Below are 47343 nucleotides of genomic sequence, written 5' to 3'. Positions count from 1 at the left end.
TGCCCTCCGGAGCGGGCGAACGGCAGATAACCGAGCTCGTCGAGCACGATCAGGTCGAGCCGCGACAGCTGCGCCGCCAGGGTCCCGCCCTTGCCGATCCGGGTCTCCTCTTCGAGGCGTGTCACCACCCGCCTGGAATTTGGGAGGCGGTGCGGTCGGAGAAGATCCTTGTCGTCCGTCACTGCAGGATCTGAACGCGACCTTATGCCCTGGCTTGCATCCTCATAAGCTTTCTCGGGGTGGACGCATTGGCCATGATCGCCGTTCTTGCAGCTGAACGTCTCGCTATAGGGCGACATCGCCGAGCCGAGTGAGGAACAGCCCGCGAGGAGCAACGGGGGAATGCACAAAGCTCCCAAACCTCCGTGTCGGAGGAAGCGAGCGTGCGGAAAACCTCTGGTCATCATTTCTCCCTCCCGCGACAGCGCAAGCGCAATGGCTGCGCAGGGCGCAGGAAAGTGGGGTAATGCCCCTCTCCAAATCGGAGTGGCGATCGCGAGATGGCGCGATTGCAGGTGCGCGGACAAGGCCGGGGGCAGAGCCTTTCCCCTCGGAGGCACTGCCCTGCCCAAGCGCAAGCTTCTGACCAGCGGTCTCAACATGGGCTGTTTGCGCTCGAAAGCCGCAAACTGGTGACTGCCGCCCGATAGCCCTCAACTATCGAAATAGTAATAAAAAATCTCTCATTTCGCGCCCGCAACAGAACGACGAATTCTCATATCGCTTTCCGGCGCTGGTCCGATCGATGCAAGACAAGTTCGGGAAGATTGCCCCAGAATTATGGACTCGTGGGGTTGAGAGGCCCAAGCTTGAGTTAGATCGGATCAATCGACTCGGATCGGCTCAAGAACCACGGCTATACGGTCAGCGAGTTCGTTGATTACCGTGAGATAGTGTTTGAAATGCGGGGTAAGACGATGCGCGGCGACCGCAGCCTCGTCGACATAGAGCTCATCGAGCACGAACCGCAACGGCGTCGTCTGGTCCTGCCACAGATCATAGCGGAGATTCCCTTGTTCTGCCCGGCTGGGGCCGATCATGTTCTCGAGGAGCGATCTTAGTTCTTCGAGCCGATCGGGCCGAGCAGTCAGAAGTGCCACAATCTTGATCGGTTTCGACATGACGGTCCTTTGGATCCGGGCGCAACGCGCAACGCGCAAAAATCTTTATCCCCGGAGTTTTTGCGTCAGATGGGGAACAGCGTCAAACAGATCGGCGACTAGACCGAGGTCGGCGACCTGAAATATCGGCGCCTCTTCGTCCTTGTTGATCGCAATGATCGTTCCCGAATCTTTCATCCCAGCAAGATGCTGGATCGCACCTGATATTCCGACCGCGATATAGACGTCCGGCGCGACTATTTTGCCGGTTTGTCCGATCTGATAGTCATTTGGGACATAGCCCGCGTCGACTGCTGCGCGGCTGGCGCCGACCGCCGCACCAAGTGTATCAGCCAGCGGAAAGATCGTCGTCTTGAAGGTCTCGGCATCCTTCAGGGCACGGCCGCCGGCGACAATGACCTTCGCCGACGCAAGTTCCGGACGCTCGCTCAACGCGATCTCGGCGCCAACGAAGCTGGAGAGGCCCGCATCGCCGCCGCCGGCAACGGCTTCGACCGAGCCCGATCCACCTTCAGGCCTGGCCTTCGCAAATGCGGTGCCGCGCACGGTGATCACCATTTTGGCGTCGGAGCTCTGGACGATCGCGATGGCGTTGCCCGCATAGGTTGGACGCGTAAATGTCTTCGGGCCTTCGACCGAGAGAATGTCGGAGATCTGCATGACGTCGAGCAGCGCGGCGACGCGCGGTGCGATATTCTTGCCGTTGGAAGTGTCGGGCACCACAAAGGCGTCGTGCTGGCGCATAAGGTCAACGATCAGCGGCGCGACATTTTCAGGGAGCGCATTGGCATAGGCGGTGTCATCGGCGACATGGACCTTTGCAACGCCCGCGATCCGCGACGCGGACTGGACGACGGCCGCGCAGCCCGATCCGGCGACAATCAGATGGATTTCGCCGATCTGCGACGCCGCGGTCACGGCGGCGAGGGTCGCATCCTTGATCGCGGCATTGTCATGTTCGACCCAGACGAGGATTTTGGGCATCAGGCTACTCCGAGTTCTTTGAGCTTGGCGACGAGGGTCTCGACGTCGGGCACCTTGATACCCGCCTGGCGAAGGGGAGGCTCGGACACCTTGAGGACGGTGAGGCGCGGCGCGATATCGACCCCGTAGTCGGATGGAGATCTGACTGTGACCGGCTTGGACTTCGCCTTCATGATATTGGGCAGCGAAGCATAGCGCGGTTCGTTAAGGCGCAAATCGGCGGTGACGATGGCCGGCAGCGCGAGACGAACGGTCTCGAAGCCGCCATCGACCTCACGGGTGACACGCAGATGCCCCTCCTCATATTCGATCGCGCTGGCGAAGGTGCCCTGTGGACGCCCCATCAGGGCGGCGAGCATCTGGCCCGTCTGGTTGCAGTCGTCGTCGATCGCCTGCTTGCCGAGGATAACGAGGCCGGGCTCTTCCTCGTCGGCAACGCCTTTAAGGATCTTGGCAACAGCCAGCGGCTCGACCATATCGTCGGTCTGCACCAGGATGGCCCGGTCCGCGCCCATGGCGAGGGCCGTGCGTAGCGTTTCCTGCGCCTTGGCCGGCCCGACGGAGACCACCACGATTTCGTTCGCCGCGCCCTTCTCCTTCATGCGGATCGCTTCTTCGACGGCAATTTCGTCAAAGGGGTTCATGCTCATCTTTACATTCGCAAGGTCGACACCTGTGCCATCGGCCTTGACCCGCGGCTTCACATTATAGTCGATCACCCGCTTCACGGGCACGAGGATTTTCATCGGGCTCTCCATTGCGTTGCGGCTTGTCGCGGGTCCCGACATATCGTGGACCGGCGCCAGCCCATCCTTCTCACTTTGCCTGCCTGCCAAACTGCATGCCGGCCTTTCGACCGTCCCGGGTGGCCTGGGCTATCTGTCCCGGGCCAAGGCAGTCGCCGATACGTTCCACGGACACTATTTCTCCAGCGTCACGCTTTTTGACGAGTTCATGATAGAGATTATCGTCCGAAATCTGGCCCGTCACCAATACCACCGCATCGGCGGCTCGGATATGTTCGGCACCCGTCAGCAGGCGACTGGTTTTGACATGGCCCTCTGAAATGCTGACAATCGATGTCCCGACGACGATTTCGATGCCGATTTCATTCATCGAATTGATGACGTGAACAAGCTCCAGGGTGTTCAGGGTCCAGGGCGCGGGATCGCTTGCGGTCGTAACATAGGTGACCTTGCAGCCGGCCGCGGCAAGGCGTTCCGCAACGACCGTGGCCATGTAGAAATAGTCCTCATCGTACACGATTACTTCGCCGCTGGGCAGCGTCCCATTCAATATATCTTCCGGGCTGAATACATGCGGAAGGTCGCATCCCGGTATCGGCTCGTCGTGATTGCGGCCAACGCCGTCGCGCCGCCACGCCGCTCCCGACGCCACAATGACATGGTCAGCCTCGAAACCCGCGACGTCCTCCGCCGTCAACTTGCTCTCAAGATACATATTGACATTCGCCATCGTCTGAAGCTGTCCGACGCGATAGTCGACCACGCGCCCCCAGGTGCTCAGGCGCGGCATCTTACGCTCGCGCACAAGGCGGCCGCCCCATTCGGAACCCGCATCGGCGATTGACACCTGATAACCGCGCCGGGCCAGCGTGTGAGCAGCTTCGAGCCCAGCCGGTCCCCCACCCACGACCAGTATATTCTTTTCAGGGTCGTCCGCAGGGGGCACATTTTCGGGATGCCAGCCCATCAGATGCTCTTCGCCCGCAGAAGGGTTTTGCGTACAGCGGATCCGTACCGACGTCATGACCTCGGCGGTGCAAGCGTTGCACCCAATGCATTCGCGGATGTCGTCGTGGCGGCCCTCGTCGATCTTGTTCGGAAGGAATGGATCGGCGATGGATGGCCGGGCAGCACCTATCAGATCGAGGATGCCGCGCTTGATCTGGCTCACCATCGCATCGGGGGACGTGAAACGCCCCACGCCGACCACCGGCTTGTTGGTCACCTTTTTCACGAAGTCGATAAAAGGCTCCTGCTGGCCTTCTTCGAAGTACCGGCTGCTGCCGCTGTCCCACGGCCAGTCGCTCACATTGACGTCCCACAGATCGGGAACATCGGCCAAGGCTTCTACGACCCGGCGGCCGTCTTCCTGCGCGGTGATGTTCGACGCTCTTCGTCGATCCTCTACGGCGAAACGGACGGCGACCGCGCAGCTGTCTCCAACCGCGTCCTTCACGTCGCACAGCGTTTCCCGAAGCAGGCGTAGTCGGTTCTCGAAGACGCCGCCATATTCATCGGTCCGCTTATTCGTTCGCGTGTCGAGAAAGTCCTGCAGCAAGGACAGATTATGTGCGCAATAGACGTAGACGATGTCGAAGCCTGCTGCTTTTGCGCGAACTGCGGCATCGCGATACCAGCGCCTGAAATCGGCGATATCCTGCTTGTCGATCGTCCTGGCGGAAATCGGGTTGTTAAAATAATGCGGGAACTTCGCGGTCGGAGACAGCGGGTGCTCGCGATAATAGGCTGCCGGGCCCGAGGCTCCGGCGTGCGCCAGTTCGACCCCGGCCAATGCACCATGCTCCTTCACCGCCGCGACGATACGCGCGATGGGCGCGATATGTCGGTCGTGATAAAGACACGGATCGGGAAGGGGGGCATGATCCGATGTTTCGTGAATCATCGTCTCTTCGATGCAAATCACGCCCCATCCGCCTTCCGCACGCGTTTTTCGGTAGGCGACCATCTCGTCCATCGACGACATGCCCATGCTGATTGCGTGCGGGACTACGTAGAACCGGTTCTTGGTCCTGACCGGTCCGATTTGTACCGGCTCAAAGAGGATATCGTAGCGTGGATCTCGCATAAGTCGCTCCATCGGCGCGTTGGTCGGTCCCGGATTGTCCGGTTGAATGTTTCCCGTGTTCCAACAAGGCAGGTCGCCCTGCACGGGATCGGCATATTCAAATGGCCCGCTTCGGGATGCTTCCCGTCGCGCATTTGGGCCGGTCAGGCGATCTGCCGAACGGCGAGGTCGCCTGCTTTGCAAAAAGCGTCCTTGCGCACGATTTTTCCGTCGCGGACATGCAGTATGTCGAGGCCATCGATCGCGGATTCCGTGGCGTCCGGCGCCGTTATGAGCAGGGTCCAGGTAACGAGCGCGATGGATTGCTCTTCATCGGTCAACGTCGACGTGACCTGATAGTGCGATTGGCTGTCGGATACCGCAAAACCGGGAGCGAGTGCATTGCCGATTGCGGCGCGCCCCTTATGTTCGATGCCGTGGGGGTCGATATAGACGGCGGTGTCGGAAATGAACGCCAACATCGCCTCATAATCCCCGGCGTTGAATGTCCCCATGAAGGCGCTGACGATTTCTGATAGGCTTTTCATGTTCAAAAAATTCCTGCCGGTACCGGTTTCATAGACGAGTGCCAGGATTCCTTTCGGAATCAACAAGTTGAGATAACGCCCCCCAATCGCGCAACGGGTGGCACAGGGGAGCTTCGTTGCGCGAAGGGGAGGCGTTATTTCGCTGGAATGCTCGCGAGATATGCGATCATTGCCTTGCGATCGGTTTCCTTTGCGAGCCCGCCAAAGGCCATCGATGTGCCCGGATAGGCCGCCATCGGATCCTTCAGGAATGCGTCGAGCTTTTCGGGTGTCCAGGTGCCGCCCGCATTTGCAAGCGCCTGCGAATAGGGGAAGCCCGCGGCGCCGCCGATCTTGCGACCGACCACCGCCATGAGCTGCGGTCCCGCCGGCGACGGCGTCGCAGGATCGACCGAATGGCACACGGCGCAGTTGCTGAACAATTTTTTGCCCGCCTCGACCTGGCCCGCATCGGCGGCAAGCGCAGCATAGCTGCCAGTCGCGGCGGCGGGGGCAGGTGTCTCCACGCTGGCTTCCGTACTGCTGCTGTCGCTTTCTTCCGATGGCTTCGAGCAGGCCGCTGTTCCGGCCAGTAAGAGGCCTGTCAACAACGCCAGCCGATATTTGCCGATATGAGCGTTATCCATTTTTTGTATCCTCTCTTGCAAGCTTTTCGGTCACTTCCCGACAGGCACGGATTCCGCTTTCCACTGCGCCGTCGATATAGGCGTGCCAGCCGTCGGCCGTGGCGGCACCGGCGAAGAACAGCCGGTTTTCGGGCTTCGCCATATCCTTGTATTTCTTGAACCAACCAACCTTGTAGGATGGCCAGCCCTGTTTCGAGAAGGGATCCTTGACCCAGTTATATGGCGCGATGTCGGTGACTTCGACACCGGGATGGATCTTGCGCAACTCGGCGGTAATGGCGTCCTGGTCGTTCATGTCGATCAGGGATTGCCGTCCGATGGTGGCCTTCAATATCGTGCCGACCTCGTCGTTGAACTCTTCGGTCTGAATGGCATTCAAGGGATTGGGATCGTCGCAGAAGGTGAAGGTATTGCCGAGATTCTTCTTCACCCGCATGTACATTGTCGCGCCGTCACACATTTCGCCATTGTCGATGAAAGCGCGTTTGGCGGCAGACAGTCCCGGCTTGAAATTGATATCGGGATAGACCTTGGTAGGCAGGGTGAAGATCGCGGCTCTTGCCTCCACCGTGTGACCGTCGGCGGTCCGGAGGATGACGCCTCTGTCATTCTGCTCGACTTCTTTCACGACTGTGCCGAGCCGGACATCGGCCTTGCTGTCGTCGAGGATTGCTTTGGCCAGCGCGGCGGTGCCGCCATTGGCGATATGCCAGTGCTTTTCCGAGTCCGTGAAAGTGAAGGGATCCCACGAAGCTAGCGCGAAAAGCTTGACGAAGCTTGCATAGCTGAAAGCCGAGGTCGGTGCGCCGGCGTAAAGCACCAGTTCTGAGTTCAGTGCGGCTCTCTGCAGCGGGTCAAGACCCAGCGTCCCGATGTGCGCGGCCGCCGAGGTGTCGTCGATCTTCAATACGTCGGGATTGGCAAAAGGCTTGTACGGCTGCGGGAACAAGCTGCGCGAGTTGGCGCAGAACTTGTTGAACGCGTCGCTGTAAAGGCTGTCGAATGCCGCCGGCGCGACGTCGTGAACAGTTCCGTCCGATGTCATGATATAGGATGCGTCGAGATTGTAGAGCGGAACTTCGTCGAAGCCGAATCCGTAGCGCTGCATTTCTGCGAAGACGTGTGGCTGGACCCAGTGAACGGACGAACCACCCAACTCCACCTTGCGACCGAGGAACTCGCTTGTGAATGTGCGTCCGCCAATGCGCGGCCGCGCTTCCAGAACCACGACGCGCCACCCCTTTGCGGCAAGATCGCGCGCCGCGGTTATGCCGGCATAACCCGCGCCAATGACGGCGACGTCATAGGGACCGCCTTTGCCGCCGCCCTCGCGTGTCTCGCGTTCCGGATTTTCTTTGGCGCAGCTCGCCAGCGCAACCGCACCGGCAGCAGCAGCACCCAGCCTCATCAGCGAACGCCTGTCAACAGCCTGGCTCGCCGTAAGTCGCTGCTTTTCCGAATCGGTGGTCACGACATTTCCTCTTCCGTTATCCGATGGCCAGGCTCTTCAAGCCGCCGCGTTGATTACCTGAAGGCGAGTAAATTCATGCACGCCTTCGATGCCGCCCTCGGTTCCGACACCGGACTGCTTCGCTCCCGAAAACGGGATGTCGGGCTGAATGGCGACATGTTGATTGATCCAAATGGTTCCGACGTCGAGATCGCGCGCGAGCACGCGCGCTCTGCCGACGTCCCGCGACCAGATGGAGGCGCCCAGACCGTAAGGGCCGGCATTGGCCCGCGCGATCGCGTCCCTTTCATCCGAAAAGCGAAGAACGGGGACGACGGGGCCAAATTGCTCGTCGGCGACCAGCCGGGCCTCGTCGTCGAGATCTGCGATCACCGTTGGTTCAATAAAGAAGCCGGGTCGGTTGGCAATATGACCGCCTGTCAAAACCCGGCCTTGGGATGCGGCCTCTTCGATAATCTCGCGAACCTTGCAGAACTGCATATTGTTCTGGATTGGGCCGAGCGTGACCCCCTCCTCGTCGCCGGCACCAAGCTTCAATGCTCGGGCTGCGGCGACGAGTCGCTCACAAAAGGCGTCGTAAATCTCGTTGGCGACATAAAGCCGCTTCGGGGCCGCACAGATCTGGCCCGCGTTGAGGAAGGCGGTGGCGGCGAGGCCCTGCGCCGCGCCATCCACGTCGGCGTCCTTGAGGACGATCGCCGGGTCATTGCCGCCCAGTTCCAGCGTCACGCGCTTCAACGTCTCGGCAGCGCCATGCATCACGCGCTTGCCGGTTCCGGTCGAGCCGGTGAAGGAAATCTTGGCAATGTCGGGATGGCCGGTGAGTATCGAGCCAAGATCGTTGTCGTCGGCAATGACATTGAATACGCCCGCGGGGAAAATCTCGGACGCCAACCGACCCAGCTCCAGGCTCGTCAGCGGCGTGGTCGGCGCAGGCTTCAAGACGACCGTGTTCCCGGTGAGCAGGGCGGGGCTGAATTTGTTGCTCGCCAGGATCAGGGGATAATTCCACGGCGTAATCGCCGCAACGACGCCGAGCGGACGGCGCTCAATCTCGTAGCTGCCGTTGGCGTGGCTTCGCGTTTCGGCACCCAGTTCGGCGCTGGCGTAATAGCGTATTCCCTGCAAGGTGGCGCCAACTTCGAACCGCGCCTCCGCCAGCGGCTTGCCCTGTTCCTTTACAAGCAGGTTGGCAAAGTCTTCAACCTCTTCCTCGAGCCGCTGCGCGAACAGCAAAAGGCAATTCCGGCGCTCGTCCCAAGGCGTTGCTGCCCACGCAGGAAAAGCGCGGCGCGCGGCCGCCACCGCAGCATTGAGCTGGTCTTCGCTCGCCGCAGGGGCGGTCGTGAAGGGTCGTCCAGTTGCGGGATTGACGATTTCAATCGTTTTCGCGCCCTCGACCAGCTGCCCATCTATGAGCATTTTATAAGCGTGCATGGTTCGTTCCATTCAGAGTTCAGTTACACGGAATCGCATATGCGAACCCCGGAGTTTCGGTGCTGCCTTCAGGCCGACCCGATCGACATAATTCATCCGCTCATACGCCTGCCGGCAGATAGGCGATGGCTGTGACCTCGACTTGGATCGCGCGCTCGATGAAGCCCGCGACCTGCACACCCACCACCGACGGACCGTTGCACCCTCGATAGAAGGCGCGCCTGTGCGGAACGAGCCGCTCGCTGTACTCCTCGGCCGAGCAGCCATAATAAATCGTTTCGCTCACCACGTCGGCGGCGGTGCCGCCATGCGCGGCAAGGACATGCTTCAACTGTTCGTAGATGACCTTGAACTGCAAGGCGGCGTCATCCGCATGAATAGCATGGCCGTCGTCGTCCGCCGCAAAGAGCCCGCCGATGAACAGGAAGTCTCCAGCGCGCATGCCAACGGACATACAATATTCCTGTTCCATGCCGGGGATCAGACGGAATGACTGGGGTTTCATGACAGGCGTCATGGAAACACGCCCTCCCGCGCTCTCAGATGGAAACGCAGCCGATCTCGCCATTGTCGGAGCCCCGATGCGCGCGCCCGGGGGCTTTGTCCGCATGGGATCACGGACCTTTCGCTTAGCCGCTTAAGGGGTCGATCGTGCCGTATTTCCTTGCTCCTCCGGTCGTGCGCGAGACCTGTTGCAGCCTCGCCTTCGTGGGGATCGACTCGGCTGCGCACGCCTCGAATTTGTAGCAATTTCGTCACCATTCGCAACTAATTTATGCAAGTGATGATTTTTCTCACAAGGATCTTCGAGGCATGTTTCACGAGGAGGGGATTGCGCATTTTATGAGCTAAATTGCTGGTAAACTGTTGTAAATGCGCCGAATCGGATCAGCCGTGGGTGCGTCGCTGTGGCTTTGTTTCAATCGCCTCTTTAGAGCTTCATAAACTGCATTAATTCTCATCAAGGATAATTTGTGAATCTCTCGGTTGAAAGATTCCCAAAGGGTAATGTCGGTCCGACCCCTGTCCGTTGGTTGCCGGGCGGCGTGCTCCCCACCGGCAAGGATGCGCCTTGGCGATACGAGCAAAAGTCCCTGGAGGACCGCCAGGCTGCGCTTCCAATTGACAGGAGGCCGCATCCCGGCAGATTCCTGAATGGCAGTCCCGAAGACACGTCAAGGCCTCCCCGGCCGTGACTTTTGCGCGACAAACCTGCTGATGAATAGGCCTGCAGGTCAGCGATGGCGGGTGTCGTGCGCTCGGGCCGCGATCCCAGTGTAAATGCGGTGGCATCGCCCGGCACCGGCGGCTGCGCTTTTTTCCGAGTTCGGGGCAGGCGGTTCTCGACTTTCGCTGCCGTGCTGCGCGCCTGCCATCGGGCACGCGAGACGGGATATCCCCTGTTCCTGGCAGCAGAAGCGCCAAGGGCATTTGGAGCACCGACAATCGGGGCGATCGCTGACTTTTCATTTGACATAATCATAAATTCCGCGATTGTATAATAAACTGAGTTCAGTTGATCATGTTGGCCGAGCGACTCAATTGATGTGCAGGTGGATGACAATCGTTGATTCATCGTAACCCGGACCCCGGCGACGGAGATTTGGACGGGGGTGGGGCGCCGAGCGCCGAGCATGGCCTCGCCCTATAATGTTCACGCGCGTCGAATTATTGTTCGGCGCATGTTCGCAGGGCTTGAGGCCCATTTGTTGAAGGCCATGGACGCGATTGACGCTTTTGAGGGCGTCGGGATGGCCGCCTGAGCAAAGTAGAAAGTGAAATAATGACTGAATCGGCAAAAATAGATTTCTTGTATCTGTCGGAGCAAGACATGATCAAAGCCGGTGTGACCGACATGGCGATGTGCGTCGATACCATGGAGGAGATGTTCGGCCTGCTGTGGCATGGGGACTACCGCATGGCGGGAGCGAACAACGACTCCCATGGGGCGATGGTTTTATTCCCGGAGAATTCGCCGTTTCCTGAGATGCCAAAGGGGACCGCCGACCGCCGCTTCATGGCGATGCCCGCCTACCTCGGTGGACGGTTTCGCACTGCAGGCGTAAAATGGTACGGATCGAACCTTGAAAACCGGGAAAAGGGTTTGCCGCGTTCGATCCTGACCTTCGTGCTCAACGATGCCGATACGGCTGCACCGCTCGCCTTCATGTCCGCCAATCTTCTTTCCGCTTACCGGACCGGTGCCATCCCGGGCGTGGGCGCGCGCCATCTTGCGCGAAAAGACTCGAAGGTCTTCGGCCTGATGGGTCCGGGCGTCATGGGCAAGACAAGCCTCATGGCGTTGCGTGCTGTCTGTCCCGAGATCGACACGATCAAGATCAAGGCGCGAGGCAAAGCGAGTCTTGAAAGCTTTCTCGATTGGCTAAAGGCCGACATGCCGCAGATCGTAAATATTGAGGTAGTTGACTCGATCGAGGACGTTGTTCGCGGTTCCGATGTTATCAGTTATTGCGGTTCGGGCGCAGCCGGCGACCCTGCCACCTATCCGATCGTCAAGCGTGAATGGGTGAAGCCGGGCGCGTTTCTCGCGATGCCGTCGACCTGTGAAATCGACGAAGCGATGGAAGCCAAGGACATTCGAAAGGTCGTCGATAACACTGGTCTTTACGAAGCCTGGTTTGATGAACTGCCCAAACCCGCGCACAACATCATACCGATTATCGGTGTGAAATTCATGGATTTGATTGCCTGTGGCCGGATGGAAAAAGACGATCTCGAGGATCTCGGCCGCATCGTCGCCGGAGAAGCACCGGGGCGCCAGAATGACGACGAAATCATCATCTTGTCCGTCGGCGGAATGCCTGTCGAGGATGTGGCTTGGGGCACGGTCGTTTATCGCAACGCCGTTGCGCGCGGTTTGGGACAGTCGCTCAATCTTTGGGATGCGCCAGTTCTGCGGTGACCCCGTAGCGTCGGCTGCGCCTCTCTGGTTTCCGCAGCATTATCTGTCCTTTTGAATTGGAGTTAATATGGTCGAGATTTTGAAGCTCAAAACGGGATCACGATATGAGAACCTGGCGAGCTACTCACGGCTCGTCAGCGTCGATGATTGGATCTTCGTTTCGAACACCGCGGGGCGCAATCCTCTGACACAGGAGATTCCGGAAGACGTCACCGAACAAACCGAGCAGGTGTTGGCCAATATCGAGCGCGCGCTGCTGGCGGTCGATGCGAGTCTTGGCGATGTCGTGGCCTCGCGCATCTTCATTCAGAACCCCTCCGATACGTCGGCCGTCATGGCCAAGATTGGAGAGCGGTTTCGCGGTATCGATCCGGCGATGACTCTGACCTGTCCGCCGCTCAGCTCGAAAGACTATAAGGTCGAGGTCGAAGTCACTGCTTATAGAGGGGCTTCAAAGGGCAATATAGAAGTGAAAAAAATATAGATTTACATTTGGTTATACGCCGCGCTGCTCAATAGTCAGTCTGCGGTTCAACTTGAAAGATGGACTGGTGGCACCCCATATCGCGCCCGTACAAACTTGTGAGGATTTTCCGTCTTCCGTTCCTGTAGTCATCATCGGGGGCGGGATTGTCGGTCTGGTCGCGGCGCTTACACTCAGTGAGCGCGGTATTCCTGTCATCGTGCTTGAGAAGGGCGTGGTCGCCGGCGAACAATCGTCACGCAACCAGGGCTGGATTCGCAAGACGAGTCGCGCTCCGGCCGATGTGCCCCTCGCCGTCGCGTCCGATCGCCTCTGGGCTCGCCTTCCGGAAAGGGTGGGAACAGATGTCGGCTATCGAGAAGCGGGCATTCTCTTTCTTGCCAGGAACGAGGCAGAAATGGAGGCTCATGAAGCCTGGATCCATTCCGTGGAACCTCTCGATCTCGACTCGCGCCTTCTGACCCCTGGCGAGATCGATCGACTGGTGCCTGGGGGGCGGGGAAATTGGGCCGGCGGTATATACACGCCGTCCGATGGGCGCGCCGAGCCATCGCTCGCGGCGTCGGCTATTGCGCGCGCTGCAATGGCGCTGGGAGCCATTATCGTCGAGAATTGTGCCGTGCGCTCACTCGTCCGCTCTGCGGGGCGGGTTACCGGGGTGGTTACAGAACGCGGCGAAATCGGCTGCGATACGGTCCTGCTTGCAGGCGGCTTGTGGTCCCGGCGCTTCCTTGGGAACCTCGGCATCGACCTGCCGACCCTGCCGCTCACCGTTTCCGTGGCACGCACTGTTCCCATGGATGGCCCCACCGAGATCGCGGTTGGCGGACCGGATTTCTCTTTTCGCAAGCGCGCAGACGGTGGATTTGTCATTACCCAGCGCAGCGCCGTCAAAGCGCCGATCACGCTCGATCATTTGCTTATCGGGCGTAAATATTTGTCGTCGCTTCGATCGCAGGGCCGCTATCTGCGTCTGGCGTTCGGACGCGACTTCATCGACGACCTAACGCTACCTCGTCGTTGGAAATCCGGAAGAATTTCACCCTTTGAGCGCATGAGAACCAAGGATCCCGCTGTTGACGAGGGCGCCATCCACGAAGCCTTTGCCGCACTGCGCGCGGCCTGGCCTATTTTCGACGATGCCGAAATCGCGGAACTTTGGGCAGGAACAGTGGATGTGACGCCCGATTCCCTGCCGATCATCGATCAGGTCTCGGAAATTCCAGGACTGATTGTCTGCTCTGGATTCTCGGGACACGGCTTCGGTACGGCGCCGGCGGCGGGCGAACTTGCCGCCGATATACTGATGGGTTCGACCCCGACCATCGATCCCAAGCCCTATCGTTTCTCGCGTTTTTGAACGGTAATCGGACTGATCGGCGGCGAAGTAGCACGAGGATTGCTCACCGTCGTGGCTGCCGACGGCTGGGCCGACGATACGGCTGGATCGGCTCGAGCTACTGTAGCGGGGTGGTGGGGCACGAAGGTTGCAGGTTGATATGCTCGCTGACCGGGGCTGCTCGTCACTGAGGCTGCCCACAGCGGAACGATCGTCGGCACTGTGACTGGGCTGCGGCTTTGGTCTGCTGGGGATATTTGCGACCGGTGGGAACGGCAAACAGAAGGGCATGGCAAGATGCGCGATCCACGATATGATATTCTCTTCGAGCCCGTGAAAATCGGGCCCAAGACCACCAAAAATCGCTTCTATCAGGTTCCGCATTGTACGGCGCTTGGTACATTTTCTCCGCACGCGACCGCAAAATTTCGAGAGATAAAGGCCGAAGGCGGATGGGGCGTCGTGAACACCGAACTCTGTATGATCCATCCTTCATCGGATTCGTCCCCCAGCGGCGGGGAGCGGCTCTGGTCGGATGATGATAAGCCTGGGCTTCAGCTCATGGTCGAGGCGGTTCAAAAGCATGGCGCCCTTGCCGGGTGCGAATTGACCCATCAGGGCGCCCTCGCCGGAAACCGCATGTCCAGAGAGCGCCCGATGTCGGCCTCGCCCAGGCCCGCAATGGATGTACCAGCTGTCGTCCGGCAGATGGACAAACAGGATATCAGCGATGTCAGAAGATGGCACCGCGCTGCTGCCCGGCGCGCACGCGATATCGGATTCGACATCGTATATGTCTACGCAAGCCACATGATGGGCTTGCCCGGCGACTTCATTACGCAGCGTGTCAACCGGCGAACTGATGAATATGGCGGCGTTATCGAGAATCGCGCCAGGCTTTTGCGTGAGTTGATCGAGGATACCAAAGAAGAAATCGGATCCGACTGTGCCGTTGCCGTCCGTTTTGGGGTCGACGAAGGCCTAGGCGATGCTGGTTACACTTGTAGCGGCGATGGTCGGCGGGTCGTCGAGATGCTCGCCGAGCTGCCCGATCTGTGGGATGTCAATGTTCAGAACATCAATCTCGATGTGATGACAGCCCGCTTTGCCGACGAAGGGTGGCAGGAGCCATTCACGGCCTTCGTGAAACAGGTGACAACCAAGCCGGTGGTCGCTGTCGGGCGATACACGTCGCCAGATCGCATGGTGTCGCTCATCAAAAATGGGTTGGTCGATCTGATCGGTGCGGCGCGTCCGTCGATTGCCGACCCCTTTCTGCCAAAGAAAATAGAAGAAGGCCGCATCGAGGATATTCGTGAGTGCATAGGCTGCAACACGTGCCTTTCCATGCAATATATGGGCGGCGCAATTCGTTGCACGCAGAACCCGACAACCGGCGAAGAGTGGAGGCGTGGCTGGCACCCGGAGCGGATTCCGGCAAAAATGTCCGATGAACGCATCCTGGTAATTGGGGGCGGCCCGGCAGGACTCGAAGCGGCACTCACGCTTGGAAAGCGTGGCTATTCTGTTGCGCTTTCGGAACGGAGCAATTTTCTGGGTGGACGCTCCGTGCTTGAATCGGCGCTTCCGGGTCTGTCCACCTACCGGCGCGTAGCCGATTATCGAATTGGTCAGATCCATAAGCTGGCGAATGTCGACATTTACCTCGGAAGCGAAATTGAAGCTTCCGATGTGGCCGATTTCGACTTCACAACGATAGTCGTCGCAACCGGATCGACATGGGACCGGGACGGAATCGGCAAAGCGAACAGATTTCCCGTCAACGGTTGGGACCAGCCGCACGTCATCACGCCCGACAACGTGATGGCGGGCCGGACGATCGAAGGGCCGGTCGTTATAAATGACGATGAAGGTTATTATCTTGGAGGTGTCATCGCCGAGAAGCTTGCCAAGCAAGGGCTGGATGTCACGCTCCTTACCCCTGATCCGGAACCTTCCCCGCTGCTCAAATATACATCCGAGCGAGAGGCCGTTCACCAGACCCTGCTTAAACTCGGCGTGAAGCTTGTTACAGCGAGACGCCTGGTGGAGATCGGTGCCGACGAGGTGGAGGCGCATTGTATCTATACCGGCAAAGCAATCCGTTTGCCCGCGGCGACGGTGGTAATGGTCTGCCTCCGGTCACCGAACGACGGCTTGCTTCATGATTTACGTAGAACAGTTGCAGAGAACCCACCGATGTTCACCGTCCACGCAATTGGTGACTGCTTTGCGCCAGGTACAATGGCTGATGCGGTCCATTCAGGTCATCGGGTCGGTCGAGAGATGGACCAAACGCCAATCGGCGATATCAACTATTTGATCGAGAAACCTTTCGTCCGCGAAGCGAACGGGTGGGACCAGTTTGCGAGCGGGCGTTAAGGCTTGGGGTCAATGGATCTCTTCATTTTCGGGAAAAGGCGATTCAAGCTCTCTTTTGAGCGTGAAGGGATGGATCCGACCCGTTGTGTTGTGAGTCACGCGGTGTGATCGCGGTTTGAGGGGGAGGGGCTTTGGCCGGAGACGATGCGGCAGATGCATCTGGTCGGCGACAAGCTGCCCGTAGCAGGTAGCCCTATTCCTGGAGCTCACCGTCGCATCCCTCGAAAATGGATCCCCGTATCTGCTTACGCACTTTGCGCTTGAGCAAAGACCAGACGAGCTGCTTGCCGATAAAATCGAGAGGCCAAACCGGCCAACTCTTGGGCTTCCGATCGACAATCCAGAAATCGGTGAGGTCCGTTGACCGTTCCGCCAACATGTCTGCCACTGTCTGGCCATGCAGGTGGTTGATGGCAAGGCCATGGCCCCAGCAGCCGCCGATGTAGATAACGCGCTGATCACCGATACTCGTCAAGTGAGGGACCATGTCGCGCGTGGCCGACATGTGCCCGCCCCAATTATGCTCCAACCGGACGTCTCGGAGAGCCGGGAATATGCGTTTCAGATGTGCCAGCGAGACGTCCGCACCCTTGGCGCTGACCGCCGGTTCCATCTCATTGCATACGGGATGGCCGCCATAATAGATGAAGTAGAACTGGATACGTTGGTCGGCGGTGGGCGCCATATAGTGAAACAGGTCAAGCGAGCTTTCGATCGCATTGCCCTGCTTCCAGCCAATTTCGGCCCACTGCTTGTCAGAAAGCCGCTCCGTCACCGCGCCGCGCGCGAACACCGGTGCCTGGTACGAAGCGAGTTCTCGGCCGACTGGCCCTTGCAGTTGGTGCGTGAAAGCGTTTGTGGCAATCACCACCTTGCTCGCCTGAATCGAGCCGCCCGGCGTCATGACCCGCACGCCGCCGGGCCGTCGCTCGATATGTGTCGCGGAGGTGTTTTCATAGACCGTAACGCCCGCCGCTTCGGCCAGTCTCTTAAGGGCGCGCACTTGTTTGCAGGGGTTGAGCAAGCCAAGGTCCGTGTCGGAGATGGCTGCTTTGAAGTTGCTATTCCCGTTATAATGGGCCTGCACGTCCGGTGCGGTCAGCCATGAGACCGTATCCACACCGATATCCTGGTAGGTCGAATACAGGTCATGGAGATCGTCCACCCAACGGTCGTCAAAGGCCACCCGCATAAGGCCGGGCACGCGATAATCGCTTTCGATGCCATTTTGCTCGATGATCTCGCGCGTATAAGCGGTTGCGCGCCGACAATATGCGAAGGCCGCTCTGGATCGCTCGACGCCATATGTCTTGCGGATGGACAATTGGTCCATCCCGAACTGGGGCATGATCCAGCCCGCCGCGCGGCCGCTCGCTCCGAAGCCGATGATCTCGCTCTCGATCAGGACAACCTTGCCCAAGCCGCTTTTTGCGGCATGCCAGGCCGATGAAAGGCCTGCAATGCCACCGCCGATGACGAGGATGTCGCACTGTATATCCGTATTCAGGTCGGGATTTGAAGAATAGTCGCCAAAGTCACGAATCCAGAAGGACTTTCCGGCATGCGGCGGCGATGAACGGCCACCGGACCCGCGGGGCGTCGAATCATCAGCTGCCGCTGCCATTAGAGCGTCGCCCACAGATCGGAGGAATCGAGCATCGATGTGCTGCCGAAGTCAAAAATCTTTACCGGGTCGACCAAATCCTGGTCGTTTGAACTCGCCAATGATCTTACCTTTCCAAAGTTGAACCATTGCCACGCCGAACTAGGGCGACCCGCCAAGTCCCAGTCACGGTTCCGGCCAATCTAGAGGGATGCCGGCAAATTGCGCGGCTGCCGCGATGTATAAAGAGCTACCAGGAGCAGGGCACCTATTGCGGGTATAGGAGCAATTAAGAACACAATGGCGATAGGATAACCTATCAGTATCAGGGCGCCTATGGCGGGCCCAAGCGATTGAGCGGTAACATTTACGATATATATCGCCCGCGTATAATGTTCCTCGGGATCATTTTCTGCTACCACGGACATATAGTAGGCAAGGCCCATATTGAATACCGAAAGATATATGGAGAAGGCGACAATATATAGCGTAATTGTTGTGGCAGCGTAGAAGAGCCAAAGTGCGATGATGAAAAATGCAGTCGTTATAAACAGCCATTTTATCCGCCCGCCAGCTGCACCGAATATCGTCGGCAACAGGCAACCGGCCAAGGAAAATATGCAGCCGATCGCGAAGGAGCTGGCTATAGCGCTCGGCGCCAAGCCGTTGTCCAGTCCTACCCGTTCGGTAAAGCTGAAGCCGACGTTGGCGCTTATGGAAAAGAGTAGCAGCGCGATGAGGCCGACCTTGCCGAGCACCCGCATATTTGTCTGTTGCGGGTCGGCGCTGAAAGCGCCTACCTTATCTGTCCGCCCGCGCAGATCGCGAGGAAGCATCAGCGCGAGGCCCGCGGCGATGCAAAGCCACAGAGCACCCGATCCCAAGCTTGCGCTGTAGCCAAAATCCGTCCTTATCGCATCCAGCACCCAGATCGCGACGGCGGAAAGAAGCATGCCGAGCATCAGTCCAGCCCCAAATGCACGGTCCGGGACGCGCGCGCGGGCCAGGGTGCATGCGGAGACCGTAGTCAACAGGACTACCGCGAATCCTGCGACAAACCTGATCAGGCACAGAAGGACGTAACTGTCGGCCAACGCCGTTGCCGCATTGGCCATCGTTGCCACGAACGCAGCGCAAAATGACAGTGTCCGCCAGGAGAGGCGCGGCATGAGAAAGAAGCCTAGGACGGCCCCGATGATGCCGCCTGCTTGATCAATGGTTTGGACGAAGCCCGCTTCGCTCAAGCTTATGTGAAGCGTATCGACGTAGAGCCCGACAAAGAATGGCGCGATATTGATCAGGATGATCGAAAGCGCGTAAAGGATGCAGGCGATTGCCAATGTCTTTACCGGCCGCACGCCGAGCCCGCTATCCATCCATTTCACCTTCCCAATGCGATTCATTACCTGCCCGCCATATGCGGCACCCGGGTGGGTCCGTTTGAACGCGTCACGGCGAGACCGCAGCCTTGTATTCGGTCAAGATCCGACACGCAAATCAATTATGCAATCGAAGAATTATGGGCTTGCACTGCGAGACGAGCGACATGAGGAAAAGATTCTCGCGGCGCGCTCACTGCGGAGGGCATGGCCTTCGCACTCTGCCCGAGCCGACCATGCTGTGGTTTAGCGACTCGAAACTTTCGTCTGCTGGCGGAGAGGACGGCGGCGCGGCAAGGCGGCTCGATGTCATCGCAGGCGTCTTTCGAGCAGGATTATGGCTCACTGACGACCTGAACTCGATTTGGCGTGTCTCCTTTTGGCGTGGCTGGGATTTTCGGCAGTGGCGCGAGGGATGCGGCAGATCTGGCGGCGCTTATGCCCCGCCCGCCGCGAAAGCGTTTTGGCCGGGCTGTGAGGCCCGAAATGGAATGGGGGCGAGTTTCAAGACTTGCCGCACAACCGCCAATCCTGGCTTGACACCCAAATCGTCGGCAGATAATTAAATCGTCGTAGAAATAATTATACGCGGTCCAAAATGCGGACGTATTCTCAGGGAAATGAGGAGATTATATGACCTGCAACCTTAAGACGCGCTTGGCTCTGTTCGCATTGATGTGTGCGCCGGCGCTACCAGTCGCGGCGCACGAAGCGCCTGCGCAAGCGGCGGCGGCCGATGTCGTGCAGGAGCTCCATGCCTTCTATGCCGGCCAGGATCAGGCCAATCGTGATGGTTTGACGTCGACCGAGCTCGCAAAACGCTTTTACAGCGACGATGTGATCATCACCGGCGAGGGGGATGTCGCAGCGAGGCGCGGGATCGAGGCATCGGTCAAAGCTCTTGACGACTGGTTTGCCTATCTTGGCCCCAATGGCAACAAGGGCTGCGCTTTTGCCGTGCAGGATACCGTTGTCTCGTCCGACCGGGACATGGCTTCAGTGTTTGCGGTGCTGACCTGCCAGCCCAACCCGCCCGCGACGACGAAACAAGAGACGATTCGCCAGCTTTTCGTGCTGAAGCGCACGGCTGATGGTTGGCGAGTGGTGCGGGAGATGTGGCAAGCAGGTGGCTTCGGCAACTGATTGCTTCCGGGAGGGCCCATTGCGGTTTTGAACAGCCGCCCGAAGCAATGGGCCTTCCCGATCAAGGTCGTGGGATGCTGCACGCGGCGCAACCAACGGTTGATGACAAGGCTGGTTAGTCTGTCTTCCGAGGCCGGGCCAATTGGCTTTTCGACCCTTAAGCGGATATTTCCGATCCTTGCAGATATCTTCGCCCATGTCGGCTATGACATTCTCGACGTCGCGATCATGACACGCGGCCGGAAGTTTGGATATCTTCCTATTTGGCCAGCCAGCCTTATGTAATGCCGGCAAGCGGGGCGGCTCCGTCGTCCCTTCGTGGAGTCCATCGCGCTCGATACGGGAACGGGAAGGGGTTCAGTCGAGGGCCTGCGCCCACTTTCATCGGTCGCCGAAGAGACGAACGAGGAGCAATGCGTGCATTGCTTCGCGGCGGGGGCCTATTGTTTCGCTGGGCTGCAATGCGTCTGATGTGATGATCGCTGCCGCGGGGAGCGCAGACTTTCAAAGCCAGCTGGGCTGATCTCGTCCTAGCAGGGGCGATCCGCAATCGAGAGACAGGTCGGCATGCTCGAACCTCAGCGGCGTGCGTATCCCCTCGACCGGGGGCGCGTCGGCTCGATCAAATCGTCTTACCAATCCTCGCGCCGTAATCTGGGGATCGGTCAACGCCTGGGCAACTGTATTGATTGGGCCGGCTGGGACGGTCGCGGACTCCAGCGCGCCCAGCAATTCGTCCCGCAACCAGTATTGCGTGATCGCGCTGATGATTGCGGCCAAAGCGTCCCGGTTGGCGACCCGTGAGGAATTGGTCGCGAAGGAAGGTGACGCCGGCAGATCGTCGAGCCCGACGACCTTGCAAAAACGATCAAACTGACCATCGTTGCCCACCGCAAGGATCAACCAGCCATCCTTGGCAGGGAACACCGCATAGGGTGCGATATTCGGATGTGCGTTCCCCAGCCGAGCCGGATTTTCCCGTGTCGCCAAATAGTTCATCGCTTGATTGGCAAGAACACCAGTCATGCAGTCAAGCAGCGCGACATCGACATGGTCACCCTGGCCGGTCCGTTCGCGGCGCGTTAAGGCTGCCTGAATGCCGATGACGGCATAGAGGCCGGTCACAATGTCAGCCAAAGCCACGCCGATTTTTTGCGGTGCGTCGGCGGGCTCGCCAGTCAGGTCCATGATCCCGCTCAGACCCTGAACGATGAAGTCATAGCCGGCGCGAGCGGCATAAGGACCGTCCTGACCAAAGCCGCTGTTAGAGCAGTATATGAGGCGCGGGTTCAGGGCCGAGAGGCTTTCATAGTCCAGCCCGAACTTGGCCAGTCCGCCGACCTTGAAATTCTCGATAACGACATCGGCTTCGATCGCCAGGCTGCGCACCTCCTCAAGATCCCGGTCATTGCCGAAGTCGGCGTTAATCGAACGCTTCCCCCGATTGCAGGCGTGGAAATAGGCTGCGTCCTGTGTCCCGTTGCCATTGTCGATAAATGGCGGTCCCCAACTGCGCGTGTCGTCACCCCCCGGACTTTCTACCTTCAATACGTCAGCGCCAAGATCCCCGAGGATCTGGCGGGCCCAAGGGCCTGCTAGAATTCGGGCCAGTTCAAGGACCTTCAGGCCCTTGAGCGGGAGGTTCGTGCTCGCGGGGGTCTTTCGGCATCAGAAAGCCGCGATCCCCGTGATTGCCTTGCCGGTAATCAGGGAGTGGACATCATGCGTATTCTCGTAGGTGTTGACCGTCTCGAGATTCGCCATATGGCGGATGACTTGATATTTCTCTGAAATGCCGCTTCCACTATGCATTTCGCGAGCGGCGCGCGCAATGTCCAGCGCCCCGCCGGGATTGTTGCGCTTGACCATTGAGATCATCTCGGGCGCGAGGCGATCCCCGTTCATTAGGCGACCCACCTCCAGATCCAGGGCGATGTTCGTTGCCACGTCCGCGAACTTCTTCTGGTAAAGCGCGGAGCCCGCCAGCGGTAGAACTGTTTTCGGTCCCGTCCATATTGGCGGGCCGCAGGATAGCAGAATTCGGTCGTTCCAAGCGCATCCCATCTGACGCTGCAGCGGGCGCGATTGAGGCAACGGAATAGCCCGCGCCTCCCTTCGACGCCTGGCACCAGGGCATTGTCGGGCACTAAGACCTCGTCCGTCATGAACATGCCGGCGATTGAGACGCGAAGTGACAATTTTCCCGAGATTTTGGGAGCTTCGAGACCTTTGGCTCCCTTTTTAAGCATGAACCCGCGGATTTTGCCGCCATCAACTTTCGAGGGCGGCCAGACAATGAAGACGTCGGAGATCGGCGCATTCGAGCTCCAGGTCTTGGCCCCAGTCAACACGTAGCCGCCGTTGACCCGGCGCGCTCGGGTTTTCATTCCGGCCGGATCGGAGTCTGCTTTCGGTTCGGTGAGGCCAAAGTAACCGATCAGTTCGCCGCATGCCAGGCCAGGAAAATACCTCGCCATCTGGACTTCCGAGCCGAACGCGTGGATCGGGTACATGCCCAATGAGGATCGCTCCGACATCAATAAACGATAGCCGGCGTCGACATGCTCAACCACGCGGGCGACGAGGCCATAGCTCACATAATTTGCACCCGCGCCCCCGAATGCCTCTGGAACGGTGATGCCAAGCAACCCTTGACGCCCCAATTCCGAAAAAATCGCGGTATCGGTGTGCGCCTGAGCAAAAGCCTCGGCAACCCGGGGCTGCAACTCGGTCTCAGCGCAAGCCCGCGCGGTATCCCGGATCATCCGTTCTTCTTGGCTCAGCTGATCCTCAAGGTAATCAGGGGCGGCCCACGAGAATTGTTGCATCCGAAATTCGATCCAAGATTAAAGCGCGGCTCTACTGCGACTATGCAGGGACGTGCTTCGCTGACGGCTATAGAGCTGAGCCGAGAGCGAAGCAGCCTTGGCTACAGTCTCTAAATCCGCCTGAACCAGGTACGATCGCGGTTATAGTGATCCGATATCGCGCCATCAGGCGTCGTCCAGCTGGATCGCGGCAAACCGGGCCGGGCGATAACGGCGGAGCCACAGCGCGAACCCTATGCCAGCGGCCATCGCGATAAGGATGCCGATCGGGAACCGATTGACAACCGGATTCTGGCTGCCGCTGAGATATTCGAAGTTTGTAACCGCAAAGTATAGTGCCACCAACAGTCCGAGAAATGCCAGGATCGGCGCGATGACGTGCTGCCAGAGATGGCGCTCGGGATGTTTGCGGAAATAGGACACGACCGCGAGGCTGGTGAGCGCCTGCATGAACATGACGCCAACCGCCGCAAAACCCAGAACGATCAGTCCAAGTCCGAGCATCGGGTGCAGTCCCAGATAGGCTGCGCTCGTAAAAACGATGAGCGCGACAACCGACACCGTGGCGCTAGCTGCGGAGGGCGACCCATGGACGGGATGCGCACGACCGAGAACGCGCGGGAGGCAGCCCTGACGGCCGAGCACGAACAGATAGCGTGCCGCCACATTATGCATGGAGAGGACGGTAGCAAACATGCTGGTAACGAGCGCGACCTGAATGATGGTTGTGAATGCGCTGTTTACATACTGGTTGCTCAGCTTGAAGTAGATGAGCCCGACGTCCGCTTCGGGTATGCCCCTGATATTATCGGGCCCGATCGCGCCTACCGTGATCCACGACGTGACGAAGTAGAAGATGCCGATAGTGAAGATCGCGATGTAAGTAGCCCGGGCGACCGATTTCTGGGGCGACTTGGCCTCCTCGGAAAACAATGCGGCGGACTCGATCCCAAAGTAGCAGGTAAAGGCGAGCAGGATCGCAACGCCCGGTGCGCCGCTTGTCAGGCCACTGACTTCCAATGATTGGGCCGGGAATGCGGCGCTGCCCAACTGCCCGACAAGGATGGCATCAAACAGCAGCAGTAGCATAAACTCGATCATGATGACGATCAGCACCACCCGGGCGCTGAAGTCGATCTGGCGAAGGCCAAAGAAACCGATAATGACCCAGGCCGTCAGCGAATAGATCACCCAATGGAGATTAAATCCGAGCAAGTCGCTGAACGTGGTCTGCATCATATAACCAAGATAACTGAAGCCGCCAGGCACGAACATGGTGTATGACACCACCGCGACGCCGGCCGCCCCCAAGCCTGCCACTGGACCAAGGCCGCGCGCGATATAGGTGTAGAATGCGCCGCCGACCACCACTTCTCGACTGAACGCCGAATAGCCCACAGCGAACAGCGCCGTGACGACCGTGGAAATGACGAAGGCAAGGGGCAGGGCAGTTCCACTGCCGAACACCAGCGCAACCGGAAGCACCCCGATGACGCAGGCGAGCGGCGCGACGGCCGCGATGACAAAGACAGCGAGCCGAAACGTGCTCAGCGAGCGCGGCAGCGCAACGGATTGACCTTCAACGGCGGGCTGTCCCAGCGCCGAAGCAGTGGCGGCATTTGAGTGTGTCATGCTTTTCTCCATGAGCGGCTTTGGGTCGCGTCAGATGCTGATTTTAACGGAGAGCGGCTTGGTCCCAGCGAATTTCTCGAAGTTGCATACACTCCGCGCGGCACCGCAGGGCCGATGGATGACCGGCAATGAGACCCGCCTTCCGCGGAGCTCGCCAAGTCCAGGTTTCGCATAGCCTCGCCCCATTTTGTTCATGCCCAACTCCGCAAGGCCGTTAGGGGCCAGCGCTTGGCAACTGCCGCTCGCCATGTCGCCGTGAATCGAGTCGGCCGCGAGCGCCTCGAATTGGTAGCAATTCCGTCACGGATCGCAACTAATTTATGCGACTGATGATTTTTGAGAAAGGCAAGGTCAGGGGCAATTGTGGTGGACATTGTCCTTGTCTTAGGTCGCTTAAAAAGCTGAAAAATAACAACATTAATTCGATTTTTCCTCGGCTCTGGATCGACGGATAGCTGCCCCCGGCGACGGCATCGCATAAGCGTTGACAAACGCCCTAATTATGCGGCAGAATAATTTACTGCATTTTTGTTCGGCCGAATTTCTCCCGCGGCGGGTGTTTGGTCCCACGCGGGAGTGGGGAGGATGGATATCAAGTGCTGAGGGGGCGCCTTGCCCGAGAAAACGGGAGTGGTTCGCTGATCGGCGGCTGTTCTTGCGCTCGGCTGGGAGAAACATGCAAAAAAGGGAGACGTATAATGATTGCTCGTTTGACACGCGGTTCGGCCCGTTCCGCACTGGCGATTTCGCTCGCTTCGCTGCCGCTCGCCTTACCGTCGATGGCTTATGCCCAAGAGAGCGGGCAGCCTGAAGCCGAGCAGCCGGTTGCAAGCGGCTCCGGCGACATCATCGTCACCGCGCAGCGCCGCGAACAGCGCATTCAGGACGTCCCGGTCGCCATCTCGGCCTTTGGCAGCGAAGCAATCGAGTCGCGCCAGGCGGTGCAGATTTCCGATCTGATCACGCTCTCGCCGAACTCGCAGGTGAACTACCCCTTCGGCGAAGGCGGTCCGCCCAATTTTGTCATTCGCGGTATTTCTTCGACCGACTACTCCGCAAATCAGAGCAAGCCGATCGCGATCTACATCGACGAAGGCATCCGCGGTCTCTCGACGTTCGAAACGATGCCGCTCTATGACGTCGAGCGCGTCGAGGTTCTTCGCGGGCCGCAGGGCACGCTCTACGGGAAGAATGCGACGGGCGGGGCCGTAAATATCGTTACGAAAAAACCCGGCTTCACGACCGAAGGATATGTGACGGGCAGCTACGGCAATTTTAATCGCGTTCGGCTCCAGGGTGCCTTGCAGGCCCCGCTGATCGAGGATGTCCTCGCCGTCCGTATCGCAGCGCTCTATGTGCATGACACGGGGGTTCTCAAGAATGTCACCCCCGGCCTTGGCGACCTCGACCAGACCGACGTATTTTCTTTGCGCGCTGCGCTGCAGTTTGAACCCGCGGACAATTTCGAGGCAACCCTGCGATTCAACCATGTCAGGAGCGGGGGGCGCAATTACGCGCCGTTCGCGGGAAACATCGACTTCAATGATCCCGCCATCCTCTTTCCCGGCAACAACCTGTCCAATCTTCCCGGATCGGACCGCGATGGGCTGGGCTTTTTTGAGACCGCTACGAACCACACGCCTGAGCGCACGATCCGCAGCAACGGGTTCAACTTGATCATGAACTGGGATGCATCCGATGTCCTCCGGCTGACCTCGGTGACTACCTACGACTGGGGCAAGTGGGTCGATATCGGCGACGATGACGGTCTCGTAATCGAGGCGGACGATCCTATCGTTACCTTCGGCAAAGACATGAAGCAGTTCGTCCAGGATCTTAGGCTGGCGACGTCGTTCGACGGGCCATTCAATGTCCAGGCTGGCCTCCTCTACACATATGACTCCGTCAATGCCGGCTTCAGCTATTCGCTGCTCACGGATCCGGGCTGCGGTGCCGTGTGCAGCTTTGGCTTCACGCCGACCGGAACGGGCTTCGTCCAGTCGAACGATTTCGACCAAAAGCGCAAAAGCTATGCGGCTTATCTTCGCGGCGACTTCGAGATAACCGACACGCTTTCCGTCTATGGCGGTGTGCGCTTCAGCCGGGACAAAGTCGCGGTTTCGAACTTCAATGCATTCCTTGGTGACAATGTGGATGCGCTGGCGCTCCCGACGATCGTCAACTTTTCCGATCGCCGCACTTTCAATAACACCAGCTTTGAGGTAGGCGCCAATTGGAAGCCTACCCAAGACGTCTTGCTCTACGCTTCCGTGCGCGAAGGTTATCGCAGCGGGGCCGTGAATGCGCAGGCCTTCAGCGATCCGTCCGAAATCACCTTTGCGCCGCCGGAGACCGCGCGGACATACGAATTCGGTTTCAAATCCACGCTGCTTGACCGCGCGTTGACGGTCAACGGCACGTTGTTCCAAACCGACTATAACAACCAGCAGGTCGTCGTAACGGAGGCGGGCGGGCTGTTTCCGCTGCGTTCCATCAGTGGCGCACGTGTTCGCGGTTTTGAGGGCGACATCACCATGCGACCTGTCGACCGGGTGACGCTCGGCGTCGGCGTCGGCGTTCTGGATCCGAAATATCGCGACAATGCGACCGTGACGGGCACGAGTGGCGTAGATGTCGCGGGGAACCAGATTTCCAATGCCGCCAAGTTGAGCCTCAACCTCACCGGCGATTTCGTGCTCGCGGAAATCGGCGACGCCACGGTCGATCTCAATCTCGACGGCACCTATACCTCGCGCGTCTTTTACGACATCGCGGAAACCGTGGAACTGGCGCAGCCCGGCTATTGGGTGGCCAACGCGCGCCTGGCGTATAATGCCGAACGTTTTTCGGTCGGCGTGGGCGTGAAGAATCTCTTCAACGAGAAATATTTCACCTACGGCTTGGGCCTTAGGTTCGCCGGGCTTGACTATCTTATTCGGGGCACGCCGCGCACATATAGCGTGGACGCGACCATCCGGTTCTGACCGAGGGATTTTAAGTTAGTTCCTCAACGGACCTTCCTCCTCGCTGTACCCTGCAACGGGGAGGAAGGCGCCGCGGAGAAATCCCGCCGAGCCGGTGAGCCATTGGCGTTGCGGGATGGCTGTGGTTCCTCTGATAGGTGAGCACCTGTCCGGCACAGAAGGAAAAAGCAGCCGCGTGGGGCCAAGCGTCGGAACGGCGACCAGGAATATGGCAACCCGTTTCATCAATCGTTGGCACTGCGGCGGTGATCACTCGACGGCCTCTTCGCCGTGCTCCCAATTACAGGTGGATAAGTCGGCGTGCCTGTTCGATGCATTGAACTCACCGGAGAGGCTCGCGCGACCGGTGCAACGGATGCGCAGGTCGAAGCCAGCATGGTCATTTCATCCAATAATCAAGCGAGTGAAGAATTTAATCCTGCTCGTAGCTCGGCCTGACATGCTCGGCATGGGTCTCGATTAGCCCGACGAACGGATGAGAATCCATGTCGGGTCACGGCCCATTCGAGGACGAGATAGCCGTATAGCATTATATTATTTGCATTAATATAATATGTCGGGAGCGACAGGTGGCCCTGTATCGACGCCGTCGGCACTCCGCATAGGTGGCGCGTTGGCAACCATCAGGGCTGTCAATTCTCCTTGAATTTATACAAATGACGAATTATCGTTGTTCATGGAAATAAGGAGACTCTGATGAGAACCTATCGCATCGGCCAGATCGTGCCGAGCTCCAACATCACGATGGAAACCGAGATTCCGGCACTCCTGCGTGTGCGTGAGACGATTTCGCCCGAGCGCTTCACCTTCCATTCCTCGCGCATGCGGATGAAGCATGTCACGAAGGAGGAATTGGCCGCGATGGATGCGGCGAGTGACCGCTGCGCGCTTGAACTGTCCGACGCTGCGGTCGATGTGATGGGTTATGCCTGCCTCGTGGCGATCATGTCGATGGGGCACGGCTATCATCGCGAGTCGCAGGCCAGGCTGCACCAGGTCACCGTCGACAACGGCAATCCAGCGCCTGTCGTCTCCTCCGCGGGAGCCCTTGTCGACGGCATCAAGGCGATTGGCGCGAAGAAGGTCGCTATCGTTGCTCCTTACATGATGCCGCTGACGGAGATGGTCGTGAACTATATCCGCAGCGAGGGTATTGAAGTGGCGGAATGGCGCGCTCTTGAGATTTCGGACAATCTCGCGGTTGCCGCGCACGACCCGGCCCGTCTTCCCGGCATTGTCGCCAGCATGGAACAGATCGGCGACGTCGACGCGGTCGTACTGTCGGCATGTGTGCAGATGCCGTCTCTGCCCGCCGTCTCAATTGTCGAGGCGCAGGTCGGCAAGCCCGTTTTGACCGCGGCGATCGCCACGACCTGGGCGATGCTCAAGTCGCTCGATCTCGACACGCGGGTGCCCGGCGGCGGCACGCTGCTTTCTGGCGCCTACTAAGGGGATGGCGATGCGCGGCTATAACGTCCATGCGAACGGCATCCGGCACCATCTGATCCAGCATGGTGAGGGCGGCCCGCAAATGCTGTTGATCCCGGGAATTACCTCGCCGGCGGTCACCTGGGACTTCGTTGCAAAACCCCTTTCGGCGCATTTCGAAGTTCATGTTCTGGATGTGCGGGGGCGCGGACTCAGCCAGGGGGGAGATCTCGACTATTCGCTCGATGCGATGGCGGATGATGCGGTCGCTCTTGTTGAGGCGCTCGAAATGGACGCACCTATCGTTCTTGGCCATTCGATGGGCGCACGCACGGCGATCCGCGCTGCTCGCAAGGCGCCGGGGGTCTTTGGCGGGCTGATCCTCGTCGATCCGCCGGTAAGCGGACCCGGCCGGCGTCCCTATCCCTCGGCCTGGCCCTGGTACGAAGACTCCATCCTGTTGGCACAGCGGGGCTGTTCGGCGGAGGACATGAAGACCTTCTGCCCCACCTGGACCGAAGAGCAGCGCGCGCTGCGGGCGGAGTGGCTCCATAGCTGTGATCTTCATGCGATCGACACCGCCTACAAGGGTTTTCACACCGACGACATTCATCAGGACTTGCCGCACCTCGATTTGCCGATGCGCCTGGTAGTGGCCGGCGCCTCTCCGGTGATCGAAGAGGCCGACATCGCAGAGTTCAAGCGCCTTGCGCCGAGCATCGAAATCACGACGGTCGAGGGCGCGGGGCACATGATCCCGTGGGACGACCTTGATGGTTTTTTGCGCGCCGTCAGCGATTTCAGAATTTGACAGAATTGGAGCGTCCGCAATGGATCGCGCAAGCTTTATCGAAATTTGCCTGCATCAACTGAAGATGTCCGGAGTGCGTGCGAACGAGCGCCTGATTGTCCTCACCCAGGGCGACGAACGCCTCGACTATGCAGATGCCTTCCTCGCTGCCGGCAGGACGTTGGGCGCGAATATTTATCACATGCGCCTTCCCGCGGCGTCTCCCATGGGGGGGTGGGCGGTCGGCCAGACGTCGCTCGCCGCCATGCCGGAGGCGGTTGAGGCCCTCAAGAACGCCGACATGCTCATCGACTGCATTTTTCTGCTGTTCTCGCCGGAGCAGATGGCGATCCAGGCGGCCGGCACGCGCGTGCTGACCGTGGTCGAGCCGCCCGAACTGCTCGCGCGCATGTTGCCGAACCCTGAACTGCGCGAGAAAGTCGAGCGGGCGGGGGAATTGCTGGCGCAGGCCAAGACGATGCACATCACCTCTCCTCATGGAACCGATGTGATCTACAAGCTCGGCACATACCCCACCATCACCGAATATGCCTGCACGGACCAGCCCGGGCGTTGGGATCATTGGCCTTCAGGCTTCGTATTTACCGGCGGGGACGATGACGGTGTCGATGGTCAGATCGTCGTGGGGCCGGGCGACGTGCTCCTCCCCCAGAATATCTACGTTCGCGAGCCAATTACCTATACGATCAAGCGGGGATGGATCACGGACATCCGCGGCGGCTTGGAAGCCGACCTCGTCAAATCCTATATGGCCGACTTTGAGGACGAGCGCGGATTTGCCATGAGCCATATTGGCTGGGGGATGAATCCGGATGCCAAATGGCATCGAATGACGCCGGGCGAATTTCCCGGGGGCATGGGGATGGAGCCGCGCAGCTATCTCGGCAATGTGCTGTTTTCGACCGGCCCCAACAACGAGCTTGGCGGAATGAACGATACGGCCTGCCACCTCGATATTCCCATGCGCGGCTGCTCACTCTTCCTCGATGGCAAACCGGTGCTGATCGATGGTGAAATCGTGGTCAAGGAACTCCAGTTCGACCGAAACGGCCGTTCGAGGGAGGCGGAAAGCAAGGTGTTCGATGTCGCAGGCTGAGGTTTATGAAAGGGCCGGATTCGGCCGCAGCGCTCCCAGAGGAACCCGTCCGGCGGTTATCGTGGTCGATTTCTCCTACGGCTTCACCGACACCAGCTATCCCACAGCCACGGATATGAAGGCTGAGATCGCTGCGACGCGTCGGCTCACTGATGGTGCGCGCGAACGCGGCTTTCCCGTTATTTACACCACGATCGCCTATCAGCCGTGGGAGGCGGAGGCATTGCCCTGGCTTCGCAAGGCGACCGGCATGAAGGCGCTGTTGGCGGGCACGAGGTTGGTCGAGATCGACAGCGCGACGGGCATCACCGCAGGCGATCCCATCATCGTCAAGCATGGTGCGTCGGCCTTTCATGGCACCAATCTTGCCGGTCTGCTTACCGCTGCCGGGGTCGATACGGTTGTAGTTACGGGAGCGACCACATCGGGATGCGTGCGCGCGACCGTCGTCGATGCCGTGCAATCCGGTTTTATCGTGCTGGTGCCGCGCGATTGCTGCGCGGACCGGGCGTCCGCGCCGCACGAAGCCAATCTTTATGACATCGCCCAAAAATATGGCGACGTTACCAGCTCCGACGACATCCTGAACTGGTTCGGCCAGCTCGGGGCTTTGGAGGGGCGGGGCTCGGTTAATGAAGGAGAGGTAGATCAATGACCCAACATGTAATCATCGCCGGCGCGGGACCGACCGGCCTGCTCACGGCGATCGGCCTCGCGAAAGCGGGGACGCGCGTTACAATCCTCGAATCCGAGGCGCAGCTCAACGATAGTCCGCGAGCGCTTGTCTACCACTATCCTGTTTTGCCGTACCTCGAGAAGCTCGGGCTTCTGCAGGACTGTGTCAACGAGGGCTTCCTTCGGCAGACCTTCGGCTGGCACATCCACAGCACGGGCGAAATGATCGAGTGGGCGGGTTCGCCAGCCTATGAGGACGGCCAGGCCCTGCATCTGCATCAAGGCTTGCTCTCCCGGGTTCTGGCCCGCCATGTCGCGATGCTTCCTAATATCGAAATCCGCTACGAGGCGCGCTTGAAAGGTTGCAGCCAGCATGCGGGTGGCGTGGTCGCCGAGCTCGACGGACCGGGCGGGCCGGAACGCTTGGAGGGTGATTTCCTTATTGGCGCCGACGGCGCGAACAGCACGGTGCGCAGAGATGTTCTCGGGCTGCAATTCTTCGGCGTGACCTGGCCCAACCGCTACATCGCGACCAATACAAAGATCGATCTGTCATCGTTGGGATATTCGCCGACAGTCATGCAGATCGACCAAAAGCATGGCGCGGTCATCTGCAAGATCGATCAGTCGGACGCTTGGCGCGTTACCTTCGTCGAAGATCCGGAATTACCCCTCGAGGGGTTGCCCGAACGCATCGATGCCATGTTCGCCGACCACCTGCCCGATCTGCCGTACGAAGTTCTGGCCGCCTCGCCCTACCGAATGCACCAGCGCGTGGCGGACAAGATGCGCGTAGGCCGCGTCATCCTCGTAGGCGATGCCGCACATGTGACCAATCCGACCGGCGGCCTCGGCCTCACGGGCGGAATGTTCGATGCGTTCGCTTTGATCGAAGCTCTGAACCGGGTGATACATGATGGCGCCGATCACGACATTCTGGAATTCTACGAACAAGACCGGCGGCGCATTTTTACCGAAATCACGTCACCGCGCGCTTCGCTCAACCTGCGCAACCTCTATTACCTCAAGGAAGGCCAGGAGAAGGAGGAGCGAATTCAGTTCCTCCGCACCGTCGCGGGGGATCAGGAACTGATCCGAAGGGAACTGAGTTTCACCGACCAATTGATCACTCATTTCTGAGGTCATCGTGGGGCCGTATCGACTCAAGGACTTCGGCGGCCGGTTCCTCACCGGTGAACCCGTTCACGCTGAGGGCAAAATCTGGCCGGGGATCGGTGCCTATGTCGAGTGGTTCATACCCGAGCAGTCGCGGCCGGTGTCCGTGCTCTTCGTTCACGGAGGGGGCGGGCAAGGGTCCGAATTCCTGCGGACACCCGATGGTCGGCCTGGCTGGGCGCATAGCTTTCTGAGCGCGGGCTATCCGGTTTTTATCCTTGATCGCCCTGGACACGGGCGGTGCGCCTGGAACGAACGGATACTTGGCCCGGCGTTGCCGCTTCCGGACTATGGGTTCCTTTATCCTCGTTTTGTTGAACCGGCACGGCATGATCTCTGGCCCGAGGCGGCAAAGCATGATCGCTGGCCCAAGGATCCCCAGGCTGGCGACCGGTTTATGGCGAGCCAAGGTCCGATGGCGACTACGCTTGCGGCGAGCCAGCATCATGTCGAGGCAATCGCCGACCAACTGTTCGAATTGACCGGCCCTACGATCATCGTCAGTCATTCGGCCGGTGGTCCGTGCGGTTGGGCCCTAGCTGCCAAGGGCGGCGACAAGGTTGCGGGGATCCTCGCGATCGAGCCACTGGGCTATCCTGGGATGGTTCATCCACTCGGAACGTTTGAGAACGGTCTTTGTGCGGCGCCCTATGCCGGGACGGCCGATCCGTTCGAGCGACCCGTGGCAATCGTCACGGCCGAGGCAAGTTGGATGCGTGATGCCAATGCGCGCGCGGCCGCGTTCATTCGCGATCGCGGAAATATTTCTGAGCATATCCGCCTTGAAGAGCATGGCCTCGGGGGCAATGGACACATGCTGATGAGTGAGATAAACAGCGCAGCGATCGCGGATTTGCTTGTCGGATGGATCGAGCAGAACCTCCGCGGACAGGCTTCCCTTCCTGGCAGTGACGCCGTTCATGGCTAGAAAAGGGCTCGAACTTGAATTCGGAAAGAGTTGAGATGGATTCCAAGGCCACGGTCGCTGCAGAAAATGCAGTGAAGGGTGAGAAAAAGAAGCCGGCAAGGAAGCCTGGGCGTCCCAAGAATAACGGCAAACTGAAGGAAAAGATTCTGGACGCGGCGGAAATCGCCTTTGCCGAACGTGGCTATACCGGGATTAGCGTTCGTGACATTGCGGAACGCGCTGGTGTCAATCAGGGACTGATTCGCTATTATTTTGACACGAAAGAGCAGCTTTTCGACGAAGTATATAAACGGCGCGGCGGGCTGCTGTCCGGGCATCGTCACGTTTTGCTGGACCGGTTGCTCGAATCTGGTCAACCGCTTCAGGTAAAAGACATCATTCGGGCCTATCTCCAGCCTCAGTGGGATTTGAAACACAGCGGAGAGGCCGGCGCCGCGTTTGCGCAATTGCAGTCCCGCCTTCATTCGGAACCCGAAGAACATGCCCTGCGGCTTCGCAAGGAAGTCTATGATGCCTCGGTGAAGCGGTATGTCGATGTTCTGGCTCAGGCCCTTCCTAATCTGCCCCGACGGACGATCGGATTGCGGATGTCGTTCCTGGTCGGCACATATATGTTCATGTTGAATGATCTCGGGCGTATCGAGGATTTGACGGAAGGCAAGATCCACAATCTGTCGAAGGACGAGATGCTCGATAATATGGTGGCGTTCCTTGCGGCCGGGATGCAGTCTGATCCGCCCTGACTGGCTGCCGGGACGAAAAGAGAAGGCGCGTCCGCCTTGGAGCTGTCGGCTTTCCATGCGATCCAGTGGACGGCGTTGCGGGTGAATTGACCCGCTCCATTCTGTCTGGTCCAAAAAGCCTTGATGAATGCGAGCGTCTCCGGAAAGGGCTTGCAGCCGTGGCCTGATGGCGAGCGCCTCATCGAGCGTTCTGCCGGGAAAAGTCATGTTGATGTCTTGCGCGGCATCGTGCCGACCTAACGCAACCCGCGTTCATGTGATCGCAGGGTCTGAAACGATCAGCTATCTCAAGCGGGGATCCGGGAGCTGATCAGTGCAAATCGGCCCCTCTGCCTCCCGCTTTTGACGTGTCTGCAGCGCCGGCGGTCTGTGCCCAGATCGGCCCCATTGTTCCCGCCGAATGCATAAACGCCGCCGTGATCGGGCGCGACCCACGCGGCGCACGCTAAGCGCCGAAACATATTGCCCACGGGCTTTCAGTTCCGCGGCGGTTCGTCGCAGGAGGCGGGACCAGCGGCCGTCTTGAGGCGATCCAACGCCTGGCCAGAAATATTATACGAATATCTAATATATGTTCGTGCCGGATGTGTCGCACAGGGAAGTGGTAACATCCGCATTTGTAGCGGGTGGCGCAAAAAATTCGTCGGGTCGGCGACGGATTTGCGAGGTTCTTTGGCGCGGCTCTATGTCCTTTGGCGGAACTCTCTCTCGATCGCCCCGGATCGGTGGAGGCATCAAGGAATCGTTGACAGCGTCTATATTATACGAATATATAATTTATGAGTTCGACTTGGTTCGAAATTGGCGATCCAGCAAGCCGGGATTAAGAGCCGCGAAAACAGCCAGAGAACAGGAGGTGGGAATGAGCGGTATCTTGGTTACCAAGGCGACCGGAACAACGGGTAGGCACGTTGTAACCGGACTCGCGAAACGCGCCGTCACGGTTAAGGCCGGATCGAGAAATCCTTCATTCGCCGCACAAGAAAACATCGTCCCGCTGGCATTCGATTGGGAAAACCGCTCGACCTGGGCTCCCGCACTGGATGGAACCGACGCTATCTACCTTGTAAAGCCCGAGTCCGACGAGGTGACGCATATTGTCAAGGACTTCACGCGTCTGGCGGAGACGTCTGGCGCGACGAAGATCGTGCTGCTCTCGGAAATCGCAGCCGAGACGCGCGCTGACGACGCGCATGAGCGCCAGGTAGAGCGTGTTATCGAGCAGAGTAATCTCGACTACGCCATATTGCGGCCGAACTGGTTCATGCAGGACTTCATCGACGACCGCTTCTTCGGGAATCTGATCCGCGAAGACGGCGTCATTGTGATGACCACCGCGGGCGCGGCGACATCGTGGATCGATGCCAGGGATATTGCCGATGTTGCCGTGGAGCTCCTGCTCGGCGAGGCTTGCGGCAGGCAAGCACTCACATTGACCGGACCTGATGCGCTCACCCTCGACCAGCTCGCGGATCGCGTATCGGCAGTCGCCGGGGCGGTCGTCCGGCCCGTCGAAGAGACGACCGAGGCGGCAGAGGCACGGCTGCGAAGTGCAGGCGCGCCGGAGCAATTCATTGAGTATTTCTCCGACATAGGGCGCAGCATCATCAAGGGTGACACGGCCTTGGTAACCGACGTTGTCGCTAGTATCACCGGACACCCGCCGCACAGTCTCGACGAATTTCTGGCGGAACACGCATCGTTGCTCCGGCGAGCCGAGGGGGTATGATGATGGAGGTTTCGGTCGAAATGCAGCGCGCGCGCGAGAACGAAGCGTTGCTAAGGAGGCAGGTCGAGGCTTGGGCGCGCAACGACCTGGATGACCTCTTAACGCTCTACAACGAGGACATGGTCTATATAGACATACCATTCTCGGATCGGCCCGTGCGGGGCAAGCAAGCGTTTCGTGAGTATCTTGAAGGCTACAATGCACAGTTCGTTTCCGGAACCGTTCAGGTCGAATATACGAATATTGTTGCAAGCAGCACGGCCGTCGTGGGCGAATTGCGAGTCAAGGCTCGATATGTCGGCGAGGGAGCGCCCAATGGCGGTGCGGAAATCTCGTGGCGGGTCGTTTTGATCGACACCATCGTCGATGGCAAGGTGAGCACGGAGCACGCCCATTTCGACTCGATGGCCTTTGCTAAGGCTATCGAACAACGCGATCATGGGCTTTAGTCGATACCGAAGCGAGGTTTGAGCCACCTTAACTTTCGTGGCGCCGGGCGAAGGTTGCGGCCACGGTTGCTATGGGCGCGGCATCTTTCCACCGAGCCGCCGCCCAAATAATTATTCTTTTGTATAATTGCGTGGCAGTGCTATCGTTTTCGGATCGTCGATGCGCGGAAGTTGGTGTGCTTTCCTCTAACACTTTCAATGCCAGGCACACCAAGCCCTTCGTGCATCGCATGGGAGACGGGACGCAGGATGCTCGAAATTGAAGTGAATGGAACGAAGCACCGGCTCGATGTCGATCCGGCCGTGCCGCTGTTGTGGGTTTTGCGCGACAGCTTGGGACTCAAGGGGACCAAATTCGGATGCGGCGCAGGCTTGTGCGGCGCCTGCACGGTTCATGTCGATGGGGCCGCGGTGCGCAGCTGCGCCTATTCAGTCGGCCAGGCCGCTGGATCGAAAATCACTTCCATCGAGGGCCTCGGCGCGAGCAGCGAGCATCCCGTACAGGCGGCATGGCGCGAAGCGGGGGTGCCGCAATGCGGCTATTGTCAGCCTGGCATGATCATGGCCGCTGCCGCTTTCCTCAGAAACAATCCCTCCCCAAGCGATGAGGAGATTGCACAGGGTGTCACCAATATCTGCCGCTGCGGCACTTACAACCGCATCCGCAAGGCAATCCGCAGTGCGGCTCAGAGCGGGAGGGGCGGCCAGTGAAGGAACCTGTTCTCACGCGGCGAGGTTTCGTCACGGGCGCGCTGGTGACTGCGGCGGGCGTGAGTTTCACGCTCTCGCTCGCAGGCTGCAAGGACCGGACGAAGCTTCCCGATGATAGCGAACCGGGGGTCGAACTTCTCTCCTGGGTGGTGATCCATCGCGACAACAGCGTCACCTTGCGCGTGCCCCAAACCGAGATCGGGCAGGGGGTCTTGACGACGATCCCGCAAATGCTGGCCGAAGAACTCGAAGTGGATTGGTCCACACTAAAGAGCGAATTTTACGATCCGGCCGTTAACGCAACGCGGGGCAATGTCTACGTCTGGACGGCGGTCTTGAGCAGCCATTCCGCGCAGACCTTGTTCGAACCGACCCAGCGAGCGGGTGCACAGGTGCGGACTATGTTGATTCGCGCCGCGGCTGCGCGGCTGAAGGTGCCCGAAGTCGAGCTGGAAGCGGTCAAGGGGGCGATCCATCACAAGGCGTCTGGAAAGAAACTGAGTTATGCGTCAGTGGCGGAAGCAGCCGCGAAAATGCCGATTCCCGATCCGAAAACGGTGAAGCTGAAGGATGCAGCTGACCGGCAACTGGTCGGCAAGGCAATTCCGCGCCGTGATGTGGATGCCGCAATCCACGGTAAAATTACCTATGGCATTGATTTCGAACTGCCCGGTATGCGTTTTGCGGCCGCCCGCCAAAGTCCCACTTTCGGCGGAAAGCTGCGCAGCATCGACAAGAGCAGCATCAAAGACATGCCGGGCAATCCCAAAGTCGTCGAGATCAAGGGAGCCAAGGTCGGGTATAATGGGCCCGTTCCAGAAGGCGAGGATCCGGATGTCTGGGCGGCGCCGGTCAAGATGGATGATGCGGTGGCGGTCGTCGCCGACAGCTGGTGGCAGGCCAAAACCGCCCTCGATGCGCTGGCAATCGATTGGGACGCCGGTCCCCATGCGAAATTTTCAAGCGCAGAGTATCTGAAGACGCTTGCCAACCAGGCCCGGAGCGATGCCCCAGTGGTTGTCGAGGCTGGCGATGCCAGGAGCGCGCTTGCAAATGCGGCGAAGACACTGTCGGCGGAATATAGCTATCCCTATATGGATCCCGCGCCGCTGGAGCCGATGAACTGCAGCGCGTATGTCGATGGCGGAGAGGTTCATATTTGGACCAATAGCCAGTTTCCCGACGATGCCTGGCGCATCGCCCACAGCCTGGTCGGGGTGTCGCCCGACAAGGCGCATGTCCATATCCTCCCGGCCGGCGGGGGCTTTGGCCGGCGCCTGCAAAATGATTTTGTCCATCAGGCGGTGCAGATCGCGCTAGCCTGCAAGGGCACGCCCGTGAAACTGCTGCTCACACGCGAGGAGTGCGTGCGTAAGAGCTACTACGCGCCAATCACGGCGGCGCGCTTTGAAGCGGGGTTGGACGGCGCCGGCAACGTGACGGTCTGGACCTGTTCTGTCGCCAGCGGAACGTCGGCCGAGCAGAGCTATGGCGAAACGCGCTTTCCTTTCCAGCCGCCCAATGTCCGCTTTGCCTATAAGCGGAATCCCGACTCGCCGCTTCCGTTCGGTTGGATGCGGGGCGTCGGCTTCACCCAGCATCTTTGGATGAACTTCGGTTTCCTCGACGAACTGCGTCTGCTGACTGGCCGCGACGTCCCCGAATTCTACCGGTCGCTGCTCGATCCTTCCTATATTCCCGCCGATATAGAGGACCGCGACATCGCCGTTGCCCGGGTGAAGAATCACCTCAAGCTTCTCGATTTCGCGATCCAGAAAGGACGCTGGCACGCTCCGAAGGGGAGGGGACGCGGCCGCGGGCTCGCGGTAGGGGACACGAGCTACTATCCAAGCTATCCTTCGTCGACAAAGGCGGCGATCGTCGACGTCAGCTTGGACGAACAGGCCGGCCTGCGGGTCGACCATGTCTTTCTCGCAATCGACGCCGGCACCGTAATCAATCCCGATATCGTCCACGCCCAATTGGAGGGAGGGATCGCCTACGCCCTGACGACCGCACTCCATAGCGAGATTACGGTCGAGAATGGACAGGTGCAGCAAAGCAATTTCCATGATTATCCGATTCTGAAGCTTGACCGGATGCCCGCGGTTACGATTGAAATCCTGCCCTCAACTGAGCCGCCGGCCAGTATCGGCGAGGACGCAGTGCCGGTGACGATCGCGGCCTTGGTCAACGCGATCGCGGATGCCGGCGGCCCGCGTTTGCGCACTCTGCCCGTTGCCAAAATCCTGGCGAGTTGACGGAATGCGACGACAAATGTTGTCGCTTGAAAGGTCGGTCCCGGTTTCGAGTGCAAGCTCCTCCAAAATCGCACGGCCAGCGAAGAATGCAGGAAAGGAATGATGTCTTCCGACCACGCAGCCCTCGTTTATGCGGCAGACGCACCGGCCGCCTTGTGCACAATCATAGGGATCGACGGCAGCTTCTCGCGTCGGTGCGGCGCGCAACTCGCCATCGGCCGCGATGGTACGCTGGTAGGGGACTTGGCCGACAATTGTCTGCAGAATGAACTGGCGGGCCAGGCGAAAATTTCCGCGCGCGACGGGATCATAAAATTGCTGCGCTACGGAAAAGGATCGCCTTTCATCGACTTTCGTCTCCCTTGCGGGTCAGGCCTCGACATTCTGATTGATCCCGCTCCGCAAATGCAACATCTGTCGAAGTGCGTCGCCGATCTCGACGCACGCCGGGCGACCGCGCTGTCTTTAGCTGTTCCGGCCGCCGACGATCGCCATTTCTTGCGCATGAGACGCTACATTCCGCGGCTCCGGTTACTTGTCGTGGGAACTGGAGCGGAGTGTGAGGCGCTGCAACGGCAGGCCAAGGCAACAGGCGTCGAGGTCGAATGGCACGTGGCCGGTCAGCATTTTTCCTTGAATACGGTCCCCACCGGGATTTCAGCAGATCCCTGGACGGCGGTTCTTCTCCTGTTTCACGATCATGAATGGGAGCATCGCCTTCTCGCGTGGGCCCTTCACACGTCGGCCTTCTACATCGGTTGCCAGGGCGGGGCTCAGGCGCGCGCGCGACGGCTTGAGTCGCTGCGCGCCAATGGCTGGGACGATACAGCCCTGGTCCGCATCAACAGCCCCGTGGGGCTTGTGCCTCGAGCGCGCACGCCGGAAGTCTTGGCCTTATCGATACTATCGGAAGTGGTCGGCGCTTATGAAGCATTGCACCCCCATCCGTGAGCGACCGGCTTTGCATAGCCATCATGGCGGCCGGCATGGCCCGCCGTTTTGAAGGGCCCAAGCTTGACGTCGAATTTTCTTCAAAGCGCTTGGGACGCCATGCGGTGGATGCGGCTCTCGAGTTCGATACGAGGAACTTGGTCATTGTCGTCGGCGATACCTGCCCCAAATTTGCGAAAGAGGCCGAGGCAGAAGGTATCGCCAAGCTCCTCGGCAATCCGGAGGCTCGGCTCGGTCTGTCCGGGTCGATCGCGGTCGCCATGCGGCACGCCGTGGAGATAAATTGCGAAAAATTGCTACTTATGCTTGGCGATATGCCGTTTGTCACATCCGCGACACTGCGCCGTCTCGCCGACGCGGCTACCGTTGGCTGTCCGTCCGCAGCGAAATATCCAGACGGCAAGGCGGGCATTCCTGTCTGTTTGACGGTGGATCAGTTCGCGGAAATGCTGCCGCTGCTGCAGGGCGATCGCGGCATAGGATCCTATCTCAGCGCAAGGGCGCAATGCCTCAGAGTTGATGTGCCTGTGCATGAACTGAATGATATCGACACCCGAATGGACCTCGCGGCGTCCAAGGTCACGCCGTCATTTCGCTCGGAGCAATCGGGGATGGCCGTGCAGCACGGCAAAATTCGAAGCTGAATCAGCGATAAAATTCGCGCGCAGCGAGTCACGTTACCTGCTTCCGTCAGGCCGAATAGCCATTGTTTCTTGTGCGCTGCCTCGGCGCCTGTCAGGAAACCGCGCATAAAAGCTTAAGATGCCGTAACGGAGGGATGATGAAGTTTGACGTGCTTATCGTGGGCGCCGGGCATGGCGGCGCGCAGGTAGCGGTGGTGCTACTGACGTGACCCCCTGATTTTCCTCCAACAGTGATTAGAGTCCGGTCTTGAAGGAAGGACGGACAGATGAAGCGTTTGAGGTTTTCGGAAGAGCAGATCATCGGGGTGTTGAAGGAAGCGGAGGCGGGCGCGAAGACCGGCGAGCTGGCGTGACCGGCCCCCACCGAGTGGTCCGGGCTATATGTTAGTGCATTGACGCCTCCATCGCCAGTGTCGGCCGTAGGTGGAGCGAAGCGGAACCGGAGGGCGACACTGGCGATGGAACGGCCTCCGGCGCGGGTGGTCGGTATCCCAGCGAGCTGTGCGGCCGGACGGTGTTGTAATGTCGCCGCCAGGCCTCGATCAGGATCCGGGCCTCGGCGAGCGAGTAGAAGATTTCGCCGTTGAGCAGTTCATCACGCAGCGATCCGTTGAAGCTCTCGCAATAGCCATTCTCCCATGGTGATCCGGGCGTGATATACAGCGTCTTCACGCCGATCTGGGCGAGCCATTGCTGCACCGCCGTCGCGATAAACTCCGGGCCATTGTCGGACCGTATGTGCGCTGGTGGCCCACGCGTGACGAACAGCTCGGCGAGCGCCGCCAGAACGTCATCGCTCCTGAGCTTGCGTGCCACCGGCAACGCCAGGCACTCCCGGCTCGCCTCGTCGATGATCGAAAGGATCCGGTATTTGCGACCATCGTGGGTCCGCCCTTCGACGAAGTCGTAGGACCAGACATGGCCGGGATACTCGGGCCGAAGCCGGATGCACGATCCGTCGTTCAGCCAGAGCCGCCCGCGCTTCGGCTGCCTTTGCGGTACCTTCAGCCCCTCGCGCCGCCAGATGCGCTCGACCCGCTTGCGGTTCACATGCCACCCCGCATCGCGCAGCAACGCCGTCACCCGGCGATAGCCATAACGACCATATTGCCGGGCCAGCGCAATGATGTCCTCGGTCAGAGCTGCTTCGTCGTTCGCCCCGCGGGGCGCCTTGCGCTGTGTCGATCGATGTTGCCCGAGCACACGGCACAGCCGCCGCTCAGACACCGGCATCATCATTCTGATGTGATCGATACAGCGCCTTCGGCGCGCGGGGCTCAGAAGTTTCCCCGGGCAGCCTCCTGCAATATCAGCTTGTCCAGCGTCAGGTCCGATATCGCACGCCGAAGCCGCGCATTCTCTTTCTCCAAGTCCTTCATCCGCCGCGCCTGGTCGGTCTTCAGACCGCCATATTCCTTACGCCACCGATAATAGGTCTGTTCCGTAACGCCGATCCGGCGACACGCTTCAGCCGTCGTCGCCCCCTGCGCCAACACGACCTCCGCTTCACGCAGCTTGCCGATAATCTCTTCCGGGCGATGCTTCTTGGCCGGCATTCATATTCTCCTTCGTCATCCAAAATATCATCAATTTTGGACCACTCAGAAGGGGGCAGATCAACCTCGCGCGGGCAATTGGCGAGCGCGTCACGCAGATCCTCGGTCGGGTTGTTCTGGTTCGCCTGGATCTTCTCGCGGCTCTGCTGATAGCTTTTCGCATAGCCTTCCTTGATCGACTTGTAGCCAGTCATCTCCTCGATGATGCCGCTCATATTGCCGTCACCCCTGGCGATCTGGACCATGCGGTTGGCAAGCCGGCAGTCGTTGACCTGGATCGAATTCAGGTAATTGGTTGCTGCCTCCATCTTCGAGATGATGTTGCCCATCTTCTCGTCGAGCGTCTCGAGCAGATACTGGAACGCGACCGCGGGTGCCGCCTGCAATATGCTTTCGAGCTTCTGGACGAGATATTCGGGGTCGAGGAAGGACATGCCGCCGAGAAACATGTCGATCCCGCCGCAGCCGGCACGAACTTTCGGCAGCGTGATGCTCATCAGATAATCATTATGGACGTCGACGCGCCCCGAAAAGCCGCCGGCTGTCACATAGCCGCGCGCCTGGTCCTCGAAACTGCCGGGCGAGGTATAGGTCACATTGTCGAACCAATGCTCGGCCCAGCTCTGCGCGGCCGCTGGTGCCGATGATGTCGCCGCAACGAGAAAAGTCGCGGAAGCGTAGGAGAGGCGGCGGGCAAACAGCATGGGTGATCTCTCTGAAAAGCGGTTGAGGATATGCTGCCGCGTCCAGCGCGTGAGGGTTGGGCGCCTCGCAGAAATTGCCCGCCCCGCCACGAACTGAGGCAAGACTGGTCGATTGGGCATGGCCGCGGAGTTCCTCCACGCCGTGGTATGACATGCAGGCCCATCCGGAGCTTGAGTGCTGGATGGGCGTTCAAAAGCATCATCTCAACGGACGAAGCAGAGTAGAGCCTATCGTGGGCACGACAGTGCCGCTTTGTCTCAGGATGAGGGATTGCAATTCGCCAGCGCCTCACCTATGTGTATAGATATTGAAAAGGATACACATTATGCGGACGAACATTGTCATCGACGACAGGCTTATGGATGAGGCGTTGCGCGCAACTGGGCTTAAGACGAAGCGAGAAGCCGTCGAACTTGGTTTGCGCACGCTGCTTCGTCTTGGCAAGCAGCAGGATATCCGCAAGTTTCGAGGCAGACTCGCCTGGTCCGGCGATCTCGACGCCATGAGGACCGATGGATGATCTTGGTCGATTCCAGCGTCTGGATCGACTATTTTCGAGGTAGTGCTACCCCCCAGGCCGAACGGCTCGATATGTTACTCGGCAGTGAGCCGCTGCTTACTGGGGATATCATTCTGGCTGAAGTGTTACAGGGCTTTGGTAGCGACCGCGATTTCAATGTCGGATTGCGCTTGATGGGATCGCTTGACCAGATCGAAATCGGCGGCCGCGAAATTGCGATTCAGGCGGCACGAAACTTTCGGCATTTACGCGCCAAAGGCATCACTGTCCGCAAGACAATCGACACACTTATCGCTACCCGATGCATCGAGGATGGCATACAGCTTCTCTACAGCGACCGGGATTTTGATCCGTTCGCGGACTATCTTGGTCTCTGTTCGGTAATGGCGGACGAGTGAGCCAACCCTGCAAATCTGGAATGAAACTCCAATAATGCAAGGTTGATGGGAAGGCGAGTGCTAGGATTCCGCATCGCGGCGACCACATTTTCCCGCCATCAGTTCACCACTGCCTTTCTCGCGAAATACCCACGATCCGGGTGAACTTCGAAAGCGCGACGCCGACAGCGGGTCGAACCCCGGTCAGCATCTTCGCTGCGAGATAGAGGTTGCGCGCGAGATTCGGCGCATGGTCGGTGCCGATCGCGATCGGAATGATGCGGTTCTGGTCTGCGACGGGGCGCACCCAGGCGACGGGATGGCCAACCCAAGGCAAGCCGAGACGCCCCGAGCGCAGCATCGCTTCTTGCTCGCCGATCGCGCGAACCTCCCACCCGTAGCGGGATCGAAGGCCGGCAAGCTTGGTCCAGAGATCGCCGCAGGGAACGCAGGCAGACGCGGTACTCGTCTCGATCACGAAAATGTCGCGCTGACCTCGCAATGTCTGGGCAAGGTCTGGGGGGAAGGCGCGCGTTACGGGCACACGCCCGAGCCAGCTGTTCATCTCGGCTATGTTGGCGACCGGGTGAACTGCAGCTCGCGCAGCATCCTCGCGATTGATGGTCTGGGCATTGGCTGGCGGGCCGAACAGGTTCATCATGCTTAGCAGGACGAGGATGCTGCCCTGCCTGAACCAATCTTGCGAGTAAGGTTGTTTTGCCTTACATTGGATGGCTGAAAGGATAGTTTGCATGAACGCCGTCACGATCACGACGAAAGGGCAGATCACCCTGCGGAAGGAATTGCTCCGGCATCTCGGCGTCCATCCCGGCGACAAGATCAGTCTCGACAAGCTGCCCGATGGTCGGATTGCGATCCGGCCTTTGACGAGAACCGGTAAGATTTCGGATATTTTCGGTATGCTCAAACGAGAAGGCCAGCCGGCGATCTCGATCGAGGAGATGAACGAGATCATCGCAAAAGGGTGGGCCGGCGAACGATGAAAATCATTGCGGACACCAACATCCTCGTTCGCGCGATCGCAGATGACGACATGGTCCAGAGTCCCATAGCCAAGGCCCAACTTGATGAGGCTGAACTGGTCGCCCTTACATTGCCGGCGCTTTGCGAGCTCTGCTGGGTATTTCTTCGCGGGTACAAAGTCAGCCGGCATGAGATGGCCGAGACGATCCGCGTGCTGGTCTCCGCCAGCAATGTGAAGGTGGATGGGCAAGCGGTCGAAGCGGGGCTCGCCATGCTGGACGAGGGGGGAGACTTTGCCGACGGGGTTATCGCTCATGACGGCCAATGGCTCGGCGGCGATACATTCGTCAGTTTCGACCGGGACGCCATCGGTCTGCTGCAGAAGCACGGGCAGGCTGCAATCATCCCAGCTTGAACACGCAATCTGTTCGGCTGTTCGTACCGCTGTCACTGCTGCGGCCCCATGTTGGCCCCGACAAGGTCGCCGCCGAGCGCGCGCGGATCGGTGGCCGATACCGGTCCGTTCGACAGCGCGTCGAAGAAGCCGTTTTCCTCGCCCGCGCCGGTCAGGAATTGCTCCGGCCTGATATCGCCAAGAAGAAGACGCACCGCCTGATAGGTGTGTCAAACGGCGTTCAAAAGGGACCCCCTATTGGAGTGGGCCCCTCGGGCCGGACAAGGAAGCATAGTTGGATTGACCGTGTAGCCGGGCTTTTGGAGAAGAGCCCATGGCAAGACACCGATCCCATAGCGTCGAGTTCAAGCGTCAGGTCGCGCAGGAGTTTCTGAGCGGCGAGACGCTTCACGCCCTTGCCAAGCGGCACGATATTTCCCGGCAGTTGATCCGCATCTGGGTGGAGAAGTACGAGGCCGGCGCCCTTGATGAAGATGCGCGAGCGGCAGATCTGATCCAGGAATATGAGGCCCGGATTGCCGCACTCGAACGCCTTGTCGGCAAACAGGCGCTGGAACTGGAGTTTTTAAAGGGGGCTCTTCGCGACGCACCGCGGCCGAGAAGCGCCAGTACATCCGTGATCACCGGCCCGGCGGGATGTCGATCGCGCGAGGATGTCGGCTGATGGGCATCGCAAGATCGACATTCTACCACGTGCCGACCGAGCGGATCGGCGATGCTGAACTCCTGACTGCTATCGCGGCGATCTGCGATGAGTTCGAAGCCTATGGCTGGCGCCGCGTGCAGGCCGCGCTTCGCCATCAGGGCGTGATCGCCAACCACAAGCGGATCAAGCGATTGATGCGCGAGCATGGCCTGCAACCGCGCCGCCGCAGGCGCTATACCGCAACCACCGACAGCGACCATGACCTGCCAGTCTTTCCGGATCACTCGAAGGACATGATCCTCGATGGCCCCGATCAGCTCTGGGTGGCGGACCTGACCTATGTCGCCATCATCGGTGGTTTTGCTTATGTCGCGATCATCCTCGACGCCTGGTCGCGCCGCGTGGTCGGCTATGCCATCGGGAGGTCGATTGACGCCCGGCTCGCCGTGGCGGCGCTGAAAGTGGCGATCGAACGACGGCGCCCGCGATCAGGATGCGTGCATCATTCTGACCGCGGGAGCCAATACGCATCCCGCATCTATCGAGCGATGCTCGCCGATCATGGGATGGTCGGCTCGATGAGCCGGCGGGGCAACCCCTATGACAATGCCAAGGCGGAAAGCTTCATGAAGACGCTCAAGGTCGAGGCGGTTTACCCCATGGCGTTCGAAACCTTCGATGATGTCGCCGGCCAGCTTCCCAGGTTCATCGACGACATCTATAATCAACGCAGATTACATTCCGCGCTCGGCTATGTCAGCCCTGCGCAGTTCGAGCAGCAACACTCCCGGCCCATGGTCAAATCAGCTGCGTGACCCTGTCCGGCCCGAGGGGCCCACTCCA

At 59.4% G+C, this 47343-nt stretch carries 41 protein-coding genes and 4 pseudogenes; 26 read left to right on the top strand and 19 right to left on the bottom strand.

The window, feature by feature from the left end; translation table 11 throughout:
* From ACREB7_RS07755 to ACREB7_RS07710, 10 genes are all read right to left on the bottom strand, one after another.
* Window positions 1-359, bottom strand: a 359-nt coding sequence (locus ACREB7_RS07755) for a TraV family lipoprotein (protein ID WP_431591707.1), incomplete at its 3' end; no start/stop codon positions are given.
* Between the two features lie 465 nt (window positions 360-824).
* Window positions 825-1121, bottom strand: coding sequence for a putative quinol monooxygenase (locus ACREB7_RS07750; RefSeq protein ID WP_431591701.1), 297 nt, complete (start codon window positions 1119-1121; stop codon window positions 825-827).
* 45 nt (window positions 1122-1166) lie between these two features.
* A complete protein-coding gene (locus ACREB7_RS07745; RefSeq protein WP_431591700.1) occupies window positions 1167-2105 on the bottom strand; it encodes an electron transfer flavoprotein subunit alpha/FixB family protein in 939 nt (312 codons plus the stop codon).
* Window positions 2105-2851, bottom strand: coding sequence for an electron transfer flavoprotein subunit beta/FixA family protein (locus ACREB7_RS07740; RefSeq protein WP_431591699.1), 747 nt, complete (start codon window positions 2849-2851; stop codon window positions 2105-2107). Before ACREB7_RS07740 ends, ACREB7_RS07745 begins: the two co-directional genes overlap by 1 nt.
* A gap of 70 nt (window positions 2852-2921) precedes the next feature.
* Entirely contained in the window at window positions 2922-4949 is a 2028-nt protein-coding gene (ndpC, locus tag ACREB7_RS07735; protein WP_431591706.1) for a 6-hydroxypseudooxynicotine oxidase, read from the bottom strand.
* Between the two features lie 131 nt (window positions 4950-5080).
* Window positions 5081-5530 (bottom strand): nuclear transport factor 2 family protein, encoded by a 450-nt coding sequence (locus ACREB7_RS07730; RefSeq protein ID WP_431591698.1) that lies wholly within the window; start codon window positions 5528-5530, stop codon window positions 5081-5083.
* A 68-nt stretch (window positions 5531-5598) separates the two neighbouring features.
* The gene (locus ACREB7_RS07725; protein WP_431591697.1) at window positions 5599-6090 is read right to left on the bottom strand and encodes a c-type cytochrome; all 492 of its coding nucleotides are present in this window, start codon (window positions 6088-6090) and stop codon (window positions 5599-5601) included.
* A complete protein-coding gene (locus tag ACREB7_RS07720; protein WP_431591696.1) occupies window positions 6083-7561 on the bottom strand; it encodes a flavin monoamine oxidase family protein in 1479 nt (492 codons plus the stop codon). Before ACREB7_RS07720 ends, ACREB7_RS07725 begins: the two co-directional genes overlap by 8 nt.
* Window positions 7562-7597: 36 nt before the next feature.
* Window positions 7598-8998, bottom strand: a complete 1401-nt coding sequence (locus ACREB7_RS07715) for an aldehyde dehydrogenase family protein (RefSeq protein WP_431591695.1) — start codon at window positions 8996-8998, stop codon at window positions 7598-7600.
* Between the two features lie 100 nt (window positions 8999-9098).
* A complete protein-coding gene (locus tag ACREB7_RS07710) occupies window positions 9099-9515 on the bottom strand; it encodes a RidA family protein (protein WP_431591694.1) in 417 nt (138 codons plus the stop codon).
* A 1266-nt stretch (window positions 9516-10781) separates the two neighbouring features.
* On the opposite strand from ACREB7_RS07710, the gene ACREB7_RS07705 reads away from it, so the two are divergent.
* From ACREB7_RS07705 to ACREB7_RS07690, 4 genes are all read left to right on the top strand, one after another.
* Window positions 10782-11921, top strand: a complete 1140-nt coding sequence (locus tag ACREB7_RS07705; RefSeq protein WP_431591693.1) for a tyramine oxidase subunit B — start codon at window positions 10782-10784, stop codon at window positions 11919-11921.
* A gap of 67 nt (window positions 11922-11988) precedes the next feature.
* The gene (locus ACREB7_RS07700) at window positions 11989-12405 is read left to right on the top strand and encodes a RidA family protein (RefSeq protein WP_431591692.1); all 417 of its coding nucleotides are present in this window, start codon (window positions 11989-11991) and stop codon (window positions 12403-12405) included.
* Between the two features lie 67 nt (window positions 12406-12472).
* Complete coding sequence (locus ACREB7_RS07695; RefSeq protein WP_431591691.1) at window positions 12473-13765, top strand: NAD(P)/FAD-dependent oxidoreductase; 1293 nt, start codon at window positions 12473-12475, stop codon at window positions 13763-13765.
* A 276-nt stretch (window positions 13766-14041) separates the two neighbouring features.
* Window positions 14042-16126: an FAD-dependent oxidoreductase gene (locus ACREB7_RS07690; protein WP_431591690.1), complete on the top strand. Its 2085-nt coding sequence runs from the start codon at window positions 14042-14044 to the stop codon at window positions 16124-16126.
* A gap of 193 nt (window positions 16127-16319) precedes the next feature.
* Here the strand turns inward: ACREB7_RS07690 and ACREB7_RS07685 are convergent, their stop codons facing one another.
* Window positions 16320-17750 carry an NAD(P)/FAD-dependent oxidoreductase gene (locus tag ACREB7_RS07685; protein WP_431591689.1) on the bottom strand — a complete coding sequence of 477 codons (1431 nt, stop codon included), beginning with the start codon at window positions 17748-17750 and terminating at the stop codon, window positions 16320-16322.
* Window positions 17751-17932: 182 nt separating this feature from the next.
* The gene (locus tag ACREB7_RS07680) at window positions 17933-19105 is read right to left on the bottom strand and encodes an MFS transporter (RefSeq protein ID WP_431591688.1); all 1173 of its coding nucleotides are present in this window, start codon (window positions 19103-19105) and stop codon (window positions 17933-17935) included.
* A 636-nt stretch (window positions 19106-19741) separates the two neighbouring features.
* Between ACREB7_RS07680 and ACREB7_RS07675 the strand changes: the two genes are divergently transcribed.
* Window positions 19742-20251 (top strand): YybH family protein, encoded by a 510-nt coding sequence (locus tag ACREB7_RS07675; RefSeq protein ID WP_431591687.1) that lies wholly within the window; start codon window positions 19742-19744, stop codon window positions 20249-20251.
* 504 nt (window positions 20252-20755) lie between these two features.
* Here the strand turns inward: ACREB7_RS07675 and ACREB7_RS07670 are convergent.
* From ACREB7_RS07670 to ACREB7_RS07660, 3 genes and pseudogenes are all read right to left on the bottom strand, one after another.
* Window positions 20756-21877, bottom strand: a complete 1122-nt coding sequence (locus ACREB7_RS07670; protein ID WP_431591705.1) for a CaiB/BaiF CoA transferase family protein — start codon at window positions 21875-21877, stop codon at window positions 20756-20758.
* A 42-nt stretch (window positions 21878-21919) separates the two neighbouring features.
* Window positions 21920-23079 (bottom strand): annotated as a pseudogene (locus ACREB7_RS07665) (acyl-CoA dehydrogenase family protein).
* Window positions 23080-23244: 165 nt separating this feature from the next.
* Window positions 23245-24711 (bottom strand): APC family permease, encoded by a 1467-nt coding sequence (locus ACREB7_RS07660; RefSeq protein ID WP_431591686.1) that lies wholly within the window; start codon window positions 24709-24711, stop codon window positions 23245-23247.
* A 698-nt stretch (window positions 24712-25409) separates the two neighbouring features.
* On the opposite strand from ACREB7_RS07660, the gene ACREB7_RS07655 reads away from it, so the two are divergent.
* The 15 genes and pseudogenes from ACREB7_RS07655 to ACREB7_RS07585 form a co-directional block, all read left to right on the top strand.
* A complete protein-coding gene (locus tag ACREB7_RS07655; protein WP_431591685.1) occupies window positions 25410-27695 on the top strand; it encodes a TonB-dependent receptor in 2286 nt (761 codons plus the stop codon).
* A gap of 744 nt (window positions 27696-28439) precedes the next feature.
* The gene (gene ndpH, locus ACREB7_RS07650; RefSeq protein WP_431591704.1) at window positions 28440-29144 is read left to right on the top strand and encodes a maleate isomerase; all 705 of its coding nucleotides are present in this window, start codon (window positions 28440-28442) and stop codon (window positions 29142-29144) included.
* Window positions 29145-29154: 10 nt separating this feature from the next.
* Window positions 29155-29934 (top strand): N-formylmaleamate deformylase, encoded by a 780-nt coding sequence (gene ndpF, locus ACREB7_RS07645; RefSeq protein ID WP_431591684.1) that lies wholly within the window; start codon window positions 29155-29157, stop codon window positions 29932-29934.
* A 19-nt stretch (window positions 29935-29953) separates the two neighbouring features.
* On the top strand, window positions 29954-31030 hold the full coding sequence (gene ndpE, locus ACREB7_RS07640; RefSeq protein ID WP_381516401.1) for a 2,5-dihydroxypyridine 5,6-dioxygenase: 1077 nt from the start codon (window positions 29954-29956) through the stop codon (window positions 31028-31030).
* Entirely contained in the window at window positions 31017-31685 is a 669-nt protein-coding gene (locus tag ACREB7_RS07635; protein ID WP_381516404.1) for an isochorismatase family protein, read from the top strand. The genes ndpE and ACREB7_RS07635 overlap by 14 nt, the downstream gene beginning before the upstream one ends.
* Window positions 31682-32845 (top strand): FAD-dependent oxidoreductase, encoded by a 1164-nt coding sequence (locus tag ACREB7_RS07630; protein ID WP_381516406.1) that lies wholly within the window; start codon window positions 31682-31684, stop codon window positions 32843-32845. The genes ACREB7_RS07635 and ACREB7_RS07630 overlap by 4 nt, the downstream gene beginning before the upstream one ends.
* Before the next feature lie 7 nt (window positions 32846-32852).
* Window positions 32853-33809 (top strand): alpha/beta fold hydrolase, encoded by a 957-nt coding sequence (locus tag ACREB7_RS07625; protein WP_381516409.1) that lies wholly within the window; start codon window positions 32853-32855, stop codon window positions 33807-33809.
* Window positions 33810-33844: 35 nt separating this feature from the next.
* On the top strand, window positions 33845-34552 hold the full coding sequence (locus ACREB7_RS07620; RefSeq protein ID WP_431591683.1) for a TetR/AcrR family transcriptional regulator: 708 nt from the start codon (window positions 33845-33847) through the stop codon (window positions 34550-34552).
* 862 nt (window positions 34553-35414) lie between these two features.
* Window positions 35415-36281: an NAD(P)H-binding protein gene (locus ACREB7_RS07615; protein WP_431591682.1), complete on the top strand. Its 867-nt coding sequence runs from the start codon at window positions 35415-35417 to the stop codon at window positions 36279-36281.
* 2 nt (window positions 36282-36283) lie between these two features.
* Window positions 36284-36730, top strand: coding sequence for a nuclear transport factor 2 family protein (locus ACREB7_RS07610; protein WP_431591681.1), 447 nt, complete (start codon window positions 36284-36286; stop codon window positions 36728-36730).
* A 249-nt stretch (window positions 36731-36979) separates the two neighbouring features.
* Window positions 36980-37441 carry a (2Fe-2S)-binding protein gene (locus ACREB7_RS07605; RefSeq protein WP_381516422.1) on the top strand — a complete coding sequence of 154 codons (462 nt, stop codon included), beginning with the start codon at window positions 36980-36982 and terminating at the stop codon, window positions 37439-37441.
* A complete protein-coding gene (locus ACREB7_RS07600; RefSeq protein WP_431591680.1) occupies window positions 37438-39702 on the top strand; it encodes a molybdopterin cofactor-binding domain-containing protein in 2265 nt (754 codons plus the stop codon). Before ACREB7_RS07605 ends, ACREB7_RS07600 begins: the two co-directional genes overlap by 4 nt.
* A 102-nt stretch (window positions 39703-39804) precedes the next feature.
* On the top strand, window positions 39805-40653 hold the full coding sequence (locus tag ACREB7_RS07595) for an XdhC family protein (protein ID WP_431591679.1): 849 nt from the start codon (window positions 39805-39807) through the stop codon (window positions 40651-40653).
* A gap of 23 nt (window positions 40654-40676) precedes the next feature.
* Window positions 40677-41297, top strand: coding sequence for a nucleotidyltransferase family protein (locus ACREB7_RS07590; RefSeq protein ID WP_431591703.1), 621 nt, complete (start codon window positions 40677-40679; stop codon window positions 41295-41297).
* Between the two features lie 266 nt (window positions 41298-41563).
* Window positions 41564-41647, top strand: a pseudogene (locus tag ACREB7_RS07585) (transposase); the annotation flags it as partial.
* A 34-nt stretch (window positions 41648-41681) separates the two neighbouring features.
* On the opposite strand, the gene ACREB7_RS07580 reads toward ACREB7_RS07585, so the two are convergent.
* Both ACREB7_RS07580 and ACREB7_RS07575 read right to left on the bottom strand, forming a co-directional pair.
* A protein-coding gene (locus tag ACREB7_RS07580; protein ID WP_120218721.1) for an IS3 family transposase occupies window positions 41682-42853 on the bottom strand; the annotation gives its coding sequence in 2 pieces (ribosomal slippage) (window positions 41682-42589 and window positions 42589-42853; 1173 coding nt in all).
* 62 nt (window positions 42854-42915) lie between these two features.
* Window positions 42916-43557, bottom strand: a pseudogene (locus ACREB7_RS07575) (conjugal transfer protein TraH); the annotation flags it as partial.
* A gap of 326 nt (window positions 43558-43883) precedes the next feature.
* Here ACREB7_RS07575 and ACREB7_RS07570 point away from each other — a divergent pair.
* Window positions 43884-44078 carry a type II toxin-antitoxin system VapB family antitoxin gene (locus ACREB7_RS07570; protein WP_431591678.1) on the top strand — a complete coding sequence of 65 codons (195 nt, stop codon included), beginning with the start codon at window positions 43884-43886 and terminating at the stop codon, window positions 44076-44078.
* Window positions 44075-44476 (top strand): type II toxin-antitoxin system VapC family toxin, encoded by a 402-nt coding sequence (vapC, locus tag ACREB7_RS07565; protein WP_431591677.1) that lies wholly within the window; start codon window positions 44075-44077, stop codon window positions 44474-44476. Before ACREB7_RS07570 ends, vapC begins: the two co-directional genes overlap by 4 nt.
* Window positions 44477-44579: 103 nt before the next feature.
* On the opposite strand, the gene ACREB7_RS07560 is transcribed toward vapC, so the two are convergent.
* The gene (locus tag ACREB7_RS07560) at window positions 44580-45116 is read right to left on the bottom strand and encodes a hypothetical protein (RefSeq protein ID WP_431591702.1); all 537 of its coding nucleotides are present in this window, start codon (window positions 45114-45116) and stop codon (window positions 44580-44582) included.
* A gap of 91 nt (window positions 45117-45207) precedes the next feature.
* Between ACREB7_RS07560 and ACREB7_RS07555 the strand changes: the two genes are divergently transcribed.
* Window positions 45208-45459 carry an AbrB/MazE/SpoVT family DNA-binding domain-containing protein gene (locus tag ACREB7_RS07555; RefSeq protein WP_431591676.1) on the top strand — a complete coding sequence of 84 codons (252 nt, stop codon included), beginning with the start codon at window positions 45208-45210 and terminating at the stop codon, window positions 45457-45459.
* Window positions 45456-45854 carry a type II toxin-antitoxin system VapC family toxin gene (locus ACREB7_RS07550; protein ID WP_431591675.1) on the top strand — a complete coding sequence of 133 codons (399 nt, stop codon included), beginning with the start codon at window positions 45456-45458 and terminating at the stop codon, window positions 45852-45854. The genes ACREB7_RS07555 and ACREB7_RS07550 overlap by 4 nt, the downstream gene beginning before the upstream one ends.
* Window positions 45855-45886: 32 nt before the next feature.
* Here ACREB7_RS07550 and ACREB7_RS07545 read toward each other — a convergent pair.
* Window positions 45887-46057 (bottom strand): annotated as a pseudogene (locus tag ACREB7_RS07545) (conjugal transfer protein TraF); the annotation flags it as partial.
* Window positions 46058-46167: 110 nt separating this feature from the next.
* On the opposite strand from ACREB7_RS07545, the gene ACREB7_RS07540 reads away from it, so the two are divergent.
* Window positions 46168-46518, top strand: coding sequence for a transposase (locus ACREB7_RS07540; RefSeq protein WP_058457711.1), 351 nt, complete (start codon window positions 46168-46170; stop codon window positions 46516-46518).
* Window positions 46491-47315: an IS3 family transposase gene (locus ACREB7_RS07535; protein ID WP_137868132.1), complete on the top strand. Its 825-nt coding sequence runs from the start codon at window positions 46491-46493 to the stop codon at window positions 47313-47315. The genes ACREB7_RS07540 and ACREB7_RS07535 overlap by 28 nt, the downstream gene beginning before the upstream one ends.
* Window positions 47316-47343: the final 28 nt, after the last annotated feature.

It is taken from the genome of Sphingopyxis sp. (assembly GCF_050725615.1).
Lineage (GTDB): Bacteria > Pseudomonadota > Alphaproteobacteria > Sphingomonadales > Sphingomonadaceae > Sphingopyxis.
Note: the sequence above shows the minus strand (reverse complement) of the source record. Positions and strands in the feature narration are given on the sequence as shown.

Excerpts from the sequence above, each read along its gene's own strand:
- ACREB7_RS07740 (WP_431591699.1), bottom strand. The coding sequence starts at position 2,851 with ATGAAAATCCTCGTGCCCGTGAAGCGGGTGATCGACTATAATGTGAAG.
- ACREB7_RS07675 (WP_431591687.1), top strand. The coding sequence starts at position 19,742 with ATGACCTGCAACCTTAAGACGCGCTTGGCTCTGTTCGCATTGATGTGT.
- ndpF (WP_431591684.1), top strand. The coding sequence starts at position 29,155 with ATGCGCGGCTATAACGTCCATGCGAACGGCATCCGGCACCATCTGATC.
- ACREB7_RS07690 (WP_431591690.1), top strand. The coding sequence starts at position 14,042 with ATGCGCGATCCACGATATGATATTCTCTTCGAGCCCGTGAAAATCGGG.
- ACREB7_RS07630 (WP_381516406.1), top strand. The coding sequence starts at position 31,682 with ATGACCCAACATGTAATCATCGCCGGCGCGGGACCGACCGGCCTGCTC.
- ACREB7_RS07610 (WP_431591681.1), top strand. The coding sequence starts at position 36,284 with ATGGAGGTTTCGGTCGAAATGCAGCGCGCGCGCGAGAACGAAGCGTTG.
- ACREB7_RS07605 (WP_381516422.1), top strand. The coding sequence starts at position 36,980 with ATGCTCGAAATTGAAGTGAATGGAACGAAGCACCGGCTCGATGTCGAT.
- ndpE (WP_381516401.1), top strand. The coding sequence starts at position 29,954 with ATGGATCGCGCAAGCTTTATCGAAATTTGCCTGCATCAACTGAAGATG.
- ACREB7_RS07615 (WP_431591682.1), top strand. The coding sequence starts at position 35,415 with ATGAGCGGTATCTTGGTTACCAAGGCGACCGGAACAACGGGTAGGCAC.
- ACREB7_RS07660 (WP_431591686.1), bottom strand. The coding sequence starts at position 24,711 with ATGACACACTCAAATGCCGCCACTGCTTCGGCGCTGGGACAGCCCGCC.
- ACREB7_RS07685 (WP_431591689.1), bottom strand. The coding sequence starts at position 17,750 with ATGGCAGCGGCAGCTGATGATTCGACGCCCCGCGGGTCCGGTGGCCGT.
- ACREB7_RS07535 (WP_137868132.1), top strand. The coding sequence starts at position 46,491 with ATGTCGATCGCGCGAGGATGTCGGCTGATGGGCATCGCAAGATCGACA.
- ACREB7_RS07725 (WP_431591697.1), bottom strand. The coding sequence starts at position 6,090 with ATGGATAACGCTCATATCGGCAAATATCGGCTGGCGTTGTTGACAGGC.
- ACREB7_RS07590 (WP_431591703.1), top strand. The coding sequence starts at position 40,677 with ATGGCGGCCGGCATGGCCCGCCGTTTTGAAGGGCCCAAGCTTGACGTC.
- ACREB7_RS07700 (WP_431591692.1), top strand. The coding sequence starts at position 11,989 with ATGGTCGAGATTTTGAAGCTCAAAACGGGATCACGATATGAGAACCTG.
- ACREB7_RS07555 (WP_431591676.1), top strand. The coding sequence starts at position 45,208 with ATGAACGCCGTCACGATCACGACGAAAGGGCAGATCACCCTGCGGAAG.
- ACREB7_RS07540 (WP_058457711.1), top strand. The coding sequence starts at position 46,168 with ATGGCAAGACACCGATCCCATAGCGTCGAGTTCAAGCGTCAGGTCGCG.
- ACREB7_RS07620 (WP_431591683.1), top strand. The coding sequence starts at position 33,845 with ATGGATTCCAAGGCCACGGTCGCTGCAGAAAATGCAGTGAAGGGTGAG.
- ACREB7_RS07710 (WP_431591694.1), bottom strand. The coding sequence starts at position 9,515 with ATGACGCCTGTCATGAAACCCCAGTCATTCCGTCTGATCCCCGGCATG.
- ACREB7_RS07595 (WP_431591679.1), top strand. The coding sequence starts at position 39,805 with ATGTCTTCCGACCACGCAGCCCTCGTTTATGCGGCAGACGCACCGGCC.
- ACREB7_RS07655 (WP_431591685.1), top strand. The coding sequence starts at position 25,410 with ATGATTGCTCGTTTGACACGCGGTTCGGCCCGTTCCGCACTGGCGATT.
- ACREB7_RS07635 (WP_381516404.1), top strand. The coding sequence starts at position 31,017 with ATGTCGCAGGCTGAGGTTTATGAAAGGGCCGGATTCGGCCGCAGCGCT.
- ACREB7_RS07680 (WP_431591688.1), bottom strand. The coding sequence starts at position 19,105 with ATGGATAGCGGGCTCGGCGTGCGGCCGGTAAAGACATTGGCAATCGCC.
- ACREB7_RS07715 (WP_431591695.1), bottom strand. The coding sequence starts at position 8,998 with ATGCACGCTTATAAAATGCTCATAGATGGGCAGCTGGTCGAGGGCGCG.
- ACREB7_RS07560 (WP_431591702.1), bottom strand. The coding sequence starts at position 45,116 with ATGATGAACCTGTTCGGCCCGCCAGCCAATGCCCAGACCATCAATCGC.
- ndpC (WP_431591706.1), bottom strand. The coding sequence starts at position 4,949 with ATGGAGCGACTTATGCGAGATCCACGCTACGATATCCTCTTTGAGCCG.
- ACREB7_RS07550 (WP_431591675.1), top strand. The coding sequence starts at position 45,456 with ATGAAAATCATTGCGGACACCAACATCCTCGTTCGCGCGATCGCAGAT.
- ACREB7_RS07570 (WP_431591678.1), top strand. The coding sequence starts at position 43,884 with ATGCGGACGAACATTGTCATCGACGACAGGCTTATGGATGAGGCGTTG.
- ACREB7_RS07745 (WP_431591700.1), bottom strand. The coding sequence starts at position 2,105 with ATGCCCAAAATCCTCGTCTGGGTCGAACATGACAATGCCGCGATCAAG.
- ndpH (WP_431591704.1), top strand. The coding sequence starts at position 28,440 with ATGGAAACCGAGATTCCGGCACTCCTGCGTGTGCGTGAGACGATTTCG.
- vapC (WP_431591677.1), top strand. The coding sequence starts at position 44,075 with ATGATCTTGGTCGATTCCAGCGTCTGGATCGACTATTTTCGAGGTAGT.
- ACREB7_RS07750 (WP_431591701.1), bottom strand. The coding sequence starts at position 1,121 with ATGTCGAAACCGATCAAGATTGTGGCACTTCTGACTGCTCGGCCCGAT.
- ACREB7_RS07705 (WP_431591693.1), top strand. The coding sequence starts at position 10,782 with ATGACTGAATCGGCAAAAATAGATTTCTTGTATCTGTCGGAGCAAGAC.